At 61.8% G+C, this 57671-nt stretch carries 48 protein-coding genes and 5 tRNA genes (1 of these 53 only partly in view); 28 read left to right on the top strand and 25 right to left on the bottom strand.

Annotation, left to right across the window (positions count from 1 at the left end; genetic code table 11):
* Positions 1-610: the 3' portion of an MFS transporter gene (locus tag LDN90_RS16150; RefSeq protein WP_223946348.1), read on the top strand. It extends 725 nt beyond the left edge of the window; only the last 610 of its 1335 coding nucleotides appear in the window; the start codon falls outside the window, past its left edge; the stop codon is at positions 608-610.
* Positions 611-695: 85 nt separating this feature from the next.
* On the opposite strand, the gene LDN90_RS16145 is transcribed toward LDN90_RS16150, so the two are convergent.
* Positions 696-1379, bottom strand: coding sequence for a phosphoribosyltransferase family protein (locus tag LDN90_RS16145; protein ID WP_223946347.1), 684 nt, complete (start codon positions 1377-1379; stop codon positions 696-698).
* A 69-nt stretch (positions 1380-1448) separates the two neighbouring features.
* On the opposite strand from LDN90_RS16145, the gene LDN90_RS16140 reads away from it, so the two are divergent.
* On the top strand, positions 1449-1862 hold the full coding sequence (locus LDN90_RS16140; protein ID WP_223946346.1) for a MarR family transcriptional regulator: 414 nt from the start codon (positions 1449-1451) through the stop codon (positions 1860-1862).
* Between the two features lie 18 nt (positions 1863-1880).
* Here LDN90_RS16140 and LDN90_RS16135 read toward each other — a convergent pair whose 3' ends face one another.
* From LDN90_RS16135 to LDN90_RS16115, 5 genes are all read right to left on the bottom strand, one after another.
* Positions 1881-2711, bottom strand: a complete 831-nt coding sequence (locus tag LDN90_RS16135; protein WP_223946345.1) for an alpha/beta fold hydrolase — start codon at positions 2709-2711, stop codon at positions 1881-1883.
* A 1-nt stretch (position 2712) separates the two neighbouring features.
* Positions 2713-3042, bottom strand: a complete 330-nt coding sequence (locus LDN90_RS16130; RefSeq protein ID WP_223946344.1) for a biotin/lipoyl-containing protein — start codon at positions 3040-3042, stop codon at positions 2713-2715.
* Entirely contained in the window at positions 3035-4072 is a 1038-nt protein-coding gene (locus tag LDN90_RS16125; RefSeq protein ID WP_223949309.1) for an alpha-ketoacid dehydrogenase subunit beta, read from the bottom strand. The genes LDN90_RS16130 and LDN90_RS16125 overlap by 8 nt, the downstream gene beginning before the upstream one ends.
* 40 nt (positions 4073-4112) lie before the next feature.
* Positions 4113-5165 carry a thiamine pyrophosphate-dependent enzyme gene (locus tag LDN90_RS16120; protein WP_223946343.1) on the bottom strand — a complete coding sequence of 351 codons (1053 nt, stop codon included), beginning with the start codon at positions 5163-5165 and terminating at the stop codon, positions 4113-4115.
* A gap of 138 nt (positions 5166-5303) precedes the next feature.
* Positions 5304-6689 carry an amino acid permease gene (locus tag LDN90_RS16115; RefSeq protein WP_216923914.1) on the bottom strand — a complete coding sequence of 462 codons (1386 nt, stop codon included), beginning with the start codon at positions 6687-6689 and terminating at the stop codon, positions 5304-5306.
* A gap of 176 nt (positions 6690-6865) precedes the next feature.
* Between LDN90_RS16115 and LDN90_RS16110 the strand changes: the two genes are divergently transcribed.
* The 6 genes from LDN90_RS16110 (at position 6866) to LDN90_RS16085 (ending at position 13377) form a co-directional block, all read left to right on the top strand.
* The gene (locus LDN90_RS16110) at positions 6866-7339 is read left to right on the top strand and encodes an Lrp/AsnC ligand binding domain-containing protein (protein ID WP_216923913.1); all 474 of its coding nucleotides are present in this window, start codon (positions 6866-6868) and stop codon (positions 7337-7339) included.
* Between the two features lie 111 nt (positions 7340-7450).
* Entirely contained in the window at positions 7451-8170 is a 720-nt protein-coding gene (locus LDN90_RS16105) for an NUDIX domain-containing protein (protein ID WP_216923912.1), read from the top strand.
* Complete coding sequence (gene nadA, locus LDN90_RS16100; protein WP_216923911.1) at positions 8167-9474, top strand: quinolinate synthase NadA; 1308 nt, start codon at positions 8167-8169, stop codon at positions 9472-9474. The genes LDN90_RS16105 and nadA overlap by 4 nt, the downstream gene beginning before the upstream one ends.
* Positions 9475-9519: 45 nt before the next feature.
* Complete coding sequence (locus tag LDN90_RS16095) at positions 9520-11304, top strand: FAD-binding protein (protein ID WP_223946342.1); 1785 nt, start codon at positions 9520-9522, stop codon at positions 11302-11304.
* A complete protein-coding gene (nadC, locus tag LDN90_RS16090) occupies positions 11297-12205 on the top strand; it encodes a carboxylating nicotinate-nucleotide diphosphorylase (RefSeq protein WP_216923909.1) in 909 nt (302 codons plus the stop codon). Before LDN90_RS16095 ends, nadC begins: the two co-directional genes overlap by 8 nt.
* A 5-nt stretch (positions 12206-12210) precedes the next feature.
* A complete protein-coding gene (locus tag LDN90_RS16085) occupies positions 12211-13377 on the top strand; it encodes a cysteine desulfurase family protein (protein ID WP_223946341.1) in 1167 nt (388 codons plus the stop codon).
* Here the strand turns inward: LDN90_RS16085 and LDN90_RS16080 are convergent, their stop codons facing one another.
* The 4 genes from LDN90_RS16080 to LDN90_RS16065 all read right to left on the bottom strand — a co-directional run bounded on the left by LDN90_RS16080 (position 13378) and on the right by LDN90_RS16065 (position 16203).
* Positions 13378-13863: a GtrA family protein gene (locus LDN90_RS16080; RefSeq protein ID WP_216923907.1), complete on the bottom strand. Its 486-nt coding sequence runs from the start codon at positions 13861-13863 to the stop codon at positions 13378-13380.
* Between the two features lie 18 nt (positions 13864-13881).
* On the bottom strand, positions 13882-14730 hold the full coding sequence (locus tag LDN90_RS16075) for a fumarylacetoacetate hydrolase family protein (RefSeq protein WP_223946340.1): 849 nt from the start codon (positions 14728-14730) through the stop codon (positions 13882-13884).
* An 89-nt stretch (positions 14731-14819) separates the two neighbouring features.
* Entirely contained in the window at positions 14820-15422 is a 603-nt protein-coding gene (locus LDN90_RS16070) for a DM13 domain-containing protein (protein WP_223946339.1), read from the bottom strand.
* A gap of 106 nt (positions 15423-15528) precedes the next feature.
* Positions 15529-16203, bottom strand: a complete 675-nt coding sequence (locus tag LDN90_RS16065; protein WP_216923904.1) for a DUF1684 domain-containing protein — start codon at positions 16201-16203, stop codon at positions 15529-15531.
* Between the two features lie 62 nt (positions 16204-16265).
* On the opposite strand from LDN90_RS16065, the gene LDN90_RS16060 reads away from it, so the two are divergent.
* Together LDN90_RS16060 and LDN90_RS16055 are read left to right on the top strand one after the other, a co-directional pair.
* A complete protein-coding gene (locus LDN90_RS16060) occupies positions 16266-17150 on the top strand; it encodes a hypothetical protein (RefSeq protein WP_223946338.1) in 885 nt (294 codons plus the stop codon).
* Positions 17151-17220: 70 nt separating this feature from the next.
* The gene (locus LDN90_RS16055; protein WP_216923902.1) at positions 17221-18027 is read left to right on the top strand and encodes a transglutaminase family protein; all 807 of its coding nucleotides are present in this window, start codon (positions 17221-17223) and stop codon (positions 18025-18027) included.
* A 20-nt stretch (positions 18028-18047) separates the two neighbouring features.
* Here the strand turns inward: LDN90_RS16055 and LDN90_RS16050 are convergent, their stop codons facing one another.
* The 5 genes from LDN90_RS16050 to LDN90_RS16030 all read right to left on the bottom strand — a co-directional run bounded on the left by LDN90_RS16050 (position 18048) and on the right by LDN90_RS16030 (position 26319).
* Entirely contained in the window at positions 18048-18524 is a 477-nt protein-coding gene (locus LDN90_RS16050; RefSeq protein ID WP_216923901.1) for a MarR family winged helix-turn-helix transcriptional regulator, read from the bottom strand.
* Positions 18524-19648: an LLM class flavin-dependent oxidoreductase gene (locus LDN90_RS16045; RefSeq protein ID WP_216923900.1), complete on the bottom strand. Its 1125-nt coding sequence runs from the start codon at positions 19646-19648 to the stop codon at positions 18524-18526. Before LDN90_RS16045 ends, LDN90_RS16050 begins: the two co-directional genes overlap by 1 nt.
* Positions 19649-19785: 137 nt before the next feature.
* Entirely contained in the window at positions 19786-23001 is a 3216-nt protein-coding gene (locus tag LDN90_RS16040) for an efflux RND transporter permease subunit (protein WP_223946337.1), read from the bottom strand.
* A 65-nt stretch (positions 23002-23066) separates the two neighbouring features.
* A complete protein-coding gene (locus LDN90_RS16035; protein ID WP_223946336.1) occupies positions 23067-24572 on the bottom strand; it encodes a malate:quinone oxidoreductase in 1506 nt (501 codons plus the stop codon).
* A 79-nt stretch (positions 24573-24651) separates the two neighbouring features.
* On the bottom strand, positions 24652-26319 hold the full coding sequence (locus LDN90_RS16030) for an ABC transporter substrate-binding protein (protein ID WP_223946335.1): 1668 nt from the start codon (positions 26317-26319) through the stop codon (positions 24652-24654).
* A gap of 230 nt (positions 26320-26549) precedes the next feature.
* Between LDN90_RS16030 and LDN90_RS16025 the strand changes: the two genes are divergently transcribed.
* Complete coding sequence (locus LDN90_RS16025) at positions 26550-27680, top strand: IS1249 family transposase (RefSeq protein ID WP_223945982.1); 1131 nt, start codon at positions 26550-26552, stop codon at positions 27678-27680.
* Positions 27681-27793: 113 nt separating this feature from the next.
* Here LDN90_RS16025 and LDN90_RS16020 read toward each other — a convergent pair.
* Together LDN90_RS16020 and bcp are read right to left on the bottom strand one after the other, a co-directional pair.
* Positions 27794-27875, bottom strand: a tRNA-Leu gene (locus tag LDN90_RS16020).
* A gap of 63 nt (positions 27876-27938) precedes the next feature.
* A complete protein-coding gene (gene bcp / locus LDN90_RS16015; RefSeq protein WP_216923897.1) occupies positions 27939-28412 on the bottom strand; it encodes a thioredoxin-dependent thiol peroxidase in 474 nt (157 codons plus the stop codon).
* Positions 28413-28497: 85 nt separating this feature from the next.
* On the opposite strand from bcp, the gene LDN90_RS16010 reads away from it, so the two are divergent.
* Positions 28498-28956, top strand: a complete 459-nt coding sequence (locus tag LDN90_RS16010; protein WP_223946334.1) for a MarR family transcriptional regulator — start codon at positions 28498-28500, stop codon at positions 28954-28956.
* A 151-nt stretch (positions 28957-29107) separates the two neighbouring features.
* On the opposite strand, the gene LDN90_RS16005 is transcribed toward LDN90_RS16010, so the two are convergent.
* From LDN90_RS16005 to LDN90_RS15990, 4 genes are all read right to left on the bottom strand, one after another.
* A tRNA-Lys gene (locus LDN90_RS16005) sits at positions 29108-29180 on the bottom strand.
* 194 nt (positions 29181-29374) lie between these two features.
* Positions 29375-29450, bottom strand: a tRNA-Lys gene (locus LDN90_RS16000).
* Between the two features lie 117 nt (positions 29451-29567).
* A complete protein-coding gene (locus LDN90_RS15995) occupies positions 29568-30758 on the bottom strand; it encodes a PQQ-dependent sugar dehydrogenase (RefSeq protein ID WP_223946333.1) in 1191 nt (396 codons plus the stop codon).
* Positions 30759-30871: 113 nt separating this feature from the next.
* On the bottom strand, positions 30872-31909 hold the full coding sequence (locus LDN90_RS15990) for a hypothetical protein (protein WP_223946332.1): 1038 nt from the start codon (positions 31907-31909) through the stop codon (positions 30872-30874).
* A 229-nt stretch (positions 31910-32138) separates the two neighbouring features.
* On the opposite strand from LDN90_RS15990, the gene ilvD reads away from it, so the two are divergent.
* From ilvD to metG, 8 genes are all read left to right on the top strand, one after another.
* The gene (gene ilvD / locus LDN90_RS15985; RefSeq protein WP_216923895.1) at positions 32139-33860 is read left to right on the top strand and encodes a dihydroxy-acid dehydratase; all 1722 of its coding nucleotides are present in this window, start codon (positions 32139-32141) and stop codon (positions 33858-33860) included.
* Between the two features lie 292 nt (positions 33861-34152).
* Positions 34153-36057 carry an acetolactate synthase large subunit gene (locus tag LDN90_RS15980; protein ID WP_223946331.1) on the top strand — a complete coding sequence of 635 codons (1905 nt, stop codon included), beginning with the start codon at positions 34153-34155 and terminating at the stop codon, positions 36055-36057.
* A 2-nt stretch (positions 36058-36059) separates the two neighbouring features.
* Entirely contained in the window at positions 36060-36572 is a 513-nt protein-coding gene (gene ilvN / locus LDN90_RS15975) for an acetolactate synthase small subunit (protein WP_216923893.1), read from the top strand.
* A gap of 101 nt (positions 36573-36673) precedes the next feature.
* A complete protein-coding gene (ilvC, locus tag LDN90_RS15970; protein ID WP_216923892.1) occupies positions 36674-37699 on the top strand; it encodes a ketol-acid reductoisomerase in 1026 nt (341 codons plus the stop codon).
* 266 nt (positions 37700-37965) lie between these two features.
* Complete coding sequence (serA, locus tag LDN90_RS15965; protein ID WP_216923891.1) at positions 37966-39561, top strand: phosphoglycerate dehydrogenase; 1596 nt, start codon at positions 37966-37968, stop codon at positions 39559-39561.
* Positions 39562-39771: 210 nt separating this feature from the next.
* Positions 39772-42582, top strand: a complete 2811-nt coding sequence (locus tag LDN90_RS15960; protein ID WP_216923890.1) for an FtsX-like permease family protein — start codon at positions 39772-39774, stop codon at positions 42580-42582.
* Positions 42579-43334, top strand: a complete 756-nt coding sequence (locus LDN90_RS15955; protein ID WP_216923889.1) for an ATP-binding cassette domain-containing protein — start codon at positions 42579-42581, stop codon at positions 43332-43334. The genes LDN90_RS15960 and LDN90_RS15955 overlap by 4 nt, the downstream gene beginning before the upstream one ends.
* Positions 43335-43437: 103 nt before the next feature.
* Positions 43438-44997, top strand: a complete 1560-nt coding sequence (gene metG / locus LDN90_RS15950) for a methionine--tRNA ligase (protein WP_223946330.1) — start codon at positions 43438-43440, stop codon at positions 44995-44997.
* Between the two features lie 114 nt (positions 44998-45111).
* Here the strand turns inward: metG and LDN90_RS15945 are convergent, their stop codons facing one another.
* The 4 genes from LDN90_RS15945 to LDN90_RS15930 form a co-directional block, all read right to left on the bottom strand.
* Complete coding sequence (locus LDN90_RS15945) at positions 45112-47577, bottom strand: ABC transporter permease (protein ID WP_223946329.1); 2466 nt, start codon at positions 47575-47577, stop codon at positions 45112-45114.
* A gap of 3 nt (positions 47578-47580) precedes the next feature.
* Complete coding sequence (locus LDN90_RS15940) at positions 47581-48375, bottom strand: ABC transporter ATP-binding protein (RefSeq protein WP_223946328.1); 795 nt, start codon at positions 48373-48375, stop codon at positions 47581-47583.
* 110 nt (positions 48376-48485) lie between these two features.
* Entirely contained in the window at positions 48486-49199 is a 714-nt protein-coding gene (locus tag LDN90_RS15935) for a response regulator transcription factor (RefSeq protein ID WP_216923885.1), read from the bottom strand.
* 3 nt (positions 49200-49202) lie between these two features.
* Positions 49203-50387, bottom strand: a complete 1185-nt coding sequence (locus LDN90_RS15930) for a histidine kinase (protein WP_223946327.1) — start codon at positions 50385-50387, stop codon at positions 49203-49205.
* A gap of 124 nt (positions 50388-50511) precedes the next feature.
* On the opposite strand from LDN90_RS15930, the gene LDN90_RS15925 reads away from it, so the two are divergent.
* From LDN90_RS15925 to LDN90_RS15890, 8 genes are all read left to right on the top strand, one after another.
* Positions 50512-51564 carry a 3-isopropylmalate dehydrogenase gene (locus tag LDN90_RS15925; RefSeq protein ID WP_223946326.1) on the top strand — a complete coding sequence of 351 codons (1053 nt, stop codon included), beginning with the start codon at positions 50512-50514 and terminating at the stop codon, positions 51562-51564.
* Positions 51565-51681: 117 nt separating this feature from the next.
* A complete protein-coding gene (locus LDN90_RS15920) occupies positions 51682-52794 on the top strand; it encodes a branched-chain amino acid aminotransferase (protein ID WP_223946325.1) in 1113 nt (370 codons plus the stop codon).
* Between the two features lie 362 nt (positions 52795-53156).
* The gene (locus LDN90_RS15915) at positions 53157-53960 is read left to right on the top strand and encodes an MBL fold metallo-hydrolase (protein ID WP_223949307.1); all 804 of its coding nucleotides are present in this window, start codon (positions 53157-53159) and stop codon (positions 53958-53960) included.
* A 39-nt stretch (positions 53961-53999) separates the two neighbouring features.
* Positions 54000-54776 carry a fumarylacetoacetate hydrolase family protein gene (locus LDN90_RS15910; RefSeq protein ID WP_216923881.1) on the top strand — a complete coding sequence of 259 codons (777 nt, stop codon included), beginning with the start codon at positions 54000-54002 and terminating at the stop codon, positions 54774-54776.
* Between the two features lie 121 nt (positions 54777-54897).
* Entirely contained in the window at positions 54898-56418 is a 1521-nt protein-coding gene (gltX, locus tag LDN90_RS15905) for a glutamate--tRNA ligase (protein ID WP_223946324.1), read from the top strand.
* A gap of 12 nt (positions 56419-56430) precedes the next feature.
* Positions 56431-57159, top strand: a complete 729-nt coding sequence (locus tag LDN90_RS15900; RefSeq protein WP_216923879.1) for an HAD family hydrolase — start codon at positions 56431-56433, stop codon at positions 57157-57159.
* Positions 57160-57296: 137 nt separating this feature from the next.
* Positions 57297-57368 (top strand) — tRNA-Gln (locus LDN90_RS15895).
* A gap of 127 nt (positions 57369-57495) precedes the next feature.
* Positions 57496-57568 (top strand) — tRNA-Glu (locus LDN90_RS15890).
* Positions 57569-57671: the final 103 nt, after the last annotated feature.

Raw genomic sequence — 57671 nt, 5'->3', positions numbered from 1 at the left:
CGAGCTGTTCCGGAATAACAAGAAGGAGGTCATCCTCGCGGCACTGATCTTCATCGCCAACAACGCCGCAGGCTACCTGTTGATCGCCTTCTTTATCTCCTACGCCACCAAGGCACTTAAGATGCCAGCGCCGCAGGTCCTTCTCGCCACCACGGTTGCCTCCTTTGGGTGGCTCATCTTCACCATGGTGGGAGGCTGGCTTTCGGACAAGATTGGCCGCGTAAAGACGTTCCTGCTCGGTTACGGCCTGGTGTTCGCGTGGATGATCCCCATGTTTGCCTTAATCGATTCCAGGGACATCCTGCTGTACGGAACAGCTTTGTTCGTCCTCACCATTGGGCTTGGCTTGTCCTATGGGCCCATGTCAGCCATGTATGCCGAGATGTTCCCTGCACACGTCCGCTACTCGGGAATCTCCATCGGCTACGCCTTGGGCGCCATTCTCGGCGGTGCCTTCGCTCCTTTGATCGCCCAGGCTTTGTTGGATGCCACCAAGTGGTCCGGATCAGTGGGCCTGTACATCATGGGCCTGTGCATCATCTCAGCGGTGGGCGTGATTCTTGCCAAGGAAACCAAGGGCCGTCCCCTCGGCTTCAGTGTTCATCACTAGGCCAACATCAGATCCAGTCCAGCAACGAATTAAGTCTCTAGGCGGGCGCGGTTGTGAAACCGGGTCCGCCTCGGGCGTTAAGCAGCTATCTCCCCCTTGGGGCCCCTGCGCCTTCCAGTTGCTCTACGACGTCGTCGTCCGTCAACTGTTCGAAACGCTCATAAAACGCGCCAACAGCATGGAATTTGCCGGGCGTGTGCAGTGCCATCATGAAGTCGCAGACCCGTGCCAAGGATGTTGCGGCTTCCAGCGAAGCCACGGGAACGGCGGCGATCACCGTGTGAGCACCTGATGCCCGCACGGCCTCTACGGCAGCACGCATGGTGGCGCCGGTGGCCAGGCCATCGTCCACCAGAATGACGGTCTTACCTCGAAGGTCGTTCTCGATTCCTGGGTATTGCCTGGCGCGCCGAAGTAGTTCGGCGCGTTCATGTGCCTCTACTGCATCCAATGCGGCTTGGCTGATGCCATGGGCCAGGACATGTTCCTTGAGCGGCTTGTTGACGATGCGGACGACGTCGCCCTGGCACCACGCAAGTGCGCCGTAGGCAGTCTCCTCGCGGCCAGGTATCCCCAGTTTGCGGACCAAAATGGTGCCGAAGGGCAGGTACAACGCGGAGGCGGCCGCAACGGCCAGGGGGACACCTCCGCGGGCCAGGCCAAGGACGATCGTGTCTGGCCGTTCCCTGAACTGGGGGAGTCCTTCGGCCAGGCGCCGGCCGGCTTCCGCCCGGTCCTTGAAACGCATGCCCATTTGCCCCACTTCCACGTAATTTGGCTGCTTCCAGCCTACCGTTCAATGCTTGCCGGGTGAGGCATCCGCTGGAAGCATGGGCTTGTGAACAAGCCCATTGGATATTGGATCAAGAGGCTCGACGCCGCGCTGGAACTCCAACTCGATGCCACCCTGGCCCGGGTCAAGCTGAGCCGGCGGCAGTGGCAGACCCTGGCCACTTTGGCAGAGGGAACGGCCCGTCCGGATGAGCTAGATGAGATCCTGCGCCCATTCTGGGGCAATGACACGCGGTTGCGGGAGCGGGAGCTTGCCTCGTTGGTGGGCAGGGGCATGATCACCATGATTGATGACCGCCTGGCACTCAGCGAACTCGGCCGGGAAAAATACCACGAGGCCCTCCGCTATGTGGAAGCCGCCCGCCAGGACCTATCCATGGGCATAGGGATCGATGAATATGCCATGGCGTTGAGCGTCCTGGAACGAATGAGCCTTAACGCGGAACGGTTGATCCGCTAGCGCCGGCCTGAGCCGTCGCTACACGCCAAGGAATTCGATGGCAGCTTCCTTAAAAGCCCTGCTAGTGATCACGTTCGTGTGGGTGCGTCCCGGGACTACAAGAGTCTCCACCAAGGCCCCCCGCTTGCCGGCGAGGTGCGCGAGTTCGGGCATGGTGGCTGCCCGATCGTCCTTTTCGCCGGCAACCAAAAGGATGGGCACGTGCGGTGCAGCTTCATCGGGGTCGAACGGCTCACCCTTGATTGCCTCGATGAGCGAAAGCAACGCGAACAGGTCATTGCTGGGCAACAGTTGTGCCATCTTCAGCAGCCCGGCGGTGGACTCGTCCCCAATGGGTGTGCCATCAGCCAAGTACCGCTGTGCGGCAACGAGGTCGAAAGCTGCTAACGGATCCGCTGAGCTGGGTCCGCCCAGGACGATCCGGTGAACCAGGTCCGGCTGGGTTGCGCCGAACTCCCAGGCCAGCCGGGATCCCAAGGAGTAGCCCACGATGTCCAGTCCTGTGGAAGGATCGCCGTCGCGCAATGGCCGCGCGCCGGCGTCGGTGGCGATCTGGAGGAGGTCCGCACGGATCCGGCTGGGCGTGTACGAGTCCAGGTCTTCGGGGGAGTGGCTCCTGCCGTGGCCTGGCAGGTCCACGGTAATGACCCGGCGTCCGGCGTCCTGGAGGGCTGTGATCCAGCCGCTGTCCGCCCAATTTAGTTTGCTGGATGAGGAAAAACCGTGGATCAGCAGGACCGGGCGGAGGCCGGCGTCGGTGGCTGGCTCATGGACTTCCACGAACAAACCAGGGTCTGTTCCCTCCACGGTGTGCCTTTGCTGTTCCACGGTGTGCCTGCCGGTCATCATGTCAGTCCTCATCGAGTACGGCGCTCAGGCGGACCCGGCGCTTGGGTGCTTCGTCTTTCGGAACAGTGCCCACGATTCCGGCGGTGTCGTCCGGTACCTCGAACACGATCAACGGTTCGCCGACGTTGATGGTCTCGCCGGCCGCCCCGTGAATACGCACCACTTTACCCGCCTGGGGGCTGGGCAATTCGAGCGCTGACTTGCTGGTTTCCAGCTCCACAATGGGCTGGTTGCGTTCCACCTGCTGGCCCGGGGATACGAGCCAATCCAGGACGGTCGCTTCGATGAGGCCTTCGCCCAGATCCGGGAGCGGGAAGGAAATTTCAGCCACGGCGGTACTCCAGTACGCGTTGGATCCCAAAGAGGATGCGGTCGATATTGGGAATGTATTCGTCCTCCAGGTCACCGGAGGGATAGGGCACGTCGAATCCGGTCACGCGCTCCACGGGCGCCTTCAGCGTTTGGAAGCAATGCTGCGTGATCAGTTGGGCGACTTCGGCGCCAAGGCCTGAGGTCAAGGGGGCTTCGTGGACGACGACGGCGCGCCGCGTCTTCCCGACGGACCTCGCCAGGGCTTCGGCGTCGATTGGTTTCAGCCAGCGCAGGTCCACGACTTCAACGTCGATGCCGTCTTCTGCTGCCAGTTCGGCAACCTGGAGGCACCGTGCCACCATGGCGCCCCAAGCGACGAGTGTCAGGTGACGGCCTTCCCGCGCAACGCGTGCGCCGGTGAGGCTGCCGCCGTCGTCCATGCCGGCGTCGAGCATTGCCTGACCGGGAGTCGCAGTGCTGACGACTACCGGACCTTTCTGCCAGTAGCGGGACTTGGGCTCCATGAAGATGACGGGATCCGGCCGCGTGGCTGCGTACTTGAGGAGGTGATAAGCGTCGTGTGGGGTGGAGGGCGAAACCACTTTGAGGCCGGGAACGTGCGCAAACAGAGCTTCAAGGCTTTCACCGTGGTGTTCCGGAGCGCGGATTCCGCCGAAGCTTGGAACCCTGAGTGTGATGGGCATCGGGAGCGTGCCGCGGCTACGGTAGTTCATCCGGGCGATTTGGCACACGATCTGGTTGATGGCCGGGTAGGCGAAGCCGTCGAACTGTACTTCGGGAATGGGGTGGAAGCCCGCCATGGCCAGTCCTACCGACATGCCCAGGATGGCGGACTCAGCTAGTGGGGTGTCGAAGACCCGTTCTTCGCCATGCTTGGCCTGAAGGCCGTCGGTAATCCGGAAAACGCCGCCCAAGCGGCCGCAGTCCTCGCCAAAGATGACCGTTTTGGGATGGTCGGCCAGGATCTCGTCAAGCGCGCGGTTCAGTGCCTGCTGCATGGAAAGGTGCAGGACGGGTTCAGTCTCCATCGTGACCGGCCCGGGAGCGAACGATAGTGCTGTGGCTGCCTCAGACATGTTCGGACTCCTTGCGCCACGCAGTGGCCTGGGATTGAAGGGTGGGCGTTGGTTCCTGGAAAACGAGGCTGAACATCTCTGCACCGGGACGGGGCCCAAGTGCTTCGATACCCGTGCGAACGGCTTCCTCTTCGTCCTGGGCCTGCTGCTGTGCGCGGGCGAAGAATGCGGTATCCGCAACGCCCTCGGAGAGCAGGCGCTGCTTGAAGCGCTCAAGGGGATCCTCACCCGCGCTCAGGCGTTCCTCTTCCAGGGTGCGGTATCGTCCGGGGTCGTCCGCCGTGGAGTGGGGTCCGCGGCGGTAGGTCATGGCTTCGATCACCACCGGGCCGTTACCGGCACGGCAATGCGCGAAAGCCGAGCGCGTTGCCTCATGGACAGCGACGACGTCGTTCCCGTCCACCTGCAGGGAAGGAATTCCGTATCCGGCGGCGCGTGCAGCGACTGAGCCGCCGGCAACCTGGCGCTCCGTAGGGACGGAGATTGCCCAGCCGTTGTTCTGGATGAAGAAGACCACTGGCGCCTTCATCACAGCAGCAAAGTTCATGGCCTCGTGGACATCGCCCTGGGAGGATGCTCCATCGCCGAAGTACGTCATGGCAACGCCGCGTTCGCCGTCGGGCTTTCCGGAGAGGGTCTGGCCGTGGGCCCAGCCAACAGCATGCAATACCGATCCCGCTACTACGGCCTGGATGGGAGCGAAGCGGGATTCCAGCGGGTTGTACATTCCGCCGTGCCACGTGGCTTTGTGTGTGGACATGTAGCCCACCATGTCCAGCCCCATTGCCCGGGCTACGCCCATCTCGCGATAGGTGGGGAACACGAAGTCGCGGGTCCGGTCAACGGCATATCCGCTGCCTACCTGCGCGGCTTCCTGGCCCAGCTGGGGCGCGTAGCCGGGAATGATGCCCTGGCGTTGCCAGGCGACGGCTGCGGAGTCCAGGCGGCGGACGGAAGCCATCAGGGAATAGAGCTCACGCAGCTGTTCGTGCGTAAGCGGCGCCGCATCCTCATCGACGGCGGCGAGCACGGGTTTCGTTGTCATGGCTGTGACACTAGTCACCAACAATCGGGGTGCGCAATCAGCTCAGTTTCAACGAAACACTTTGTACAATTTGGATACGCAAAGAGGCCCTGTGCAAAACAAATTGCACAGGGCCTCTTGGTTTCAATGAGCAGGCGGCTACTTGGTCTGTAGTGGCTGCTTGCCGGCCTTCGCCTTGGCGTTGAGGAAGCATCCAGCGGCGATAACCAGGATCAGGATGAACGTACCGATCAGCTGGCCGGCGCTCTCAGGGTTGGCAAAGCCCACCAGGAGGATGATGGCCAACAGGACGATCCCGACGACCGTAAGGACCGGGAAACCCTTCATCCGCAGCGGCAGCTCGGTGCCTTCGCGGTCGGCCCTGCGGCGCAGGATGAACTGCGAGACCAAAGCAGTGCCCCACACCACCAGGCAGGTGGACCCCACAAGGTTCAGGAGCGCCGGCAGTACGTGCTCGGGGAAGAGCAGTTCCAGGACGGTTGCGATGAAGCCGAACGCAACCGAAATTCCGACGGCGGCCACAGGCACCTTGGAGCCGTTCAGCTTGGACAGGAAGCCCGGGGCCTCGCCGCGCTCCGACAGGGAGAAGATCATTCTTGAGGCGCCGTACAGGTTGGCGTTCAAGGCCGAAAGCAGGGCAACGACGGCCACCAGCGTAATGGCGGCACCGGCCCCAGGAATTCCTGCGAGGTCCAGTACGCCCGCGAACGGGGACTTCAGTCCTTCGGAGCCAACGGGAAGAGCCGCCGCAATGACGAATACCGAGCCGATGTAGAAGACCAGGATTCGCCAGACAACAGTGCGGATGGCCTTGCCGACGCTGTGCGCGGGGTTCTCGGTTTCAGCGGCGGCGACGCTGACGATTTCCGTTCCACCGAAGGCGAAGATCACCACGAACAGAGCAGCTGCGATGCCGCCGATTCCGTTGGGGGCGAAGTCCCCGAAGGTGGACAGGCCGGGTGAGGCAACGTTGGGCAGCCAGCCGAACAGTAGGGCGGCGCCGATGAGGAGGAAGATGACGATTGCCGCAACCTTAAGGATGGCGAACCAGAATTCGAACTCGCCAAAATTCCGGACGCCCACGAGGTTGATGCCGGTGAACGCCACCATGAACACCAGGGCGAGCACCCACACTGGAACCACCGGCCACACGGTGAAGAGCAGGCCTGCCGCGCCAAGGGCTTCGGCCGCGATGACCACCACCAGCTGTAGCCACCAGAGCCAGCCAATGGTGCCGCCAGCGGTCTTGCCCATGGCTTTTTCGGCGTAGACGGAGAATGCTCCGCTGTTGGGGTTTGCGGCAGCCATCTCGCCCAGGGCCCACATGACCAGGATGATCAGGGTTCCCGCCACGAGGTAGGAGATCAGGACCGCCGGGCCGGCAGCCTGGATGCCTGCGCCGGAGCCGAGGAAGAGGCCTGCTCCGATGGCGCTTCCGAGCCCCATCATGGTGAGTTGGCGTGGCTTAAGTGAATGGCCAAGGCCGGAAGTTGGCGCAGGAGCCGCGATGGACTTCGTTGTCATACGTGTCTACCTTCTATGGATTTCATACTCGGTGTAGCGAGCCGGCCTCTTGGGCTGAGCAAGCTGGGCGTCGACGACGCAGCAAGAGCCGTGGAATAATTCTCGCAGTTTGTAAGATACATCACTTTTTGCTGTGGCGATGTGATGGGTAAGAATCCCCGGGGACAGGAACTTTGATGCTGGTCGATGCACTTGATGCAAAAATTGTACGTTTCTTCACGGATTCGCCGAGGTCCTCCGTGTTGGAAGCATCCCGCGTGCTGAGGGTTGCCAGGGCTACGGTGCAGTCCCGGATTGACCGAATGATCGAAAACGGAGTGATCGGGTCCTGGGTTCCCCAGCCTGATCCGGCCAACTTCGGCTTCCCCGTGGTGGCGTTCTGTTCGGTCACCATTACCCAGGAGATCGGTCACGACGCCATCATCCAGAGCCTTAGCGCCATCCCGGAGATCATTGAAGTGCACACCGTGACGGGAAATTCCGATTTGATGGTTCGCATTGCAGCGCGCTCAAATCCTGATATGCAGCGGGTGCTGGACGCGATGATCGCCACCAAATCCGTGGTCCGTTGTTCGTCCGTCATAGTGCTCAACAGCCACATCCAGGGCCGGACTCTGCCACTGATGGAAGCCGCCGCCAAGTCAGTGTGACGCAGGGCATTTTGCCAAGGGGCTGCAGAGTCGTACCATTAGTTCTAGTCAAGATGACTTTAACTAAGATTCCAGGGTGGAGAGAAGATCTCCAGACGGCGATGAAGCGAGGTGAACGCCGTGAATCCGATATCGGCGAACGTTGCTGAACGCCGCCTGGCGCCGCCGTCGTTGGCAATCTCAACGGTGATTTTCGCCCTCCGCCCCAGCGAAACATCCGGCCGTCCCACCCTATGGCTGCCACTGGTCCGCAGAATCCGTGAACCATATAAAGACATGTGGGCGCTGCCAGGCGGACCCTTGGCGCACGATGAATCTCTCCAGGATGCAGCATCGCGCAACCTTCGCGACACCACGGGCCTGGTGCCGCAATACCTTGAACAGCTCTACGCCTTCGGCGGCCTGCATCGCTCGCCCAGCCAGCGAGTGGTATCCATCGTTTACTGGGCACTCGTCCAGCCAACCGAAGCGGCCCTCGCAGACGAATCGGAAAATGTGCGGTGGTTCCGGGCTGACAGGCTCGGCGAACTCGCCTTCGACCACAACGCGATTGTGGATTACGCGCTCTGGCGCCTCCGCAACAAGATGGCCTACGGGTCCATCGCCTACCACCTGCTGGGAGAGTTCTTCACTCTCGCGCAGGTCCGTGAAGTCTACGAAGCCGTGCTGGACCGCCAGCTGGATCCGGCAAACTTCCGCCGTCATATCAAAGCCACACCGGACATTGAAGAAACCGGTGAATACCTGCAGGGCGGAAAACACCGTCCGCCACGCCTCTACCGCTTCACCGGCACGCCCGGTCTCGGGCCAGATAACAGGAGTACACCATGAGCAGCGTCAATACTGCCGTCCAGCTGATCACCCGAGAGGAAGCCGAGAAGGGCCTTTCCCGGGCAGGATCCACCTGCAGCCCGGCCCTGGCCAAAGGGCCCTGGGAGTATGACCTTGCCGAGGCTCTTGCCGGTGCCCCCGCTTACGGACCGGGAGCCTCCAGCAGCGACGTCGCTCCCAAGGAGACGCCGCGGCAGGGACAGCTCCCGGAGGAGTACAAGCGGGCGACGGACGCTGAACTTGATGCCCGTATCCGGGCTGCCAAAAAGACGCTCGGGGACCGTGCCGTGATCCTGGGCCACTTCTACCAGCGTGACGAAGTCATCCAGTATGCCGACTTCGTGGGTGACTCTTTCCAGCTAGCCAATGCTGCGCTGACCAAGCCCGACGCCGAAGCCATCATCTTCTGCGGCGTCCACTTCATGGCAGAGACTGCGGATATCCTTTCCACGCCCGAACAGGCAGTCATCCTGCCCAACCTGGCGGCCGGCTGCTCCATGGCGGACATGGCTGATGAGGACTCCGTAGAGGAATGCTGGGAACAGCTCGAAGAAATCTTCGGCACGGACACCGACGCCCAGGGCCGCGTTCCGGTCATCCCCGTCACCTACATGAACTCCTCTGCTGCACTAAAGGCCTTCTGTGGCCGCAACGGCGGAATTGTCTGCACTTCCTCCAACGCGAAGGTGGTCCTGGAATGGGCCTTCGAGCGTGGGCAGCGCGTCCTGTTCTTCCCCGACCAGCACCTGGGCCGCAACACCGCAAAGGCCCTGGGCGTCCCCTTGGAGCAGATGCCGATGTGGAACCCCCGCAAGGAACTGGGCGGCAATGACGAACAAACATTGTTGGACTCCCGCGTCATCCTCTGGCACGGCTTCTGCTCGGTGCACAAGCGCTTCAACGTGGGCCAGATCGAAAAAGCCCGCCTCGACTTCCCCGGCGTCAACGTGATCGTGCACCCCGAATGCCCCATGGAAGTTGTGGATGCTGCCGATTCCGCAGGGTCCACCGACTTCATCAAGAAGGCGATCGCTGCAGCTACCGAGCCCACCACCTTCGCCATCGGTACAGAGATCAACATGGTGAACCGGCTCGCCGCGGAAAACCCACAGCACACGATCTTCTGCCTGGATCCCGTTATCTGCCCCTGCTCCACCATGTACCGCATCCACCCTGGTTACCTCGCCTGGGTGCTTGAGGAACTCGTCGAAGGACGCATCGTCAACCGCATCACCGTGGATGACACCGTGCAGGACAACGCCAAAATTGCGCTGGAGCGCATGCTGGCGGCCAAGCCTGCCTAACCGCTACCAACACCGGTCTTCCGGACGATCCGAATCGAGCCTCACATGACCTCAGGAAGCCTCGCTGGAGGGCACCAGCCCAAGCGGCTGATCGTCGTCGGAAGCGGCATTGCGGGGCTCTACTCAGCCCTGCTTGCCGCCGAAGCCGGAGCCGAAGTGGTGCTGCTTACTAAAGGCGCGCTCGCGGACAGCAATACGTACTTGGCCCAGGGTGGCATCTCGGCTGTCCTGGATGAGCCGGCTCCGGGTGATACCGTTGCTGCCCACATCGCCGATACCCTCAATGCCGGTGCGGGCCACTGCGACGAGGAAGCCGTGCGGGTGCTGTGCACCGAGGCCCGGATGGACATTGCCGGGCTTGGACGCTTCGGCGTCCGTTTCGACCTCGACGACGACGGCGATCCCTCCCTGGGACTCGAAGCCGCCCACTCTGCCCCGCGTATCCTCCACGCCGGGGGTGACGCCACAGGTGCCCGCGTTGCAGCTGCCCTGATCAAGACGGTGTTGGACTTCCAGGCGGCTGGAAGAATCCAGGTGATCGGGCACGCGCAGGTAACCTCACTGATCCAGGATGGCGAGCTGTACCAGGACGTGCCGGGACGCGGTCGCGTGATGGGGGTGAACTTCCTCCATGAAGGCAGGGAAATGGCCCGCTACTCCGATGCCGTGCTTTTGGCCACCGGGGGCGCCGGTCAATTGTTCGCACAAACAACCAACCCATCCGTCGCCACAGCAGACGGGCTCGCCCTGGCCTGGAGGGTCGGAGCCGAGGTATCCGATCTCGAATTCTTCCAGTTCCATCCCACGTGCATGGTCCGTGCTGGCGATGCCCTTGAGGCAGAAGAAAACACTGACCCTCTGCTCATCTCCGAAGCTGTCCGCGGCGAAGGTGCCGTCCTCGTGGACGCCACCGGTCGCCGGTTCATGGCCGATTACCACCAGGACGGCGAGCTTGCCCCAAGGGACGTCGTCTCCCGGAGCATAGCCCTGCACCTTGCGGCGCTCGGTGACCCCAACGGTCACGTGTTCCTCGATGCAACCGTGATCGAGGAACAGCGGGGGGAAGGCTTCCTTGAGAAGCGCTTCCCCACCATCAGCGAACGCACACGCCAAGCCGGCTTTGACTGGAGCCGTGAGCCCGTCCCCGTCGCTCCAGCGGCGCATTACTGGATGGGTGGAGTGGTGACGGACCTTTACGGCCGCACATCTGTTCCTGGGCTGTTGGCCGCTGGTGAGGTTGCCTGCACCGGAGTCCAAGGCGCCAATCGGCTGGCCAGCAATTCGCTGCTTGAAGGGCTCGTTTTCGGGCGGCGGGCTGTGGAGGGGTTCCTGGGGTCGGCGGACGCGCTCCCTCTGCGTGCTAACTCGGCCGCGGGCGGCCTCGCTTTTACGCACGCTGCCGGGACCCCGCCAGCCGCTGAGGCGACAACGGCGCTGTCGGGGTCTCCGGCGCCGCTCAGAATGGAAGGCGCCTCCGCCGGTTTCGATTTCGTGCCGTCGGCGGGGTTCTCCCGGAACGCGCTGCGCCGGTTGATGACTGCCAAGGCAGGTGTGCTCCGCAACGGGGTCCTGCTGGCGGAGGCCGAAGCCGGGCTGGATTCCTGGGCCGAGGCCGTTCTGCCCCTGAGCGCGCCGGTCTCCTTGGACCCCAGGGTGCATGAGGACGCTAATTTGTTGCTCGCGGCGCAGTTGCTGGTGCGCGCTGCGCGGGAGCGGCGGGAGTCGCTTGGGGCCCACTACCGCAGCGATGGCGTGGCGGAACCAGCCGCCGTCGACGATTTTGACAAGCGTTACACCATGAGCCGGAAAGCGAGCCTCATCAATGACTGACCTGACCTCCACCACCAACCTGACCCTTCCCACGGCACCCGTCCGGGACATCCTGGAAAGGGCCTTCGCGGAGGACGCGCCCAGCGGTGACATCACCTCACAGCTGCTCATCCCCGCCGGGGCACGTGCCACTGCGGTACTGAACGCCCGAGTCCCGGGCGTGTTCAGCGGTGGAACGGTGTTCCGCGACGCCATGAAGCTCGTCGACCCGGATACGGACGTCCAGTTGCTGCTGGCAGACGGTGAAGCGTTCGACGCCGGTACCCACCTCGCCCGCGTCACCGGCAGTGCACGCTCGGTCCTGTTGGCGGAACGGGTCGGACTCAACCTGGTGCAGCGGATGAGCGCCATCGCCACCAAGACCGCAGAATTCGTCAGGCTGGTTGAAGGAACGCGCGCCCGGATCACGGACACACGCAAAACGACACCTGGCTTGCGTGTCCTGGAACGCTATGCCGTGCGCTGCGGTGGGGGAGCGAACCACCGCTACAGCCTGTCGGATGCCGTCCTGGCAAAGGACAACCACTTGGCTGTCATGACCGGCGGCGACCCCGCAAGACTGACTGAACTGCTCGTGGCCGCCAAGGCCCAGCTGGGACACACCACTCACTTTGAAGTTGAGGTTGACCGGGCAGATCAGATTGAACCCGTTCTGGCCGCGGGAGTGGACACCATCATGTTGGACAACTTTTCCATCGATGAACTCAGGGCAGGCGTCAAGCAGGTAGATGGACGGGCAAATGTGGAGGCCAGCGGAAACGTCAACCTCAACACAGTGGCAGAGATCGCGGCAACGGGCGTAGACGTCATCTCCATCGGCGGGCTGACGCACAGTGTTTCGGCACTGGACCTCGGGCTGGATATCGAACTGCGAGCTGATGCAGAGCTGGAAGCAGTCTGAGTTCCATGATCTTCCTGGACGCTGCAGCCACCACACCTGTCCGGCGCGAGGTGCTCGAAGCCATGTGGCCGTACCTCAGCGGCGAGTTTGGCAACCCATCCAGCCACCACAGCCTGGGTGAAGCGGCGGCCACGGCGCTCGCAGAGGCGAGATCCGCCGTCGCGAAGGTGCTCAATTGCCGCGCTGGCGAGGTGACCTTTACCTCGGGCGGCACGGAGGCTGACAACCTGGCCGTCAAGGGAATCGCACTGGCCCGGCATGCGGCTGATCCCTCGCTGAATCGGGTAGTGATAAGCGCAATCGAGCATCCTGCGGTGGAAGAATCCGCCCGCTACCTCGAACGCGTGCATGGCTTCACGGTGGACGTGGTGCCGGTGGACCGCGACGGGCTGGTCACGGTGGACGCGCTACGCGCCGTCCTTCGGCCGGACACGGCCATGGTGAGCATCATGTATGCAAACAACGAGATTGGTACGGTCCAGCCCGTCGCGGACCTTGCTGCCGTAGCCCACGGGTTTGGCATCCCCTTCCACACTGACGCCGTCCAGGCGGCTGGCTGGCTGAGCTTGGACGTCAAGGCCCTGGGCGTAGATGCCCTGAGCATTTCCGGCCACAAGCTGGGCGCGCCCAAGGGGTCCGGTGTCCTGTTCACAAAGGGCCGGACGCGCGTGGAGCCGTTGGTTCATGGTGGAGGCCAGGAACGGGGAAAGAGGTCCGGAACAGAGAACGTGGCCGGGGCCGTGGCGTTGTCCACCGCCCTGACTTTGAGCCTTGGCGAGCAGCCGGAGCTGGCCTCGCGGGTTTCTGGCCTGCGGGAGCGGTTCGTCTCGCACATCCTCCAAACCGTCCCCGGTGCCATACTGACAGGGCATCGAAGCCAGAGGCTGCCATCGATCGCATCGTTCTGCTTCCCTGGAACCAGCGGCGAATCAGTCCTGCTTGAGCTGGAACGCCTGGGCGTGGTCTGCTCCAGCGGCTCGGCATGTGCTGCCGGATCTGACGCGCCGTCACCGGTGCTGCTGGCTTTGGGCATTGTCCCGGAGATAGCGCAAACAGCCGTGCGGTTCAGCTTCGCCTCAACTGTTACCGAAGCCGAACTCGAGCAAGCTGCCGGAGCCGTGGAAGCCGCCGTCGGGCGTGTCCGGAACCTGGCGTCTCCCCAGCACAACTAGTCACACGTGGCGGGCGCGGCGGAAAATCCAGTGCCTCAAGAGGGTGAACCGGACGCCCGTGGCGACGAAGCCGGAGAGCGTCGTGGTCCAGAGTTCTTCACTGACAGTAGCCTCGGGGTGGATGAGATGCAGGATGCCCAGGCTCCCGCCAGTGATGACCAAGGCAATGCCTATGACGATCAGCCCATGCATGTGGTCCTGGCCGCGTTTCCTGCTACCTCTGATCTTGAAGGTCAACCTGCGGTTCAGCGCTGTATTCATGAAGGACGTGACGATCAACGCCACGGCGTTGGCAAGCTGCGGGTCAATCCAGGGACGCAGCAGCGCATAGAGGGCAAGCGAACTCGCTGTGCAGAGAATTCCGACGCCGGTGAAGCGAAGCAGTTGCCGCACCACAGGGTACTTGAGAAGGCCGCGATGTCTCTTCCTGGCAGGCTTCTGTAAGGGAGGCGGCCGCAGTTCGGCGGCGTCTGCGGCTGTCTCCATGAGGTTAAGCCTGACACACTATGCGGGCACGTCCTCCCAGGAAGCCTTAGTGACGGGGTTGGAGAGCTCCCCGATTCCTTCCACACGGCACACAACGGTGTCACCTGGCTGAATGCGCGCGCATTCGGCGGGGAAGCCAGTCAGGACCAGGTCGCCGGGGTGGAGGGTCATGAACGAGGTCAGGTAGACCATGATCTCGTCCACTTTCCAGCCGAGGTCCGCCGTGCTGGCGGGTGTGAGGCCAGTGCCGTTGTGGACGATCCGGATGGAAAGATCTGCGGCGTCCAGGTCGGTGACGATCCACGGACCTGCAGGTGTGAAAGTGTCCTGGCTCTTCGCGCTGATCCAGAGTTCGTCGGTCTTTTGGAGGTCGCGTGCAGAGACATCGTTCCCGATGGTGTAGCCGAGGATTGCCGAACCCGCCGTTTCCAGCGTCAGGCCCCTCGCTGTACGTCCGACGACGACCGTCAGTTCGGCTTCCGGGTCAACATGACCAACGTTCGAACTCAGCTGGATCGCTTCGCCGGAGCCGATCACGCTGGATGCGGCCTTGTGAAATGCCTGTGGTGGAAGGTCCCTGCCAGCTTGCCCGGTGTTGTGGGCCATACCAAGGACGTTGGCCGGCACTGAAGGTGCGAGGAAAGTGAAAGAACCCTCGCTCACCCCAGCGCCTTTTTCCCAACCGTGCCGCGAGGGGCTACTCGCGTTTGCCCTTGATGCCCCGAAAGGCGAATCGATAACAATCCACTGCTGCCCGGCCGCGGAGTCGAAGTCCAGGGCGTCGTTGGCAACGAAGAATTGCTCGTTGGGATCCTGTGTATCCAAGGGCCGGACGCGGGCGATACGACGGGGAAGGGGAAAAGTCATGATGACATCCTACGTCCTGCAACAGGTTGTGGGGCCCGCTTTACGCCCCAAGACCCCACGTAAGTGCGCAGACGTGGCCCCGCACGGCATCAGGCAAGCTGTGCCGATCCGAAAGCGACGCTGAAACGGTCACACCAGAGCACTACCGTTGACAGGCCGGAGAGGTCCACTCCAGAGGGGATGACATAGTTCTGGTTGCCGTGCGTGGCCTTGATCGGGCCGAGGTCCACATACCGACCCGAGCGGTACTTGTACCAATCGCCACCTGCTTCAAGGCTGCTGAGCCAGACCTTGACGTCCGGGCCATCGCTGCTGGCCAGGTTTTCCAACCTCAGCACACGGGAGCCATCGGGCAGTTTCAAGAGCTGTGCAGTACCAGAAGTCTGATGCTCCTGGGATTGGAAATTGCCGAAGCCCAGCACCACAGGATCGGTCTTGGCTGCCGGGGTTGAGGCAGACGTGGTGGGGGCCGGCGAGCCGCTGGCCTGTGCATCGGAAGTCGGTGCAGTGGAAGGGAACGCCGATGTTGAGGCGGGAGGAGCGAACGGCAGGGCCTCGTTCACGCTACTGCTCGTAAACAGCCGCCAGGGCTGGAACAGCGCGGCCCCTGCGATGACCAGGACCACGACAGCCACGCCCACTGTGGTGGCAAGGATCTTGTGGGCACGGATCATCCGCCCGATTCTGTTCATGCTCCAAGGCTAGGCTTTTACGGTCTGTCGCGGGGGTCCCGGAACTTACGGTTCCGTGACGCTGTGCCGCAGTTGGACACGGCAGGGCGCCTGGCTTCAGGTGGCGTTAGCCTTCTCCCAAATACAGCTCACCCACTGGTACCTCGGCTGCGAGCCGGTTGGGCGGTCCGGCAAGGGGGCACGCCCAGGCTTCGTTGTACGCGCAGGAGGGGTTGTAGGCGAAGTTTAAGTCCACGATGAACTCCTCCTGTTCATCGATGCGGCGAACACCGTGGTACGCGCCCTTCACTGTGTCCAAAAGGTATCTTCCGGCGCCGTAGCTTCCACCCTCTTTGCCGGCGGTAGCGTCGCGCAAAGGCACAAAGATGCCGCCGCCGTAGCTTCGCAGCCGCCAAACGGCCAGGGATCCGAGTCCCGGCAACTCAAAGGTTCCAATCCTCACGAACGGAACTACGCCGTCGGTCCCTGTTTCAACATTCATTTCCTGTCCAGTGCCCTCCGGTGACAAGGGAACGTACATCCGGAAGGCGGGATCGTAGTCGGCCGTGCGCAACCCGGAGAAGGATGCTTTCATCTCTGCTGTCAGGGCGGACGCGGGATGGGTAGCAAACATCCGGTCGCGCTCCTGGCGCCAATAGTTGTGTGCATCGAACGGATCCGTGGCCGCCAGCTGCCGTACTTGGTCATAGAGGGCGAAGGTCCGAAGCCGCCAATCCGCAACGTCAACGGCGGACATGGTGGGCATGTTGTCCTCGAATGCGTCATGCTGATCGGGAGCCATGTCTTCAGCCTAGTACGCCGTCAAATCCCGTGTCGGACCTTACCCGCCGATAAGCTGTGCGCATGAACGGCACTGTCCACCCGAACGGCACTGTCCACCCGAACAGCATGACGGCGAAGCTTCGGCTAGGCGCATTGGTACTGGGTGCGGTCCTGCTTGCGACTACAGCGGCCTGTTCCACTGAAAACAAGGGGCCACAGGTTTCCCAGACCTCCGACTCCCATCCCAACAGTTCAGAGTCGGGCCTCCCGTCCCCGGACGCCGGGTCGAAGAGTACGACGCCGTCAGGAGACGCCGTCTCCAGCTCACCGTCCGCCACACCCGGCTCAAGTGCTGCATCCAGCTCTGACCCGAGCCCGGTAGCCACGGCATTGACCTGGAAGACTTACACGGACCCCGCCAAAAAGGTCAGTTTCGAACTCCCTGGCGATTGGATTGCCCAGTCGGTCACGGCTGAAGCTGGTTCACTGCCAGGTGCCCTGAAGGTCGAAGTGAAAGATGGCGGGGGCCGATACATCGCGACCCTGCAGACAGGCCTGCCACCTGCAGGGCCAATCGCTTGCCCCACTGGCCAAAGCCATCCCTACATTGTTATCAGCAGCGTGCCACTGGATGTTCCACACTCCGATGGTCCGGACACCATCGATCCCCGCGTCGTTTTCCGCGTGATCCAAGGCTACAAATTCTTCGGATCCTATGGCATAACCAACATGGTGGCCGGCGCCGACGGCCAGGCCTGCGAATTGAGGAACCGCGTTCAGGGACCTTCCGGCAAGGGCGACTACTCTTTCGGGGATGTCGCAGCGGTCCATGCCTTCGCCGCCGATGAAAAAGTTGCCCCGGCAAAGACTTTTGACACGTTGGACCTGGCCGCGAAGTACGTCGCCCATGATTCTGAATTCGCCAACGTCCAACGGATGCTACTGTCTCTGAAGGTCAATCTGTAGTCCTGCGGTTGGCTGATCCATACAACGGCGGCATCGGGGGCTGTCCCGCCGCAACCCACCCCGGAGATCAATGGAACGCAACGTTGCTGCCAAGCTCGTTTTCAAGACTGTAGCCAACACGAAAGTGGCCATGGCCATCGCCGTGGCCAACAATCCGGGGTACGAGTCAGTGACGGAAACACTCTCCATCACTGTGGATGGGAACGAGATTCCCTTTGCTGAACTCAGCGACAATCACGGGGGCCGCTTCCAATACATGGAATTCGCGGAGCCCAGCGAAGTGACGGTTGACTACCAAGCAAGTGTCCATGGCTTCGCAGACCGGGACACACCCTCTCCAATGGAACTCATCCGGTACGTCCGGCCTAGCCGCTACGCTGAATCTGATCGGTTGCTGCCCACCTCTTACGCCGAGTTCGGCAGCCTTGGCGGGGCCGAACTGCTCCACGCTGTCCGCGATTGGGTCAATGGAGAGCTGCGCTACGTCAGTGGATCCTCGCGGGGAACCGACGGGGCGGTGGAGACGCTTCTCCACCGCCGCGGTGTATGCCGTGACTTCGCCCATTTGGCCATTGCCCTGCTCAGGTCCAAGGATGTCCCCGCCCGCCTCGCGGCCGTGTACGCACCAGGTCTGAGCCCCATGGACTTCCACGCTGTGGCAGAGGCGTACATCGAAGGTGAATGGCACATCATCGATCCCACTGGGCTGGCGCCCCGCGAGTCCATGCTTCGCATCACGGCAGGAAGGGATTCTTCAGATACAGCCTTCTTGTCCACGGTGGGTGGCAGCCTGTCGCTGAAGACCCTCAAAGTCAGCGCATCAGTCAACGGTGAGCTCCCAATGGAGGATCCACGGCAGCTCGTACGCCTGCGCTGAGATCGCGGAGAGCGGCAGGCCTAACCGTGCGTTGCCTGGTGTCCTGCCACCGAGGCCCGCAGCTTTTCCGTAAGCCGCAACAGCTCGCGCTGCTCCTCCACAGTAAGCGCCGGCCCGACGAGTTGGGCAATGTCACGCACGTGTTCCCGACCAATCGTTTTCTGCAACTCGCTGCCTGATTCGGTCAGGGACAGCAGCACTCCACGGCCGTCGTCGGGCGCTGTTGTCCGTTCCACCAAACCGCGCTTCTCCAGACGGTCCACCAAACGGCTCAGGCTGGACTGGCTCAACAGCACTTTGTCATTGATCTCGTTCAACCGCAGCTGTCCGGAAGGGCATCGCGAGAGCGTGAACAGGACGTCATACTCCTTGACGGGCAGGGACTTGAACGCCGGACCTGATTGAAGTTTCCGCATTACCGCCACCTGGGAGCGGAAGAGCGACTCCCAGGTCTCGGCGGCGAGGCGAACGGCGGAGGACGCCGAAGGTCTGGACATCAGGCCTCCTGACCCTGGGCTCCAGCTGGAGCGGACTCGTTGACGCTTGCCTCCATGGCCGCAGCAACGCGGGAAGCGTGGGTAGGCGCGTCCGGCACGTTGGCCGGCTTCAAGGCAGCATATTCCTTGCGAAGCACGGGAAGGACTTCCTCGCCGAAGAGGTCAAGCTGCTCCAGTACGGTCTTCAGGGGCAAGCCTGCGTGATCGATCAGGAACAACTGCCGCTGGTAGTCGCCAAAGAACTCACGGAAGGTGAGCGTCTTCTCGATGACTTCCTGCGGACTGCCCACGGTCAGGGGAGTCTGGGAGGTGAAGTCCTCCAAGGAAGGACCGTGACCGTACACCGGTGCGTTGTCGAAGTACGGGCGGAACTCCTTGACGGCGTCCTGGGAGTTCTTCCTCATGAAGAACTGGCCACCCAGGCCCACGATTGCCTGATCGGCCGTGCCGTGCCCATAGTGCTCGTAGCGCTCGCGGTAAAGGCCGATCAACTGCTGGTAGTGCTCCTTGGGCCAGAAGATGTTGTTGGCGAAGAAACCGTCACCGTAGTAGGCGGCTACCTCGGCGATCTGCGGCGTGCGGATGGAGCCGTGCCAGACGAACGGGGCAACGCCGTCCAAGGGGCGCGGCGTAGACGTGAAGTTCTGCAGGGGTGTGCGGAACTTGCCCGACCAATTGACCGTATCCTCATCCCACAGCTTGCGGAGCAGGCTGTAGTTTTCGATCGCTAGCTCGATCCCGTCCTGGATGTTCTTTCCGAACCAGGGGTACACAGGCGCTGTGTTTCCGCGCCCAAGCACCAAGTCAACCCTGCCATCGGAGAGATGCTGCAGCATCGCGAAGTCCTCGGCGATCTTGACCGGATCATTGGTGGTGATCAGGGTTGTGGCCGTGGACAACGTGATGCGCTCGGTCTGGGCTGCGATGTAGGCCAGGGTAGTGGTGGGGGAGGAGGAGAAGAAGGGCCGGTTGTGGTGCTCGCCAATGGCGTAGACATCCATGCCGATTTCTTCGACCTTTTTGGCGATGGCAACGGAAGCCTTGATGCGTTCGTTCTCCGTGGGCGTGCGGCCCGTGGTGGGGTCAGTGGTGATGTCACTGACGCTGAATACGCCGATCTGCATGATGTGCCTTTCTCCCTGCCCGTGGTCCCGGGCTCTGTAAGCAGTGTATCTCAAACTAGATGCATTTGCATGTATCACTGCCTGTAACAGGGCGGGGCCGCGAATTGTTCCCGGCCCCGTTGGCTGCTGATGCGGCTCTACTCCGCGGGGTTGTTAGCCGCCCGGCGTCCCGTAATCCGGGGCACCATGCCGGTGGTCCAATCGGCGAAGTCGTCCTTGCTGTTCCCGCCATTTCCCATACCGGGTGTGACTTCGGGACGGTGTTGCAATTCCTTCAGGAGTTGCTTTTTCTCTCGGCGTCCCTCTACCAACTTGTATAGGACGGGGACCAGGATGAGTGTCAGCGCCGTCGAAGACACCAGGCCGCCGATCACGACGATTGCCAGCGGTTGCGAAATGAAACCACCGCCACCAGTGAGGCCCAGGGCCATGGGAGTCAGCGCGAACACTGTTGCCAATGCCGTCATCAGGATGGGCCGCAGGCGCTGACGGGCGCCGTGGGTAATGGCATCGGCCACGCTCATGCCCGGCGTGCCGTTGTGGGGTTTGCGGTACTGGTTGATGAGGTCGATCAGCACGATTGCGTTAGTGACCACGATGCCAACCAGCATCAGCATGCCAATGAGCGATGGCAGCCCCAGAGGAACGCCCGTAGCCAAGAGCAAGCCCACAGCGCCTGTCGCGGCGAAGGGAACAGAAACCAGGAGGATCAACGGCTGCACCAACGATTTGAAGGCAGCCACCATAATCACGTAGACGATCGCGATCGCGGCCAGAAGCGCCAAGCCAAGCTGACGGAAGGACTCGGCTTGCTGCGTCGTGGCACCACCAATGGCAGCTGTTACGCCAGCAGGCAACTCAACGGACGCCAACCGCTTCTGCACTTCGGTGCTGACGCTGCCCAAATTGGACCCCGCTGGCGTCACTGTTACCTTCGCGGTCCGCTGGCCGTTGCTGCTCGTGATGGACACAGGCGTGTCGACTTGTTCGACGGTGGCGATACTCTCCAGCGTCACAGGACCACGCGCCGTCGGGAGTGGCAGTGCACGCACCGCGGTGATGGTGGTGAAGCGTGTTCCCTTACCAATCTGGACGGGGTAGTCGTTGGTCTCGATGCGTACCGTACCTGCGGGGACCGGGCTGACGGTCGACGCCAGGAAAGCCCCCACTTGCTCCTCCGTCAGTCCGGCGGCCACTGCCTTCGCGCGATCCACGCGCACTTGGACGACGGACTGGTTCGCCGAAAGGTTGGTGGACACCTCGGTGCTGCCGGGTACGTCCTGCATCGCCTTGACCATGGCGTCACTTGCAGACTGGAGATCAGCGGCATTGGCGGCTTTGATGGTGATGTCCACCGTGGATGATGTGCCAAATCCGCCCTGCTGGGAACCCACACTGATCTTGCCCGCCGCACCCTGGAGCTTGGAGCGGACATCATCCTGAAGCTTCTTCTGGTTCGCTTTCTCGTCCGTAACGATTGTGAAGGTCGAGTTGGAGGAGCCAGTGGACGTTAGCGCGGCGAAACCGGACTGGGCGTTACCGGACGTCACTTGGACGTCTTTGATGCCATCCATGCCACGAAGCATGTCCTCCACCTTGGTGGCTTCATCGCTGGTGGCCTCCAGGCTCGTTCCGGCCGGAAGAACCTGGCGCACTGTCATGCTGTTCTCGCCGGATCTCCCCAGCAGGTCCGTGGCAAGTAGCGGCGATACCGCGACCGTCGCCACCAGCACCAAGGCCGCCGCAGACAGGGTAAGGACGGGGTGCTTCTGCGTCTTCGCGAGGATAGGCAAATAACCTCGCTGGAGCCGGCTACGCTGCTCGGCCTCCCGGGCCTTCGCCGCAGCCTCGTTGCGCGTCATTGACGCTTCGGCATCTTTGCGCGGCGAGGGAAGGAACCAGTAAGCCAGGACGGGAACGATCGTGAGGGAAACCAGCAACGATGACAACAGGGCGATGGTTACCGTCAGGGCAAAGGGCCGGAACAACTCGCCTGCCAGGTCACCCACAAACGCGATGGGCAGGAAGACAGCCACTGTGGTCAGGGTGGATGCAGTGATAGCGCCGGCAACTTCCCGGATGGAGGTCAGGATGGCAGCCAGCTTGTGCTCGCCATAACTCAAGTGCCGCTTGATGTTCTCAATCACCACGATCGAATCATCAACGACGCGGCCGATTGCGATGGTGAGCGCACCGAGAGTGAGGATGTTCAGCGAGTAGCCCGTGGCGGAAATGCCAATGAACGTGATCAAGAGGGAAAGCGGGATCGATACCGCGGTAACCAACGTGGACCGAACGGACATAAGGAAGACGAGGATGACAGCGACAGCAAAGCCCAGGCCAAGGAGCCCTTCGGTAGTGAGGTCCTTGATGGACTTCTCTATGAAGGGAGCTTGGTCGAAGACGGGCGTGAACGCAGCGTTGTTCCCCAACTCTGCTTCCATCGGCGCAAGTGCATCCCGCACCGCGTGCGAAATCGCCACGGTGTCACCTTCGGGCTTCTTGGTGACTGACAGCGCCAGCGTTGGCTTGCCATTTGTGCGCGTGATGGACGTGGCGGGGTCGTCCTCGATGCTGACGTCAGCCACAGTTCCGATGGTGGCGGCATCCTTGGCACCCGATATCGGCAAGCCCTTAATGACATCGAGGGAATCAACCGGGCTGCCGAGTTGCAGGGACAGGGTTTTGCCCTGGTCCTCTATGGTTCCCACAGGAACCAGCGTGCCGTTGTTCTTCAGTGCGCTGCTGATCGACTGGATGGACGCACCCTTCGCCACAAGATCGGCAGTGCGGGGCTGGATCAGGATGTGCTGCTTGGAGCCGCCAGTCAGATCGGCGCCACGCACGCCGTCGATCTTTTGCAGTCGGGGAACGCTCAAGCGCTGGAGGTCGGCATTGAGTTCGCTGAGCGGTTTGTCCGAGGAGACAGCCAGGAACACGATGGGGAAGTCACTGATGTTGCCGGCAATGGATTGAGGTTCGACGTCGGCCGGAAGAACGCGTTTGGCGTTGGAAATCGCGCGGTCGATCTGATTCCGTGCACGGTCAAGGTTCGAGCCGTACGTGAACACCATGGTGATCTGCGAAACACCATTGCGGGATGTGGAGGTGGTGGACTCAAGTCCCTCGACGCTGTTCAGGGCCGTCTCAAGGGGCCTGCTCAGTTGTTTGTCCACCACTTCGGGAGAAGCACCGGGCATCGAGGTAATGACCGTGATCTGCGGGAACTCGATGGACGGAATGAGTTCCTGCTTGAGCGAGCCCATGGTGATCACGCCGAACACCGCCGCAAAGACGGTGATCAGCGCGATCAGGGCCCGGTTTCCCAGGGACAGCGTGGCCAGGCGGAACATTGCATAGTCTCCTGGGATCTACGGAATAATTCGGCTGACGGTAACCGGCCGCAGCTCCGGATGGCCTAGCTTTGGAGGGCGTTGGCCACTTCCAGTTGCAGCGACCGTGCAGTGCTCGCTTCAAGCTCGGCGGCAAGCTCAGGGTTCTCGTTAAGCTTCACGCCGTAGCCGGGCATCATGTCTTTGAGCTTGGACTGCCAACCCTTGAAGTTCTTGGGGAACGTCTTCTGCAGCAGTTCAATCATGATCGGAACAGCAGTGGAGGCTCCCGGAGATGCGCCCAGCAGCGCACCGATGGATCCATCGCGGGAGGCAATGACTTCGGTGCCGAACTGCAGGACGCCGCCCTTTTGTGGGTGCTTCTTGATGATCTGGACGCGTTGGCCTGCAGTGATCAGCTCCCAATCACCGCCGACGGCCTCGGGATAGTACTCACGCAGGGATTCCACCTTGGCCTCGTGGCGCTTGGCCACCTCTTTAATGAGGTACGCAGTGAGGTCCATATTGTCCTTGGCCACTGCCAGCATCGGAATAATATTCCCCGGGCGGATGGACAGCGGGAGGTCCAGGTAGCTGGAGGTCTTCAGGAAGTTCGTGGAGAAACCAGCGTACGGCCCAAAGAGGAGGGAACGCTTGCCATCAACGAACCGGGTATCCAAGTGGGGGACGGACATGGGTGGGGCGCCAACGGACGCCTGGCCATAGACCTTGGCGCTGTGCTGCGACGTGATGGACTGGTCTGTGCAGCGGAAGAACTGGCCGGAGACGGGGAATCCGCCATAGCCCTTGCTTTCCGGGATGCCTGAGGCTTGAAGCAGGTGGAGCGCGCCACCACCGGCGCCCACGAAGACGAACTTGGCGTGGATGCGGCCGTGTTCACCTGATTTTGGGTGTTTGAGGGAAAGATCCCAACCGCCACCTGATGCACGATGGATGTTGGTGACGTCGTGACCAAAGTTGACTTCGGCGCCGGTGTTCCGCAGGTAGCCGGTCAGTTCACGGGTCAGTGCGCCGAAATCGACGTCGGTGCCTTCCGCCGCACGGGTAGCGGCAACGCGCTGCTTGCGGTCCCGGCCCTTGACGATAAGGGGCGCCCACTTGGCGATCTTGTCCTGGTCCTCGGTGTATTCCATGCTGCGGAACAGCGTGTTGGGCTTGAGGGCCTCGTACCGGGTCTTCAGGAAGTTCGCGTGGTCCTCGCCGATGACAAAGCTCATGTGCGGAACAGTGTTGATGAAGCCCTTGGGGGAGCCAATGACATTGCTGTCCACTAGATGGGACCAGAACTGGCGCGAAAGTTGGAACTGCTCATTGATGTGGATGGCCTTGGAAGGATCCACGGAGCCGTCCTTGGCCGCGGGGGAGTAGTTAAGCTCACACAGCGCAGCATGTCCGGTGCCGGCGTTGTTCCATGGTCCGGAGCTTTCGAGTCCCGCTTCATCGAGTCGTTCAAAGAGGGAGATGGTCCAGGTGGGTTCGAGTTGCTTGATGAACGCACCAAGGGTGGCACTCATGATTCCGCCGCCAATAAGGACGACGTCGGCATGTTGATTCTTGGAAATGAAGGTCACGATCAATCTCCGTTAGCGGCGGCACTGGCTGTCACAGAATATCCCCGGGCAGACGCAATACTGAAATTACAGGGAATCGTCAAGGCTTTAAGCGGACGTTTGTGAAAACTTCGTTGAGGACAGGTGAAGCGGGATAGCTTTCCACCTTGTCGGACAGGGCAAGCGCAGAGATAGGGAAGGCTATGGGCACGGCCGGTACTGACGCCGCTATCTCGGCATTGATGGCCTGGTACTGGGTGTTGCGGTCATCGCCGTCGGGCAGGGCGCGGGCCCGCTCGATCTTGTGGAAAACTTCCGAATCCGTATAACCGAACTCACCCCTGGCCTCGCCGAAAAGCGGGCCCAGGAAGTTGTCAGCATCCGCATAGGAGCCATTCCATCCCAGGAGGTGCAAGGCGTGATCGCCAGGGGACTGCACTTTTTGGAGATAGCCGTCCTCCCAGTCCACGGGAACCGGCTTGATATTGATGCCGACGGCTACCAGCTGCCGGCTGATCTCGGCATAGATCTTCTCTGGCGTGGGCATGTAGGCCCGCGTGGCGTTCAGCGGATAGTAGAACTTCAGTTCCTCGCCTTTGTAGCCGGCCTTCTCCAGAAGCTCCTTCGCCTTCTCCGGGTTGTATCCCAAAGATGGGGCATTGTTGTTGAAACCACTGAGCTTCGGGGGAACAAATTGTGAAGCTTGCGCAGTGTTGTCTATGAAGAACCTGCGGATAAGCGATTCTTTGTCAATAGCCATCTCGATGGCCTGGCGGACTTCCAGCTTGTCCAAGGGTGCAACCGCTTGGTTCATGCCGAGGTACATCACCGAGAACGGGTCACGCTGGATGATCTGGACACCCTTTTTGACCAGTTGATCAAAGGTTCCGGACGTCACTAGATCGTAGGCGTCGATCTTGCCGTCCAGGAGCGCTTGCTGTCGCGTTTCTGCGTGGTCGTAAGGAATGAAGTTGATAACGCCGATTTGGCCCCTGTTGCCCCAGTAGCCCTTGTAGCTGGTCAGCGTGATCTTGTGTTCGTCCCAGGCAGTGAATACGTAAGGACCTGTCCCCACCGGATGGCCGGCGTATGCGGACACTGCCTGGCCATTTTGCACCTTGTCCAGGACGTTGGCCTTCTGCCCTTCCAAGGCGGTGGGGGAGGAGATCGCAAAGGCCGGCAGCGTCAGGGCCTGCAGGAAACCTGTGAAGGGCCGGGTGAGGTTGATCTGGACGTTGCTGGCGGAAACAACCTTGCAGTCCTTGAAGATCGAAAACACTGGCTCGTCTGAATATGCCTTGAAGACGCTTTGGAACGAGATTCCTGGCGCTCGTTTCCTCAGGTCGGCGGGGAACGTGAACCAGCGGTTGAAGTTGGCGCAAACGGCGGCCGCATCGAACGGCGTTCCATCATGGAAGGTTACTTTTTCACGGAGCTTGAAGTCGTAGCTCAGCCCGTTGTTGCTGTCTTTCCATTCCGTGGCGAGCAGGGGGGTAGTCTGCCCGGTGGTGCCGTCGACGCCTACAAGTCCCTCAAGGACCTGGCGGGTCACGCGATATGACTCCGAATCTGCTGTCATTGCAGGGTCGAGGCCCAACGGCATGGATGCTGTACCGAAATTAAAGGTAGCCGTCGGCTCCGCGACTGCCGTGCTGCTTGCCGACGATGAGGCCGCGGGTCCCGGCGTTCCGGTACATGATGCCAGTCCCAAAATCACGAAGACTGCCGTGAACAGTATTCCCAGCCGCCGTATCATGCTGCTTGCCACTCTTGTCCCCTCAAGCCGGTCGGAAGTGCTGTGGCCGGCTTCGGCCAGACCGCATTCCAGTCTAGTTGAACGCCCCCGGTGCCGGTTCAGGCGCGTTGCGGGCATGGTGGGTTATAGGACAAAACGTGTGTATTGGTTGGGCCTGCTTTCCAGCGCTGGCGGGCGAATTCCGGGATAGCTAAGCTTTTGGAGCTTAGGGTGGCTGGGGTGCTTGCATATCTGGGGAATGTTTGGTCTGCGGCCAGACGCTGGTACGGAACGGGAAAACGGCAGCGGGCAAACAGCGCTACCGGTGCCTGAACTGCGGGGCGAGCCGTTCCGGTCAACGTCCGGATGTCAGCCGTCGCGCTGAGCTGGAGGCGTTTCTTGGTTGGTTGTTAGGCACTTCAGGCCAGTCGTCGCTGACCATGTTCGGCACGGCCCGGTCCTTCCGACGGCGCACGGCCTGGTGCTGGAACATCGCCCCGCGCATTCCCGTGACCGGGGAGGTCCATGACCAGATCCAGGTCGATGGGATCTTTGTCGGGTCGTGGTGCTGCCTGATCGCTGTTGCCGGTGATTACGTGCTTGGCTGGCAGTGGTGCGACACCGAGAAAAAGGCCGCGTGGGCGGCGCTGCTGCAACGGTTCCCTGCCCCTCGCGTGGTGATCACTGACGGCGGTTCGGGGATCGCCGCAGCCCTGTCGGAGTGCTGGTCAGAAACCGCGGTCCAACGGTGTCTGGTCCATGTCCAACGCAATGTCCGGACCTACCTGACCAGCCGGCCCCGAACGGATGCGGGCAAAGCATTGCTGCGGCTGGGACGGGCGTTGACCAGGATCAAAGCCCCCGCCGAAGCAGCCGCCTGGCTCGCGGGTCTCAATGACTGGCATCAGGAACACGGGCATCTGGTCAAGGCCCGCACCTACCGCACCGCTACGGCCATGGCTCCGGGATGGGTCCGGGCCAACCAAACCTGGTGGTACACCCACGACAGACTCCGCAAGGCCTACCGGCTGCTGGAACGACTCGGCCAAGCCGGGACCCTCTTTACCTATCTGCAGGCTGAATACACCGGACTGGATATCGCCTCGACGACCAACCGGATCGAAGGAGGCACCAACGCGCAACTCCGATTGATCCTGCGGGCCCACCGGGGCATGAGCGAGGACCACCAAAAACGCGCCATCGAGTGGTACCTCTACCTCCACAGCGACCAACCCCGGCCCCCGGCGAAGCTCATCGAAAACCGGCACTACAAACCCGGCAGGACCAACGCCAGCACAACCACAGAACCGGAGCCCGGCCCCGAGATCTACAGCACCGGCCTCAGCCCCGATGAAGGCCTCTGGCACCGCGCAGGCTGGGCCGGACGATCATGACACACCCGGGATTTACACACGTTTTGTCCTATAACCCGGCATGGTCCCCGTCTGCTTGAGGAAAGAACACCCCCGGTCCGAATGAAATGCTCATCGAACCGGGGGTAACTGTGTGCGCAAGGGGGGACTTGAACCCCCACGCCCGAAGGCACAGGAACCTAAATCCTGCGTGTCTGCCAATTTCACCACTCGCGCTGGCCGGCCACTGGACTGCCCAATGGGCTGACCGTAGCCTTCTTCCGGCCTCCAGTGTACCCGCTACTTGTCGAGTTTGAGGTCGCGACGAAGCTTGGCGACGTGCCCCGTGGCTCGGACGTTGTACTGGGCCAAGCCGACCTTTCCGTCCGGATCCACCACGATGGTGGAACGGATGAGGCCCATGTAGGTGCGGCCATAATTCTTTTTCTCGCCCCAAGCGCCATAGGCATCGGCCACCGAATGCTCTGCGTCCGAGAGTATGCGGAACGTCAGCTGTTCTTCCCCCGCGAACCTGGCAAGTGCTTTCACGGAATCTGGAGAGACTCCCACAACTTCATAACCAGAAGTCTGGAGGGATGCGAGGTTGTCCCTGAAATCACAGGCCTCCTTGGTGCAGCCGGGCGTAGATGCTGCCGGATAAAAGTAGACAATGACCTTCCGTCCACGGAAGTCGGAAAGACTGACGTCGTTGCCATCTTGGTCTTGAAGTGTGAAGTCCGGGGCTACATCGCCGGGAATAAGACGTTCCGCCATAATTTGCTCCTTGCTAACGTTCGCGACTCCCCAGCTTAGTGGCCAGAAGCAACGGCAGCAGCTTCCGCGCGCATATACTGTCGGCATGCCAGATATGGAGAGATGGCCCACCACGCGATTGCTTTCAACGGCTGCGCGGCTCGTGGAAATCTCATGGAATGAAAAATTGAAGAACATCGGACTGACGCATGCCGGCGTGATCGCCATGGAAGTCCTTGCTGCGAAAGGGCCCATTACGCAGGCTGCTTTGGCTGAAGTTGCCAGGGTCAAAGCGCAGACCATGGGCACTACTCTTGCAAGGCTTGAGCTGCACGGGCATGTCAGTCGTCAGCGCAGCGACTCGGATCGCCGCAGTCACGTTGTGACGCTCACCGACGCCGGCTCTGCAGCTTTGGCCGAAGCGGTGCGGCTTGAGCAGGACGTGCTCGCCTTGGTTGAGGTCGATACCGCCCGGCTGCGCGACGAACTCAAGATCGTCGTCCGGGGCCTTGCTGGAATACCCGCGCTTGACGGCTCGGCGGGGGATGCCAACCCGCAGCCTTGAGGCCGACCCGCCCGAACGTGGCCAATTGAACGTGACTTATCCGCTGACCCACGCCGGTAAAGAATTTTCCGGGCATGGGAAAGCAGAAAAGTCCACAGGAAGCAGTAAAGGCTCCGGAGCGTAGCAACGATCCGGAGCCTTTACTATTCTGTGCACCCCCCGGGACTCGAACCCGGAACCCATTGATTAAGAGTCAATTGCTCTGCCAGTTGAGCTAGAGGTGCAGCTATTGTTTCGGTCAATACGAAGGAGTCATATTCTCCATTGACGTCCGCAACGACAGATAACTCTACACCACATTTTGACCGCCGCTAACCAGCATCATCCCGGCGTGATGCATTCCACGATGAGTAGTGTCCGGGCGCAATGAAGTAATGAAAAAAGGCCTTGGAGTGAATATCACTCCAAGGCCTTCCCTTGGTGCACCCCCCGGGACTCGAACCCGGAACCCATTGATTAAGAGTCAATTGCTCTGCCAGTTGAGCTAGAGGTGCAGCTGTTGAATTCGACCAAACCCGGGGGCTTTGTTCCCTCGGCGATCTCCGCAACGACATGTAACTCTACACGACTTCGGCGGATGAGGGAAATCGGCGGTACCAAGGGATCTGGATTCACGATGAGGGTCTCAAAATCAGCGCAAAATCAGGGTTTCTGTTGTTGCTGAGGACCCACAGCGTCCCGTCGGGAGCCTTGGCGACGTCCCTTAGTCGACCATACTCGCCTGTGAAGTAAGCCACAGGCGAACCCGCATTCTCGCCGTTAAGCGGGACGACCCAAAGCCGTTCGCCGCGAAGGGCGCCCGTGTAGGCCACGCCGTCGACAATTTCCAATCCGCTGGGCGACGCGTCAGAGGTTGAAGGCCAAACAACTTTGGCATCAATGAACCCGCTGCGGCCCGGGGCTCCCGTCACTGTGGGCCACCCATAGTTCCCGCCAGGGGTAATCAGGTTCAGTTCGTCGTCCACGTCCGGACCAAACTCGCTGGCCCACAACCTTCCTTCGCTGTCCCACGCCAAGCCCTGAACATTCCGGTGTCCATAGCTATAGGCAGGGTTATCACCGAACGGGTTGCCCGGAGCGGCGCGTCCCTCAGGAGTCAGCCGCAGGATCTTTCCGCCCAAGGCGTGTGTATCCTGCGGCTGTTCCCGGCGCTGCGAATCGCCGGTGCCCACATACAGGAATCCGTCAGGGCCAAAGCGGATACGGCCGCCGTTATGGGTCGAAGCTTTTGATATGCCGGAAAAGACCACTTCAGGGCTGCCAAGCCTCAAAGTGCCTCTTGGCTCTTCCAACAAGCGCATTCTGGCGATCCGGTTGTCGGTGGCCGAGGTGAAGTAGGCGTAAAGCCAGTGGTCACTGGCGAAGCCAGGAGACAGGGCAAGGCCCAGAAGCCCACCTTCACCACCAGGCACGACGCCGGTAACCTCCCCGATGGTGGTTGTCCGGCCGTCACGGATGCTTTTGACCTGGGCCGAATCGCGTTCTGACACGATGGCTGTGCCGTCCGGCAGGAAGACGACGGACCACGGAAGCTGCAAGCCGGCGTCGAGCTTTTGCTGTATCTCCAGTTTTTGTGGAACGGCAGGCGGTACCGACCCGGAGGTGGTGCCGGTCCCTGGCGACACGGGGATGCTGGAGCTAATGGAGCCGCCAGGGGTGGCCGCGGAACCTGGCGACGACGGACTACCCGTGCAAGACGCCAGCAGAAAAGCCGCGAGAAACAGGACTGCAGCCCGGGAGGGCACCAACCGGCAGAAACCTGTGGCGGGTGGGCCGCCAGCTTTTACTGCATATCTGCCCATATCGCTCTCCTGCGAACGATTCCCGGAAGTGAGTCAGTTTTTCTGCGGAGCAATGCCGCTTGCGGTCTTTCAGCTTCCGTCAGTGCCTGTTCCGTTCAGTGCCTGTTCCGTTCTCAGTGCCTGTTCCGCGGAGGAGGGCGGAACCCGGCCGCTTCCGCATGCGCGGCCGACTCAAACCACACATCCGCCGTAGCTTCGGCGTAGCCGGCGGTATCTTCATCGTGATAGGTCATGGTCGAAGCGTCGGCCTTCACTGGGTAGCCCCCGGGGCTACTGCCGTCTGCTGCGGCTCCTGCTGAGCCAACCCCATAAGGATGCTCGGCGGCGAGATGGCCCGTTGGTGCAGCTGAATCGTCGTCCTCCGTTTCAGCAGCTGCGGTTTCCGCTCCCGCCAGCGTGGCCGAGTGTTGATCGGTGTATTCGTGGTGGTGGACCGCACTGCCGCTTGCATCCGTCCACGAGGATTCCCACTCAGCCTTATCTGCGGCGTTGGCGTCTGCGGCGTTGGCCGCTGACTCGTCCACCGTGGGCGCGTCATCGGCGCGCGTTACATCATCCGCGGTCACTCCCTCAGTGGATTCGGAAACCGCTGGTTCGGAAACGGCTGGTTCGGAAACTCCGGGCTCCGCCACTGCGGCCTCGGAAACCACTGGCGCCGCTACTGCTGGCTCGGCCGCCCTGGGTGGAGATGCCGTCGTTCCGGTAGCCTCCCAGTCATCCACATCCCCGGCAGTGACCTGTGCCTCCGTGTCCACCGCATCCGTGTCCACCACTGGTTCATCGACCACTGGTTCGTCGACCTCGGGCATTTCCACGACAGGTTCGTCCACCGGCGGTCCAGCTTCGGTTTCGACTCGCGATTCCATACTTGATTCGACGGGGCCGCTGCCCTCAGCCGCTGCCTTGCCCATATTCGTGACTCCAGCCAGGCCCGCTACCCCAGCCACTGCCGCGGCGGTATCGGGCATCGACATCGTGTCGCTGGGTTCCATGGCAGCTGGCGCGGCAGTGCCCGGCCGTCCGGGAGCCCCGGTGCCCGGAGCAGCGCCCGATGATGCAGGTGAGGAATTCCTGGCGTTGTTGCGGCTCAGGAGCCACCAAACAATCGCGACGATCAGCACAATAACAATGACCCAAATCAACCAGTCCATGGTGAGGCCCTTCTGCTCACAGGGTGCAGTTAGTGGTATTTCCGACGTTACGTGGCCGCAAATGGGGTGTCCAGCGTTTAGGGGCCTTCCAACCCCGGTTGTGATGCAGTTGGCGACTTCGTGGAAATGGCGGGTTTTCCACCGGCGCCGAGGAAATATTCTTCTCTTGGTGCTTAATCCGGGTCGATTACGTCGTGGGCCGCTTCCTTGGACACATAGACTTTGGACCATGAGCGATGCCACCCAAATTGCGACAGATACCAAACCGGACATCAAGCCCCGCAGCAGGGTCGTAACTGACGGAATTCACGCCGCTCCCGCGCGTGGCATGTTCCGTGCAGTGGGCATGGGGGATGACGACTTCGCCAAACCGCAAATTGGTGTGGCCAGTTCGTGGAATGAAATTACCCCCTGCAACCTTTCCCTCAACCGTCTTGCGCAGGGCGCCAAGGAAGGCGTCCACGCCGGTGGCGGATTCCCTATGCAGTTCGGCACCATCTCCGTCTCGGACGGTATTTCCATGGGTCACGAGGGCATGCACTTCTCGCTCGTTTCCCGTGAGGTTATTGCGGACTCTGTCGAAACCGTGATGCAGGCCGAGCGCATCGATGGCTCGGTTCTCCTGGCTGGTTGTGACAAGTCCCTTCCCGGCATGCTCATGGCTGCTGCCCGGCTGGACCTCGCCTCCGTCTTCCTCTATGCGGGGTCAATCATGCCCGGATGGGTCAAGCTCGAGGACGGCTCGGAGAAGGAAGTCACGCTCATTGATGCCTTCGAGGCCGTTGGCGCCTGCGCCGCCGGCAAGATGAGCCGCGAAGACCTTGACCGTATCGAAAAGGCAATCTGCCCGGGCGAAGGCGCCTGCGGCGGTATGTACACGGCCAACACAATGGCCTGCATTGGCGAGGCCCTGGGCATGTCACTCCCGGGTTCGGCTGCGCCGCCCTCGGCAGACCGTCGTCGCGATGACTTTGCACGCAAGTCCGGCGAAGCCGTGGTGAACCTGCTTCGCCTAGGGATTACTGCGCGCGACATCATGACCAAGAAGGCGTTCGAAAATGCCATCGCGGTCACCATGGCGTTCGGCGGATCCACCAACGCGGTTCTGCACTTGCTCGCCATTGCCCGCGAAGCCGACGTTGAACTGACACTGGATGACTTCAACCGCATTGGCGACAAAATCCCGCACCTCGGCGACCTGAAGCCCTTCGGTCGCTACGTCATGACTGATGTGGACAAGATCGGCGGCGTGCCGGTCATCATGAAAGCGCTTCTCGACGCCGGGCTGCTGCACGGTGACTGCCTCACCGTTACAGGCAAGACGCTTGCCGAGAACCTCGCCTCCATCAACCCGCCGGACCTTGACGGCAAGATCCTTCGGGCATTGGACAACCCCATCCACAAGACCGGTGGAATCACCATCCTCCACGGCACGATGGCTCCGGAAGGGGCTGTGGTAAAGAGCGCAGGCTTCGACGCCGACGTCTTTGAGGGCACAGCCCGTGTCTTCGAGCGCGAGCAAGGGGCCCTGAACGCACTGGACAATGGTGAGATCCACAAGGGCGATGTCGTAGTCATTCGCTATGAAGGACCTAAGGGTGGCCCCGGTATGCGCGAAATGCTCGCCATCACCGGCGCCATCAAGGGAGCTGGCCTGGGCAAGGACGTGCTGCTGTTGACCGACGGCCGCTTCTCGGGCGGTACCACCGGTCTGTGCATCGGCCACGTTGCGCCTGAAGCGGTCGACGGCGGACCCATCGCCTTCGTCCAGGACGGCGACCGCATTCGTGTGGACATCGCGGCACGTTCATTCGATCTCCTGGTGGACGAAGCTGAGCTTGAAGCCCGCAAGGTTGGCTGGGAGCCCCTGCCGGCGAAGTTCACGAAGGGTGTCCTGGCCAAGTACGCAAAGTTGGTCCACAGCGCCTCGACGGGCGCTTACTGCGGTTGATGCCTCGTCCGGACTCCGTCTGCCTCGGGCCGGGGGAGTCCGGCAGGCGGACGCGGCTGTCCATATGGTGAGATACGCTTGTGGTCAATTGACACGTATCTCACTTAGAGGGAACACTGAACGCATGATCTCATTCGTTACCGTCGGCGTCGTCGTACTTACCAAGCGCGTGGCTTAGCCCGACTGGTAACGAACTGTCACGCGCAACCCCTCGAAAAGCCGAAAGGCTGAGGGGTTTTTTTATTCCCCGAAGCAAGACCCATCAACTGAAGATCCACAAAGGAAGAGTCCGATGAGCAAAGGATCGCCGATCAGCCCCTCGCTGATGGCTGCAAAGTCCGCTGGAGCCCCAAAGGCTCCGGAAAAGGTCGACCGAACGGCTGAAGCCGTCGTCGTCGACACTGCTGCACCTCTCTCTCCTGTACTTGGGCCGAACAACGTTGTACCCCCAACGGTGATGACCGGCTCGCAAGCAATTGTCCGTTCGCTCGAAGAACTCGGCGTGGACGATATTTTCGGTTTGCCCGGTGGCGCGATCCTGCCCACCTACGACCCCTTGATGGCCTCCAGCATGAATCACATCCTGGTCCGTCACGAACAGGGAGCCGGCCACGCCGCGCAAGGCTACGCCATGGTTACCGGACGGGTTGGCGTTTGCATCGCCACCTCGGGACCCGGTGCCACCAACCTCGTTACCGCCATCATGGATGCCCACATGGACTCCGTGCCGATGGTGGCCATTACCGGCCAGGTCGCCAGCGGTGTCATTGGTACGGACGCTTTCCAAGAAGCGGACATCGTGGGTATCACGATGCCCATCACCAAGCATTCCTTCCTGGTGACCGACCCCAACGACATCCCGCATGTGATGGCCGAAGCCTTCCATCTTGCTTCCACCGGCCGTCCCGGCCCCGTCCTGGTGGACATTGCCAAAGACGCCCAGGTTGGCCAGATGACTTTCTCCTGGCCTCCGAAGGTTGACCTGCCGGGTTACCGGCCTGTGGTGCGTGGCCACAGCAAGCAGGTGCGTGAAGCTGCCAAGTTGATCGCCGCTTCCAGCAAGCCAGTTCTCTATGTGGGCGGCGGTGTGGTCAAGGGCCACGCCTCTGCCGAACTCATGGAATTGGCACTGGCAACAGGAGCGCCGGTAGTTACTACGCTGATGGCCCGCGGCGCCTTCCCGGACTCGCATCCCCTCCATGTTGGAATGCCCGGCATGCACGGTTCCGTATCTGCGGTTACGGCCCTGCAGCAGGCTGACCTCCTCATCACCCTCGGTGCCCGGTTCGATGACCGAGTCACTGGTGTGTTGAAGACGTTCGCTCCTTTCGCCAAGGTCATCCACGCAGACATTGATCCCGCGGAAATCTCCAAGAACCGGACTGCCGATGTCCCGATTGTCGGTTCGGTGAAGGAAATCATTCCGGAACTGACCGAGGCCGTGAAGACGCAGTTCGAGCAGAGCGGTGCGCCGGACCTGGGCGCATGGTGGGCGTTCCTGGGGAACCTGCGCGACACGTACCCCTTGGGTTGGACTGAGCCCGAGGACGGACTGACGGCACCGCAGCGCGTGATCCAGCGCATCGGCGAGCTCACAGGTCCGGAAGGTATCTACGTGGCCGGCGTTGGCCAGCACCAGATGTGGGCTGCACAGTTCATCAAGTACGAGCGCCCCCACGCCTGGCTGAACTCCGGTGGAGCTGGAACCATGGGATACTCGGTTCCGGCAGCAATGGGTGCCAAGGTTGGCGAACCGGATCGCGTGGTCTGGGCCATTGACGGTGACGGCTGCTTCCAGATGACCAATCAGGAATTGGCCACCTGCGCCATCAACAACATCCCGATCAAGGTCGCCATCATCAACAACTCCTCGCTGGGCATGGTCCGCCAATGGCAGACACTGTTCTACGAAGGCCGTTACTCGAACACGGATCTGAACACCGGCCACGACACCGTCCGCATTCCGGACTTCGTCAAGCTGGCGGATGCCTACGGTTGTGCCGCACTGCGTTGTGAGCGGGACGAAGACATCGATGCCACCATCCAGAAGGCACTCGAAATCAACGATCGCCCTGTGGTGATCGACTTCGTTGTCAGCCCCAACTCGATGGTGTGGCCGATGGTGCCCGCAGGCGTCAGCAATGACCAGATCCAGGTTGCCCGCAACATGACCCCGGAATGGGAAGAGGAGGACTAGGCATGAGCCGCCACACACTGTCCGTTCTGGTCGAAGACAAGCCCGGCGTGCTGACCCGCGTAGCCAGCCTCTTCGCCCGGCGCGCATTCAACATCAATTCACTGGCTGTGGGACCCACCGAGGTTCCCGGCATGTCCCGCATGACAGTTGTCGTCGATGCCGACGGCGACCTCATCGAGCAGGTCACCAAGCAGCTCAACAAACTGATTAACGTCATCAAGATCGTTGAGCTGACTTCCGAATCTTCCGTACAGCGAGACCACATCCTGGTCAAGGTACGTGCGGATGCCGCGACACGCCTGCAGGTAACCCAAGCTGCAGACCTGTTCCGTGCCGCCGTCGTCGACGTGTCTACAGACTCGTTGGTGATCGAGGCAACCGGTACCCCCGAGAAGCTCGCAGCACTGCTCTCAGTGCTTGAGCCGTTCGGCATCCGTGAAATCGTGCAGTCCGGCACCCTGGCCGTTGGACGGGGATCCCGCTCCATGAGTGACAGGGCGCTACGCTCCGCGTAAGAAACAGGCAAAGGCCCGCGATAGCATGCCATGCCGAGCGTTGCGTCCAGTACCGCAGCACCACATCAATATCCAGAAACCACTCAAGAGGAGTTACGCAAGTGACTGAAATGTTCTACGACGACGACGCAGACCTGTCGATCATCCAGGGTCGCAAGGTCGCCATTGTCGGCTACGGTTCCCAGGGCCACGCCCACGCACTGAACCTGCGCGATTCCGGCGTCGAGGTTGTCATCGCCCTTAAGGAAGGGTCGAAGTCCGCCGCCAAGGCAGAGGACGCCGGCTTCACAGTCAAGAACGTTGCCGACGCCGCCGAATGGGCTGACGTCATCATGATCCTTGCGCCGGACCAGCACCAGCGCGCGATCTTCAACGACTCCATCAAGGACAAGCTGACCGAAGGCAAGGCCCTGGCCTTCGCCCACGGCTTCAACATCCGTTTCGGCTACATCCAGGCCCCTGCCGGCGTCGACGTCATCCTGATCGCTCCGAAGGCTCCGGGTCACACCGTGCGCCGCGAGTTCGAAGCCGGCCGAGGCATCCCGGACATCATCGCTGTTGAGCAGGACGCTTCCGGTTCCGCGTGGGACCTTGCCAAGTCCTACGCCAAGGCAATCGGTGGCACGCGTGCCGGTGTCATCAAGACCACCTTCACCGAAGAGACCGAAACGGACCTCTTCGGCGAGCAGTCCGTCCTCTGCGGTGGCGTTTCCCAGCTGGTCCAGTACGGCTTCGAAACCCTCACCGAAGCCGGCTACCAGCCGCAGATCGCCTACTTCGAGGTCCTTCACGAGCTCAAGCTCATCGTTGACCTCATGTGGGAAGGTGGCATCGCCAAGCAGCGCTGGAGCGTCTCCGACACCGCGGAGTACGGCGACTACGTTTCCGGCCCCCGCGTCATCACTCCCGAGGTGAAGGAAAACATGAAGGCTGTCCTCGCGGACATCCAGAGCGGGGCATTCGCCAAGCGCTTCATCGACGACCAGGACAACGGCGCCGTCGAGTTCAAGGAACTGCGTGCCAAGGCAGAGCAGCACCCGATCGAAGAGGTTGGCCGCGAGCTGCGCTCCCTGTTCTCCTGGCAGCAGCAGGACGAGGACTACGTCGAGGGCTCGGCAGCCCGCTGATCTTTCCCAGTGCCTAAAGCCTGAAACCGACGCCCGTCCGGCAAACAATGCCGGGCGGGCGTCGCCGTTCCGCAGCCGTTCCTCCCAACACGGCGTCCTGTGAATTTCTTCACAACAATCTCAACCGGGCCGTAACATCGTTCACCGGCACCGGAATCCTTGTCCAGGTTCGATATTCTGGGCTGGTCCCGGCGTCGTGTCCGGGCCCCCGCATCCGCTCCTTGTCCAGTACTGTCCCAAAGTTGTCCAAAGTAAGGTGCCACCCCGTGTCAGCCACCAAACCCGTCGTCCTCCTCGCTGAGGAACTTTCACCCGCCACCGTCGAGGCATTGGGTCCGGACTTTGAAATCCGCCAAACCGACGGCGCCGACCGTTCCCAGCTGCTGTCCGCCATCGCCGACGTCGACGCAATCCTGGTTCGTTCGGCTACCCAGGTTGATGCCGAAGCCATTGCCGCTGCGAAGAACCTTAAGGTCATCGCCCGGGCCGGCGTGGGACTGGACAACGTGGACATCAAGTCCGCGACGCAGGCCGGTGTCATGGTCGTCAACGCACCGACGTCCAACATCGTGTCAGCAGCCGAGTTGACGGTGGGCCACATCCTGAGCCTTGCACGCCACATTCCCCAGGCGAGCTCCGCGCTGAAGAACGGTGAGTGGAAGCGTTCCAAGTACACCGGCATTGAACTCTTCGAGAAGAAGATCGGCATCATCGGCCTGGGCCGTATCGGCGCCCTTGTCGCAGCCCGCCTTCAGGGGTTCGAAACCGAGATCCTGGCGTACGACCCCTACATCACGGCCGCTCGTGCCGCACAGCTCGGGGTCAAGCTGGTCACCCTGGATGAACTCCTGGAAAACTCCGACTTCATCACCATCCACATGCCAAAGACGCCGGAGACCGTGGGCATGCTTGGCGCCGACGCCTTCCGCAAGATGAAGGAAACGGCCTACGTCATCAACGTGGCCCGCGGCGGCCTGGTAGATGAGGAAGCCCTCTACATCGCCCTGAAGGAAGGCCAGATCGCAGGAGCAGGCGTGGATGTCTTCGTCAAGGAACCCAGCACGGATCTGCCGTTCTTCGAACTGGACAACGTGGTGGTCACCCCGCACCTCGGCGCATCCACGGACGAGGCCCAGGAAAAGGCCGGTGTCTCGGTGGCCAAGTCCGTACGCCTTGCCCTCGCCGGAGAGCTCGTGCCGGATGCTGTGAACGTCGCAGGCGGTGTGATCGCTCCGGACATCCGTCCCGGCATCCCGCTGATCGAAAAGCTCGGCCGGATCTTCACGGCGCTGACCCACGCCTCGCTGACCCAGATCGACGTCGAGGTTGCCGGCGAAATTGCCGCACTGGACGTCAAGGTGCTCGAGCTCGCTGCCTTGAAGGGCGTCTTCGCCGATGTCGTCACGGAGCAGGTCTCTTACGTCAACGCCCCTGTCATCGCAGAACAGCGCGGAATTAATACCCGCCTGATCACCACCCCGGACGCCGAGGACTACCGCAACGTCCTCACGATCCGTGGTGCGCTCAGTGACGGTTCCCAGATCTCCGTTGCCGGTACCCTGACGGGACCCAAGCAAGTGGAGAAGCTCGTTGGCGTCAACGGCTATGACGTGGAAATCCCCATCAGTGAACACTTGGTGGTTGTGGCCTACGCTGACCGTCCCGGTGTCATTGGCACCATCGGCCATATTCTGGGCATGAACAACATCAATATCGGCGGCATGCAGGTTGCACGCCAGACCGAGGGTGGCCAGGTGCTTGCGCTCTTGACCATTGACAGTTCTGTTCCGCAGCAGGTACTGGAAGCCATCAAGGCGGGCATTGGCGCCGACATGGTCCGCGAGGTGGACCTGGAGGACTAGGACTTGCTCCTCATCAGCCAAGTTCGCGTGCCGGGGACACACCACTGACACGCAACGGTGGTCGGTCTGCTTACAATGGCTTGGTCCGGGATTCGGACCCGGCAGCAGGCCGGCCACTACTTTTTGCACATAGAGCCCGGGATTCCTTTGTGTTTTCAAGGATTCACGGAGCATGTGTGCGCGCCCGCAATCAAGGTCTCAGGGAGCCCAATGAACGCCGTCCAAAGGTTCATCAGAAGCCGTGTGCTGCTGCTGACCGCGGCCATTTTGATCGTCGCGATGTGCTTGTCCGTCCTAGTCCAGAGCCAGTCACAGGCCGCTCTGAACAGGACCGTGGATGAGAACTCGCGGGGACTCTACGACATCCTGGTCCAGGCAAAGCCGGACCCCTCACAGGACGGGGACGGCGGTGCGCTGATCCAGCCGGAAATCGCCAATGGGCAGGGCGGCATCAGCTTTGAGCAGTTGGATAAAATCCGCACGATGGGCCAGACGGCCGTCGCTGCTCCCATCAGCCTCGTTTCGCGGGTTTCGCAGAACCTCGAGGCTCCGCGCCTGAATGCCATGGACTACTTGGGCTACAACTCCGGCCTTGCCGGTGGCATAACGGCAGGGGACCCCTCGGCCATGGACGCCAGCAAGTGGCCTGCAGCTGAATCCGTTTTGTCCGACACGCCCAAGAAGTATCGGCTGACAGCCTCCGCCACAAGCTCCGATGGCGTCAACCAGCAAACCCTTTTCAAGACGAGCGCCGAAGGGACCTTGGGCAAGGGCCGCCTGATCCAGGAACAGGCTGCCGGTGGCTCGAATGTCCGGATCGCGGGTCCGGACGGTGAGACCGGGATTAAGTTCCCCGCTCCAGCACTCGGCTCCGAACACAACCTCTTCAATCTTTCGGTGGCGCTTCCACTGGCGCCGGAGGTGACTGAGTCCGTCGTTGCCGTCGATCCTGCCTCAGAGAGGGCGCTGTTGGGCTCCGCAGGTGATTTCCTTGCACCCTTGGAGAAGGCTCCGCCAGCGGACGCCCGCAATGCAGGCGCCATTGGCCGGCATTTCGAAAGTCTCTTCACCAGCGGCCTCAGCATGGACCAGCTTGAGGAAGGTCCTGACTTCCTCGGTGTGAAGCTAAAGTACTGGGCTCCCTTGATGACGCAGTACCAGCAGGCAAAGCGCGACGGCTTGCTGACCGATGATTCCCAGGCGATTCCGCTGATTGTTCGCTCGGGAACGTCCCTGGATTTGAAGTACTCGGTCAAGATCGAGGAAATCGACAACAACGGCAAAGTAGTCAAGGATGTCGGAACTGTAACGCGCTCCCTGGACAAGGACTACCTGCCGTTCGTTTCCAAGGCACCGTTTGCCCTTGAATGGCCGGGTTCAACTGACCACAGCCAACTCCTTGGCAGTACTGCCTCCTTCAGCCAGGGGCTTTACAACCCGGCAACCTGGAGTACTGCCTTTGCTGCAGCCCCGAAGTACAAGGAGGGCGACGAAGCCGCCAACGGTGCTTCGGACAAGACAGCGACGCCGGGGGACTGGGTCACAGTCAACCGCCTTCCGGAAAAGTCGTCCTTCGGCGCAGCCGTGGACCAGACCCAGCGCAAGCCTGTGGATGAGCGCTCCTACCGGGAAGATCTTGAAACCGGAAAAAAGCCCGCGACTCCCATGCCGATGGTGTACGGCACCTTTAACCCGGCAGACGTTCAGGCTGCAGCCGGTGACGTCAACAAGCTCCCCTTGGGCGGCTATGACCCGGCTCCCTTGACACTGAGCAAGGATGCCGAGGGCAAGGACGCCAATGGCACTGTCCTGAAGCCATCACTGAGCGCAACAGGTCTGGTCAGCCAGTCGGCCGGCGCCATCACTGACTATTACGGCCTGGCCGCAGCCCGTGGCTATGACACCAACGCCAACGTCATCGACGCCATCCGCGTCCGCGCCAACGCCACTGGAACGTGGAAGCAGGCCCAACCGGACGTCGAAAAGCTTGCCGCCCAGATCCGTGAACTGGGCCTGGAAGCGACCGTCGTGGCCGGTTCCGCCCGCGAAGACGCCAATATCTTCGTTCCCGGGTACAGCAAGGACGACGCCGGCAAGGAATCTCCGCTGGGCACGGTCCAGCAGTCGTGGGTTCGGCAGGACGCGGCTGACGCCGTTTCGGGTTCGCTGACAGGCACAAACATCACCCTCCTCTTCCTGACGCTCCTTGGCGCCACGCTCCTGACTGGTGCCTCAACCGTCAGCTACATCCGGCAGCGCCGGAGCGAAGCAGGCATCCTGAGGGCAATGGGCTGGACTCAGAAGCGCGTCAGGTCCTGGGTGCTCGAAGAGTTCGCCGTGGGCGCGGCTGCCTTGGCCGCTGCAGGGATCATTTTGAGCCTGCTCAGTTGGAACCTTGCCACTGTGATCGTCTCAGTGACCATGCTCATCATCTACAGTGGCGCTGCCTTGCTGGCTGCCCAGCAGCTGCGTCATCGCGTGGTGGTAGACCAGGAACCCCAGCATGATGAGCGCCTCGTCACTGTTGATTCGCCCTTGACGTTTGCCAACAGGCAGCTCACTACCAACCGGTTCAACTCTGTCTCGCTGGCCGTGGCCGTAGGCGTCTTCGGTGCCGCCGTGGGGGCCTTGATCGCACTGTTGATCGACATCCCCCGGGCAGCAGGAGCAAGTGCCTTGAGTGGGCTGGCCGCCGCGAGCATTGCTTTGCCAAGCGTGATCCTCGCTGTGTTTGGCGTGGTTGTGGGTCTGCTGCTCACACTCGTGACCGGACGGTTCGAGCTCCACGCCAAGCGCGAGTATCTGGGCACTTTGCGTGCCATGGGCTGGAACCCGGACATGCTGGGCCAGGTCCGCTTCTTTGAAAACGCACTTGTCGGCACCGTGGCGCTTCCCTTGGGAGTCCTTGGTGCCCTTGGACTGGGGCTCCTCCTTGCTCCGTACGCAGCACTCTGGGCCGGACTGGCCGGGCTGCTGGCCGTAATTTGCTGGATTCCGATTGCAACGAAAGTAGTCAAATGACTGACAACCTCAACCCCGAGCTGACGGCGACCCCGGAATCCACGGACGAGTCGCTGCAGACACGTGCCAACACCATCGTCCGGGCCTCGGACCACGCGACACCCTTGGAGCTCAGCCGCGTCACCATCCACTACGGCGGAGACAAGGGCGGCGCCGAGGAAGTCGACGTCGTGGATGACTTCAACCTCACCCTGCACGCCGGCGAGATGCACTGCATCGCCGGCCGAAGCGGCTCGGGCAAGACCAGTATCCTGACCGTCAGCGCCGGGTTGACCCTGCCGACGTCGGGAACTGTGTTCTGGGAGGGACACTCCTTGGCCTCTATGGGCGACGACGAGATCGCTGACCGGCGTCGTGCCTTGATCGGCTACGTCGATCAGGGCGGCGCCTTGATCGACGGCATGAGCGCCCTCGAGAACGTGCTGCTGCCCGCCGTGCCGGATGGAGAAGTGGAACAGCGCACGGAGATGGCCAAGGACCTTCTGGACCTGGTGGGCCTCGGACGCCGCATGCGGCACCGTCCCGCACAGCTTTCCGGCGGTGAGCGCCAGCGTGTGGCTATTGCCAGGGCCCTGATCCTGGGCACGCGCGTACTGGTGGTGGATGAGCCCACTGCCAGCCTGGACCGTGCTGCAGCCAACCGCATCATCGGCATTTTGAAGGACACAACCAGCGATGGCATTGCTGTACTCGTCGCTTCGCACGACCACGAACTGGTGCGCCTCAGCGATACGCTGACCGAACTGAACTAGTCCGCAAGACTGCTCCTTCGCCGGGATGTCCGGCACAGACCGGACCGGCCGTCATTTGCGGCCGGTCCAGTCATTCCATTCGAAAAAAAGGTAACTTCTTAGAGTGACGTCTGCAGAGAAATCCCCGTTCTACATCACCACCGCTATCAGCTACCCCAACGGCGTGCCGCACATCGGACACGCCTACGAGGTCATCGCGACTGATGCCATGGCGCGGTTCAAGCGCTTGGACGGTCATGAAGTGTTCTTCATGACCGGCACGGACGAGCATGGGCTCAAGATGCAGCAGTCGGCCGAGAAGGAAGGCATTACGGCCAAGCAGCTCGCGGATCGCAACTCTGCGGCGTTCAAGCAGATGAGCCAGGACCTGGGAATCTCCCATGACCGTTTCATCCGCACCACGGACCCGGACCACTACACGGCGTCGCAAGCCATCTGGAAGAAGATGGAGGCGAACGGCGACATCTACTTGTCAAAGTACGAGGGCTGGTACTCGGTCCGCGACGAAGCGTATTACGTCGAAGACGATACCGTCGTCAAGGAAGATGGCCTGCGTTATTCCAAGGAGACGGACACGCTCGTCAGTTGGACTGCCGAGGAAAGCTACTTCTTCCGCTTGTCCGCCTACCAGGAGAAGCTCCTGGCCCTTTACGAGGCCCAGCCTGAGTTTGGTGCGCCGCAGTCCCGGTTCAACGAGGTCATCAGCTTTGTGAAACGCGGCCTTGAGGATTTGTCCATCAGCCGCACCACGTTCGACTGGGGTGTCCCTGTTCCGGGCGATGAGAAGCACGTCATGTACGTGTGGGTGGATGCCTTGACGAATTACCTCACTGGTGCCGGGTACCCGGATGTCGAGTCTGAGTCCTTTAAGAAGTTCTGGCCGGCCGATGTCCATGTCATTGGCAAGGACATTTCCCGCTTCCACGCAATCTATTGGCCGGCCTTCCTCATGAGCGCAGGCCTGGCATTGCCCAAGCGGGTCATGATCCACGGGTTCCTGACCAACAACGGCGTGAAGATGTCCAAATCCCTGGGCAATGTTGTCGCCCCGCAGGACTTCGTGGCGCAGTACGGGCTGGACCAGTGCCGCTTCTTCTTCCTCCGGGAAGTCCCGTTTGGCGCCGATGGCAGTTACAACCATGAGGCAATCGTGGGCCGCATGAATTCGGACCTGGCCAACAACTTCGGCAACCTTGCCCAGCGTTCGTTGTCCATGGTCGCTAAGAACTGTGAGGGCAAGGTTCCTGTCCCCGGCGAGTTCACGGCTGAGGACAACGCCTTGCTCGCGAAGGCCGGAGAGTTGCTGGCTACTGCCCGGGGCGCCTTTGACAAGCAGGAGTTCAGCCGCGCCCTGGAGGCTATCTGGACAGTGCTGGGAGACACCAACGCCTACTTCGCCGATCAGGCGCCGTGGGTGCTGCGGAAGACCGACGTCGAGCGGATGAATACCGTGCTTTACGTCACGCTGGAAGTTGTCCGCATCGTGGCGATCCTCGCCCAGCCGGTCATGCCTTCCTCGTCTGCCAAGCTCCTTGAAGTGCTCGGACAGCCCGAAGGCGAGGCCCGGCAGTTCGCCGCCATCGCCACGCCGATCGTTCCGGGCACTGAACTTCCGGCCCCGACGCCGATCTTCCCGCGCTACGAGGAACCCGTGGAAGCGTAAGTACTCGCTCTCGCACATAACGGCCCCAAAGCTGAAATGCTCTCTCACATCCTCCCGTTCAAGGGAAGGAAGTGAGAGAGCATTTCTCATATGGCCCGTTGATGTGGGAGAGGATTAGGCCGTGGCCAGACCCTCAACAGGGGACAGCCGCGCTGCACGCTGGGCAGGTATCACGGAGGCCAGCAAACCGGCCACCATAGCCACGCCGAACACCGTTGCGAGCTGCAGCCACGGAACCGCCGGAACAACATCAGCCACACCGCCAAGAGCGGCCTGGGCGCCCAGCCAACCGTAGACGATGCCCATGCCCGCACCGAGGACTGCGGCCACACCAGCTATGAGCACGGCCTCGATCGCGAGCATTCCCCGGAGTTGGCCTTTCGTCAGGCCCAGTGCCCTCAGCAAGGAGTTCTCCCGGGTTCGTTCAAGGACGGAGAGGGACAACGTGTTCGCCACACCGATCAGGGCAATCACCACTGCCACCCCCAGCAATCCTGTGACCACCAGCAACAGGACGTCGATGATGCTGTTAAAGGTCACGCGCTCGATTGCCGCGCCGCTGACAGTGCGTTCCTGCACACCCAAGGCCGCGGCCACTTCCTTTTGAATGGCCTGGACACGGTCAGCAGATATCGAGTCGTCCAGTTTCACCCACGCCATAGAGGGCGTTTCCGCCAATGCACTGGACGGGACGCTGGAGATCTCCACGAAAGGTGGGATGTGACGCGTGCGGAGGACCTTGGCATCCAGCGATACGGGACCGGTCGCCGTCGAGATCGTTGCGGCTCCGCCTGTGGAGTCCTCGGGCAGGTAGACGGTACCGGGGTTCGGCCGCAAAGCACCATCGCGCAGCACGGACGAGGCATCGGCCGCGGAGATTCCATAGATGGTACTTTCGCCATCAGGCGTGGCCTCGGCAAGGGTACCGACAGCCGGGAGCAGGACTGCGGTGCTGACGCCGTCGATTGCCTTGATACGGGAAACAGCGGCATCGCCGGAGCCGATGGAACCAGCGGCGGTCATCGCTGCCAGGTCTACGGGATAATTCTCAGCAAGGGTGTCGTTGAAGGCCTGCCGGGACGTGGCTGCGCCGGTCATCATCAGCGACACCAGAGTGACGCCGATCAACAGGGCAGCGGCGGTAGCCGACGTACGGGCGGGATTGCGCGTGGCGTTGACCGCAGCCAGCTTTCCGGGAATACCTACGGGTGCGGCCACGCGTCCAGCCAGGGCCACTACCGTCGGAATGAACAGGGTTGAGCACAACAGGATCCCCACGAAGGAGAGGGCTCCGCCGAACAACGCAATCAGCAGCGAGACGGTAGTGCTGCCGAAAATCAGCAATGACGCGCCGCCGAGGAGCGCCACCAGGCCCAGAGCCAGGCGGACCTTGCCGCGCCGGTTGCCAACGGCAGCGTCATCGGCAGGCCTCAGGGCAGCCAGGGGAGCGACCGCGGTAGCGGCTTTGGCGGGTACGAGGGCTGCAATGACTGTCAGCAGCGTTCCGGCCACAAGGCCGGCGATGATTGCCGACGGCGGTACGGCCAGGGTGGCAAAAGCCTGCTCAGGCTGTGTCTTCGCCCAGGCGATGAGCCCATACATGAGGCCGGTTGCGGCAATCACGCCCAGCACGGCGGAAATGAATCCGACCACCAGGGCCTCCAGCATGACGGATCCGCGGATTTGGGACCGTCCTGCGCCGAGGCACCGAAGAAGCGCCAGTTCCCTTGTTCGCTGGGCCACCAGCACGGAGAACGTATTGGCCACCACCAGAATGGAGACGAGGATAGCGACGCCGGCAAAGGCGAGCAGTACCACTGTGAGTTGGTCCTGACCGGCGCTCAGCATGGCGACCGTGGATGTGACCTTCTCCTGCGCGGTTTCCAGCGTGGGAGCTTCGGCGCCTGCCGCTTCCATGCGGTGCGCGATGTACTCCTTCGCTGCGGAGACGTCTTCGCCGGGTTGGAGAGTGAATTGCAGGCCCGAGTATCCTGCTCCGGCGTCCTGCACCGCGTTCAGGACAGATTCTGATGCGACAATCTGGGCCGCCGAGGATGAGAAAGGATCATTCGTTGCCTGAATCAGGCCGGTAACTTTTACCTTGGCGTTCTTGACAGGTCCTGCACCGTGCAGCTCGAGCGTACTTCCAACGGTGAGTCCCAGATGCTCTGCCGTCTTGACGTCGATCACGGCTTCGAAGGGCTGCGACGGCATGGAACCGGAGGACAAGACCGCACCCTCCAGGGATGATGGCGCCGTATTTCGCAGCCGGCCCTGCTGCTCACCGCCACCGGCCACGAACGTCACATACGTAGAGCGTTCGGCGTAATGGTCCTTGACTGCGGGCGCGGACGTCGCGGCATCCACTGCTGCCTGGCTGAAGGCCTCACCGTTTTTGGATGTAGCAATAAGGTCCGCGTTGCGGTAGGCCTCGCCGATACTGGCGCCAAGTGAAGCATTGGTGCTCGCGCCCACCATAAGCGTGGCTGAGAGGAACATAACGGACAGCATCACGGCGAGCCCGATTGCGACGAATCGTCGGAAGTGAGTCGTCAATTGGGAGAGAGCTACACGCAGCATGCCTTAAGCCCCCAGCTTGCCGAGCGCCGTCAAAACTGATTCCGCTGTGGGCTTCTGGATCTCGCCTACCAGACCGCCGTCGCTCATCAGCACCACGCGGTCGGCATAGCTTGCGGCGACGGGGTCATGGGTCACCATGATGATGGTCTGGCCCATCTCCTGGCTGCTGCGACGCAGGAGCGCAAGCACTTCGCCGCCGGCTTTGGAGTCCAGGTTGCCGGTCGGCTCGTCGCCAAACACGACGTCGGGACGCGTCAGTAGCGCCCGGGCTACGGCGACACGCTGCTGCTGTCCGCCGGACAACTCGTGTGGTCGGTGCTTCAACCGGTCTTTCAACCCCAGGGTGCTGACTACGGTATCCAGCCACCCGGCGTCGGCGGTTGTTCCCGCCAAAGCGAGCGGCAGCGTGATGTTCTGTTCCGCTGTCAGGGTGGGCACAAGATTGAAGGCCTGGAACACGAAGCCAATGCGCTCGCGTCGAAGGGCGGTGAGTTGGCGGTCGTTGAGTCCGGTGAGCTCTGTGCCGCCCAGGACGATCCGTCCGGAGTCCGCCGTATCAAGGCCGGCGAGGCAATGCATGAGCGTGGATTTGCCCGATCCGGAAGGTCCCATGATTGCGGTGAATTTGCCTGCCTCGAAGCCCACCGATACCTCGTTCAGAGCCATGACACGTGTATCGCCGCGTCCATAGCCCTTTGTCAGCGCGAAAGCTTCAACTGCTGTGCGTGGGCCGGATGCATCGGCTTTAGCGGGGAGGCCGTTGCCTGTTGGGTGGGGGAGGGGCGTGAAAGTTGTCATGGTTTCACGCTATGTGCCGGGGATGCGCCGCTGGATCCGGCCAGGGACCCATTCCTGGCAAGGCCAGCTCATACCGTGGTCTGAGGCCGGCGATCACGTGATGGGCGGAGCTAGCTTCCTGGGGCGACCACGCCGGTCTCATAGGCGATGACCACCACCTGCACGCGGTCCCGGGCTCCTAGCTTGGCCAGAATGTGGCCCACGTGGGTCTTCACCGTGGCCTCGGACAGAAACAGCCCGGCGGCTATTTCCGGGTTCGACTGGCCCTGGGCGATCAGCTGGAAAACCTCGCGTTCACGGGCGGTCAGGCGTTCGACGGCGGCAGCGTGCCGGCTCTGCTCGGGCGTTTGTGTCCTGAGCAGGGGAGCAACGTGATCCAGGAGCCTGCGTGTAGTGGATGGTGCGATGACGGCGTCACCGCGGTAGACGGTGCGGACAGCCTCCAACAGCTCCTCCGGCGGGGCGTCCTTGAGGAGAAACCCACTGGCCCCGGCCTGTATCGCAGCCAAAGCGTATTCGTCGAGGTCGAAGGTGGTCAGGACTACGATTTTGACCTCTGCCCGCTGGGAGCCCGAGGGCTGGGTGGCTGCCTGTTCCAAAATACGTCTCGTAGCTTCGATTCCGTCCATACCCGGCATGCGTACATCCATCAGGACCACATCCGCCGTGGTGGCACTAAGTGCCTGCACTGCCTCGATGCCGTTGCCTGCCTCTGCCACCACCTGGAGGTCAGGTTGGGAATTGATCAGCATGCCGAACCCCGAGCGAACCAATTGCTGGTCGTCGACGAGCGCCACCCGTATGGGTGAGGGGAGTTCAGGCATGGTTTAGGCCTCCGAATAAGGGATGAAAGCGGACACACGGAAACCGCCGCCCTGTAAGGGGCCTGCGGTCAGGGAACCATCGTAGAGCGAGATGCGCTCGGCCATGCCGCGGAGGCCGTTTCCCCCTCCTCCTGTGGGCGGATCAGCCGCGGCGCCCCGACCGTCGTCGACGACGTTCAGCTCTAAACCGCGACCCTGCCACGTGAGCGTCACACTCGCTCGGGCGTGGGGTCCCGCGTGCTTCATGACGTTGGTGAGCGCTTCCTGGATGATCCGGTAGGCAGTGAGTTCGGCCCCGGTCGGAAGGGCCCGCCGAGGCATGCCAAGCTGTTCGAAGGAGACATTCAGCCTGGCAGCACGGAATCCCAGCAGCAGCTCATCGAGATCGGAAAGCCTCGGTTGCGGCCTTGTCGGCGCGTCCTCGTCCGAACGCAGGACCCCTAGCAGCCTGCGCATTTCGCCGAGGGAATCCCGACCCGTGGCTGCGATGGTGGCCAACGCTTCGGTGGCCAGTTCCGGCTTAGCGGTGGCGGCGTAACGGGCGCCGTCGGCCTGGGTAATGATCACGGAGAGCGAGTGCGCCACGATGTCGTGCATTTCCCTCGCGATATGGGAGCGCTCATCAGCGGCGGCCAGTTGGCGCTCCTGCAGTTGTTCGATTTCAAGGCGGCGGGTCCGGTCCTCAAGGGCCTGGAGCTGGAGCCGCCGTACGCGGGTGAGATCGCCGAGTGTCCAACTGACCAGCACCAGCATCCAGATCAGGACCGTGTACAGGGCCCCGATGGTGAGGCCCATGATGCCTGACTCGGCGGAGCTTGAGTATTCACGCGTGGTGAGCATGACACCGCCCAGCAAACCAAGGAGCAGGACCGTCCGGCTCGCCCAGGCCGGCCCATAAGCGGCCGTTGCATAGATGACCAGGGGCACGGCTATTTGGCCGGCCACCGGTTCGGCGCCGATCGCCCACTGGACCAGGCACACCAAAACCACGACGGCGGCCGCGACCACAGGGCGCGTGCGTCGCCAAGCCAGCGGCAACAGGAGGCCGCAGGAGATGAGGAAGAGCAAAGGGCGGTCGGCCACCAGATAGACAGGTCCGAACAACAGGACGAGCAAGCCTGTGGCCGCCAGATCTACCTTGAAGCGGTTGATCCGGAACCATTCGTATAAAGCGTGCCTTCTGTCCACGGTACGACTCTATGTGTTCGGTTTGGTCGCAGGCGTCATGCCCTGGTCTGATTTCGCCCTTGTCGCCTGTTCGAAGAGTGAGACGATTTTGACCAACATGTGGATTGCTTGGCTAGATAGAAGTATGAGTGCATCGTCCATCAACCTCGCTGTCATCCCCGGCGACGGCATCGGCCCCGAGGTCATCGCCGAAGCTGTCAAGGTCCTCGAAAAGGCTGTCGCCGCCGAAGGCGTGGCCCTTGAGCAGACCCATTACAAGCTCGGTGCGCAGCACTGGCTTGAAACGGGCGAGACCCTGCCGGACGAGGTTTTGGAAGACCTCCGGACGCGTGACGCCATTCTCTTTGGGGCAGTGGGAGCAGCCCCGGGCGATACCAGGATTCCTTCCGGCATCATCGAACGCGAGATGCTGCTCAAGCTTCGCTTCAGCCTGGACCACTACGTGAACCTGCGGCCGTCCCGGTTGTATGGAACCGTCGGGAGCCCCTTGGCAAACCCCGGGGTCATCGATTTCATCGTTGTCCGGGAAGGCACCGAAGGTCCCTACGTAGGCAACGGCGGCACCCTGCGCGGCGGAACCCCGCACGAGGTTGCCACCGAGGTCTCCCTTAATACTGCGCATGGCGTGGAGCGCGTGGTGCGGGATGCATTCCGCCGCGCCAGCGAACGTCCGCGCAAGCACGTCACCCTCGTCCACAAGCACAACGTCCTGGTCTTCGCCGGACACTTGTGGAAGCGCACCGTTGAAGCAGTGGCCAGCGAATTCCCCGAGGTCACCCACGATTACCTGCACATCGATGCTGCAACCATCTTCATGGTTACCGATCCCTCCCGCTTCGATGTGATCGTCACCGACAACCTTTTCGGGGACATCCTGACCGACCTCGCCGCTGCCGTTACGGGTGGCATTGGCTTGGCGGCATCGGGCAACATCAACATGGACCGCACAGCACCGTCCATGTTCGAACCCGTCCATGGCTCAGCACCGGATATCGCCGGACAGCAGAAAGCCGATCCCACCGCGGCCATCCTCTCCGCAGTGCTCCTCCTGGACCACCTTGGCTACACCACGGCGGCCCGCAAGATCGAGGCGGCAGTGGTCGCCGACGTCGAAAGCCGCACCGGCGAGACGCGCACTACTGCGGCGATCGGCGATGCTATTGCGGCGGCACTTTAGGCTCATTTCTCAGGCGTAAGCTTGTCTTGAATTATTTACCTGCTTCCCTGGTCCACCGCTGAACCGCTTCCTCCGGGACCCGTTTCGCGCTACCAGGTAGCTGACTGTGGAGGAAACATGACTCAGACTGCCCATGGCGTCGAATTCAGCCAGCAGCTTTCGGAAACCCCGAAGTCTGCTGAGGAGCGTGCAGCCATCCTGGCGAACCCAGGCTTTGGCGATTACTTCACCGACCACACCGCCGTCGTCGACTACAAAGTTGACGCCGATGGCAATGGCGGTTGGCAGAACGCCCGGATCGAACCCTACGGACCTATCTCCCTGGATCCCTCGGCCGCAGTCCTGCACTATGGCCAGGAGATCTTCGAGGGCCTTAAGGCGTACCGCCACGCTGACGGTTCGGTGTGGACCTTCCGCCCCGAAGCGAACGCCGCGCGCCTGAACAAATCGGCCCGCCGGCTCGCCCTTCCGGAATTGCCGGAGGAATACTTCCTCGGTGCCATCCGTGAACTCGTGCAGGCCGACCAGGAATGGGTTCCGTCGGGCGACGGCGAAGCCCTTTACCTCCGTCCGTTCATGATCGCCACCGAGGCTTTCCTTGGCGTTCGTGCTGCCCGCGAGGTGTCCTTCCGCGTTATTGCTTCCCCCGCCGGTAACTACTTCGGTGGCGAGCTCAAGCCGGTCTCCATCTGGATCTCCCGTGAGTACGCCCGCGCCGGCCGCGGCGGAACCGGAGCGGCCAAGTGCGGTGGCAACTACGCAGCTTCATTGATCGCTCAGCAGGAAGCCGAAGCGAACGGTTGCAAGCAGGTCCTCTTCCTGGACCACTTCAACGACGACGCCGTGGAAGAACTCGGCGGCATGAACGTCTTCTTCGTCATGAAGGACGGCTCGCTGGTTACTCCCGCGCTAAGTGGCACCATCCTCGAGGGCGTCACCCGCATGTCCGTCATCCAGGTGGCAAAGGACATGGGCCGGGAAGTTTCCGAGCGCAAGATCACACTGGACGAATGGCGCGACGGCGTTGCTTCAGGCGAGATCGCTGAAGTCTTCGCTTGCGGTACGGCGGCCGTGATCACCCCGATCGGTGTCCTCAAGGACGCCACGGAATTCATCGGATCCGAGGACGCCAAGGCAGGCGAAACCACCATGGCCATCCGCCAGAAGCTCCTGGGAATCCAGACCGGTACCGTCGAAGACATCCACGGCTGGCTGACACGCCTGGTCTAGTACCAGGGTTTCCTGACACAACTGAAACGCACGACGGCGGTGCTGCCCCTTGGTCACCAAGCGGCAGGGCCGCCGTTGCCATCCCCGGTCCTCTCTCACATCCCAACGGTTTTTCAGGTTTCCTCTCTCACTTCCCAACGGGTTTTCTGGATTCCTTTATCACATCCTGACCGTTTGGCGGGAATGTTCTCTCACATACGGAGTGGTCGGTTGAGGTCAACGGTGCGGTCCGCCGTCGACGTTCAAAATGAGCGAGCATCGGTGAAAAGCGGTCCGGATATGAGCGAGCATCGGTGAATAGCGGTCCGGATGTGAGCGAGGATCCGAAGTGGTGCCAAGATGGGACAGTGACTTCAGAATCAATGGCGACTTCCGGTAACCACCCCGTCGGCGACGAGACCTCTGGACTGCAGAGAAGCAGCAGCCTCACCCGCTTCCGGCTGGCACCTAACCCGGGCCCGATGAGCCTGGACGGCACCAACTCCTACGTCATCAGCGCCCCGGGCTCCGGCCACGTCGCCGTCGTGGATCCCGGCCCGGAAGACGAAGGGCACCTGGCAGCGCTTGCGGCCGCAGGCGTGGTGGACGTCGTGCTCATTACGCACCGGCACGCTGATCACACAGCAGCGTCCGCCAGGTTCCATGAACTGACGGGCGCTCCCGTCAGGGCTGCTGCCGCGGAGTACTGCCACGGCGGCTCGCCTCTGGTGGACGGCGAAGTCCTGCGTGCCGGCGGCGTAGAGATCCGTGTCGTGGCAACCCCTGGCCACACGTCGGATTCCTTGTGCTTCCATCTCCCCGCTGACGGTCCCACAGGCTCCGTTCTTACGGGTGACACCATCCTGGGCCGCGGCACCACGGTGCTGGACTACCCCGATGGCCGCCTGGGCGATTACCTCGCCAGTCTGGACAAACTCGAATCCCTGGGCCCGGCTACGCTCCTTCCCGCCCATGGCCCGGTGCTTCCTGCCCTGGACGGGAAATGCCGCGAGTACCGCGAACACCGCCAGCAGCGGCTAGACCAGATCAGGGCTGCGTTGGCACAGCTCGGCCAGGATGCGCCGATTGCCGCAGTTACTGATGCGGTGTATCCCGACGTCGATCCTTCAGTCAGGTGGGCAGCTGAGACATCGGTTGCCGCGCAGTTGGATTACCTTCGTAGCTAGCGCGCAAACGCCCAAGCCCTGGAAGGTAGGCTTGAGCCCATGCGTATCGCCCGGTTTGTAGTTGATTCTGATCCCCTTTATGGCGTTGTTGAAGGCGAGCCCGGCAGTGAGGAAATCACTGTCATCAACGGCGACCCCTTCTTCAACGGCGTCGAACGTACCCACGTGAAGCACAAGCTTGAGGATGTGCGGCTCCTTGCCCCGATCATTCCGCGCAGTAAGGTGATCGGCGTTGGGCGTAACTTTGCCGAGCATGCTGCTGAGCTGGGCAACGAGGTTCCGCAACATCCATTGCTCTTCCTCAAGCCGAACACCTCTGTCATTGGGCCAAACGATCCGATAGTCCTCCCGGAGTTCTCCGATGAAGTCTCCTTCGAAGCGGAGCTGTGCGTCATCATCGGCCGTATCTGCAAGGACGTCCCCGAGGAACGTGCCGACGACGTCATCTTTGGTTACACCTGTGGAAACGACCTCACTGCCCGGGACGTCCAGAAAACCGATCTCCAGTGGGCCCGCGCCAAGGGCTTTGACACCTCTGCTCCGCTGGGCCCGTGGATCGAAACCGATCTCGACCACGAGGACCTGTCCATCCAGGGACGGCTCAACGGCGAACTCCGTCAGGACGGCAGCACCAGCCAGATGATCCGCGGCGTTCGCGAGCTCGTCTCGATCGTTTCGCACGCGTTCACCCTGCTGCCGGGCGACGTCATCATGACGGGAACCCCGGCGGGCGTCGGTCTGGTCAGCGAGGGCGACCGCTTCGAAGTGGAGATCGAAGGCATCGGCCGCTTGTCCAACCCGGTGGTTCGCCGCTAACGGCCGGACCAGACCTTAGCGCCCGACGACGGCACGAGACTTTCGTACGAAAGGCGCGGGCCGTCGTCGGGCCATTCCTGCGGGGAACCGGGCCGATATCAAGCGGTAAAGTTGAAGCACTATGACTACTGCTTCTGCGTCCAGCGCTGCCTCCAGCGCCATCCCTGCCGTCAACGCCGAGACTCCAGTCCGCGTCCGCTTCTGCCCGTCGCCTACGGGAACGCCGCACGTTGGCTTGATCCGCACTGCCCTGTTCAACTGGGCCTATGCGCGCCATACCGGTGGCAAGCTGATATTCCGCATTGAGGACACTGACTCTGCCCGCGACAGCGAGGAGAGCTACCACCAGCTGCTGGATGCCCTTAAGTGGCTGGGCATCGACTGGGATGAGGGCGTCGAAGTAGGCGGACCGCATGAGCCATACCGCCAGTCACAGCGTGGAGATATCTACCAGGACGTCATCGCCAAGCTCAAGGCTGGGGGACATGTCTACGAGTCCTACTCCACGCCGGACGAGATCGAAGCCCGCCACCGGGCAGCTGGCCGCGATCCCAAACTTGGGTATGACGGCTTCGACCGCCACCTGACCGAGGAACAGCTTGCCCAGTTCAAGGCCGAAGGCCGGGAAGCAGTGCTGCGTCTTCGCATGCCGGATGAGGACCTGACCTTCAAGGATCTCGTTCGCGGCGAGATCACGTTCAAGGCCGGTTCGGTGCCCGACTTCGCGGTTGTGCGTGCCAATGGTGCTCCGCTGTACACGCTGGTGAACCCGGTGGACGATGCCCTCATGGGCATCACGCACGTGCTTCGCGGGGAGGACCTCCTGAGTTCCACGCCCCGGCAGATCGCGCTGTACCGGGCGCTCTACGCGATCGGCGTGGCGGAGTACATGCCGGAGTTCGGTCACCTGCCCTACGTCATGGGCCAGGGTAACAAGAAGCTTTCCAAGCGCGATCCGGAATCCAGCCTGTTCCTGCACCGCGAGCGTGGCTTCATCCCTGAAGGCCTGCTCAACTACCTGTCCCTGCTGGGCTGGTCACTGAACGCGGACGAGGACATTTTCACCGTGGAGCAGCTCGTGGCCAACTTCGACATCCATGATGTCCTAGGTAACCCTGCGCGCTTCGACCTCAAGAAAGCCGAGGCCATCAACGGGACCCACGTACGTATGCTCGAGCCGGAGGACTTCAAGCAGAGGCTCGTCCCGTATCTCCGTGCTGCGGGCTTCGTGGGGGAGATCCTCACGCATCGGCAGGAGGAGATCCTCGGGGAGGCGGCTCCTCTGGTCCAAGAGCGCATCACACTTCTGGGCGAAGCTCCTGAGATGTTGGCCTTCCTCTTCAAGGCCGACGACGCGATCGATGTTGCTGACGACGCCCGTAAGGGGCTCCCGGAGAACCTGCAGGAAGTGCTTGACGCGGCACTTGCTGCGTTGGAGCCCATAGAGGATTGGACCGCTGAGAACATTCAGACGGCACTCAAGCAGGCATTGGTCGAGGACCTTGGCATCAAGCCCCGTGCTGCCTTTGGGCCGGTGCGCACCGCTATTTCAGGCCGACGTATTTCTCCGCCGCTGTTCGAGTCAATGGTGATCCTGGGTAAGGACTCCTCATTGGCCCGCGTTCGCGCGTTCCGGGGCTAGGCGGCAACGGTCATGGCTATTGCAAGCTCCTTCGGAACTATCCGCGGTGTTCTGTTCGACATCGACGACACCTTGGTGGACCTTGAGTACGCCATGACAACGGCGCTGCGTGATGTTAGCGAACATCTCCTGCCCGGCCTTGACCAGGCCGGGTGGGTGAAGTTCGGCCGTATCTTCACCCACGAGACAACGCATTTCTATGACCGCTACCTTGCTGGCGAACTGACCTTCAATGAGCAGCGCCTTTTGAGGGGCCGGGCAGCCTTGGGCCACTTTGGCGTTGAGCTCGGAGACGGTGAGGAATCGCAGTCCTGGGTTGCTGAGTACCATCAGCGGCAAACGGCCTACGTGCGCGCTTTCGACGACGTAGCAGGCGTGCTGGATGCGCTCGACGCTGCGGACATTCCCTACGGTGCTGTCAGCAACAACGTTCATGACTACCAACGGGCCAAGTTGGATGGGGCGGGCCTGTCCAGGATCAAGATCCTCGTAGGAACGGATACGGTCGGCGTGGCGAAGCCGCATCCTGCAATCTACCTTGAGGGCGTGCGGCTGCTGGGGACAGAACCCGGTGAGACTCTCTACGTTGGGGACAACCGGCTTCTTGACGCGGACGGCGCAACGGCCGCCGGCCTTATTGGCGTGTGGCTCAACAGGACCGGGGAAGAGGTTGAAGAGTTCGTCGGGCGTCAGGTGGATTCGTTGTCGAGACTGCTGATTAAGGCACCTTCCGCAGCCTGACATCCATGTGATGCAGGTAACGGCCTCGCGATTTGTGCAGGTGGCAAGACTCCGGTAGAGTCATTACTCGTGCTGAGGGGCACGGAGGGAAAAGCCAAGGGAAACCACGGCGAAGAACTCCGGTCCAAAAGTCACTTTGGGATATGGTGTAATTGGCAACACTACGGTTTCTGGTACCGTCATTCTAGGTTCGAGTCCTGGTATCCCAGCTCTGAAATTCCGCTCTATTGCAGCGGAAAATCAGAATTCCACATCGCTTAGCCGATTTGGAAGAGAGCTGAAAGTGTGAAATACTCATTCAGCTTGTTCGCCGGAAACGGCGAAGAAAAAGTGCAAGGCCCCATCGTATAGCGGCCTAGTACGCCGCCCTCTCACGGCGGTAACGCGGGTTCGAATCCCGCTGGGGTCACAAACAATTCCCCCGGAACTTTGGTTCCGGGGGAATTCTTGGTTTAAGCGCATTTTCGTTAGCGAGCCGACATTCCGGGTTAGCCTCCCCCCGACATTCCCTC

It is taken from the genome of Arthrobacter sp. NtRootA1 (assembly GCF_019976975.1).
GTDB classification, from domain to species: domain Bacteria; phylum Actinomycetota; class Actinomycetes; order Actinomycetales; family Micrococcaceae; genus Arthrobacter; species Arthrobacter aromaticivorans.
The sequence above is the reverse complement of the archived record's forward strand: the minus strand, read 5'-3'. Positions and strand labels throughout refer to the sequence as shown.

Coding starts and splice junctions, on each gene's coding strand:
- LDN90_RS15945 (WP_223946329.1), bottom strand. CDS start 47,577: ATGCTGCGTGTAGCTCTCTCCCAATTGACGACTCACTTCCGACGATTC.
- LDN90_RS15940 (WP_223946328.1), bottom strand. CDS start 48,375: ATGACAACTTTCACGCCCCTCCCCCACCCAACAGGCAACGGCCTCCCC.
- LDN90_RS16070 (WP_223946339.1), bottom strand. CDS start 15,422: ATGAACAGAATCGGGCGGATGATCCGTGCCCACAAGATCCTTGCCACC.
- LDN90_RS16115 (WP_216923914.1), bottom strand. CDS start 6,689: ATGACAACGAAGTCCATCGCGGCTCCTGCGCCAACTTCCGGCCTTGGC.
- LDN90_RS15980 (WP_223946331.1), top strand. CDS start 34,153: ATGAGCAAAGGATCGCCGATCAGCCCCTCGCTGATGGCTGCAAAGTCC.
- bcp (WP_216923897.1), bottom strand. CDS start 28,412: ATGGCGGAACGTCTTATTCCCGGCGATGTAGCCCCGGACTTCACACTT.
- LDN90_RS16045 (WP_216923900.1), bottom strand. CDS start 19,648: ATGCAGATCGGCGTATTCAGCGTCAGTGACATCACCACTGACCCCACC.
- LDN90_RS15925 (WP_223946326.1), top strand. CDS start 50,512: ATGAGTGCATCGTCCATCAACCTCGCTGTCATCCCCGGCGACGGCATC.
- LDN90_RS16095 (WP_223946342.1), top strand. CDS start 9,520: ATGACCTCAGGAAGCCTCGCTGGAGGGCACCAGCCCAAGCGGCTGATC.
- LDN90_RS15900 (WP_216923879.1), top strand. CDS start 56,431: ATGGCTATTGCAAGCTCCTTCGGAACTATCCGCGGTGTTCTGTTCGAC.
- LDN90_RS16055 (WP_216923902.1), top strand. CDS start 17,221: ATGGAACGCAACGTTGCTGCCAAGCTCGTTTTCAAGACTGTAGCCAAC.
- LDN90_RS16065 (WP_216923904.1), bottom strand. CDS start 16,203: ATGGCTCCCGATCAGCATGACGCATTCGAGGACAACATGCCCACCATG.
- LDN90_RS16075 (WP_223946340.1), bottom strand. CDS start 14,730: ATGACTTTTCCCCTTCCCCGTCGTATCGCCCGCGTCCGGCCCTTGGAT.
- LDN90_RS15910 (WP_216923881.1), top strand. CDS start 54,000: ATGCGTATCGCCCGGTTTGTAGTTGATTCTGATCCCCTTTATGGCGTT.
- gltX (WP_223946324.1), top strand. CDS start 54,898: ATGACTACTGCTTCTGCGTCCAGCGCTGCCTCCAGCGCCATCCCTGCC.
- LDN90_RS15995 (WP_223946333.1), bottom strand. CDS start 30,758: ATGGGCAGATATGCAGTAAAAGCTGGCGGCCCACCCGCCACAGGTTTC.
- LDN90_RS16110 (WP_216923913.1), top strand. CDS start 6,866: ATGCTGGTCGATGCACTTGATGCAAAAATTGTACGTTTCTTCACGGAT.
- ilvD (WP_216923895.1), top strand. CDS start 32,139: ATGAGCGATGCCACCCAAATTGCGACAGATACCAAACCGGACATCAAG.
- LDN90_RS16060 (WP_223946338.1), top strand. CDS start 16,266: ATGAACGGCACTGTCCACCCGAACGGCACTGTCCACCCGAACAGCATG.
- LDN90_RS15935 (WP_216923885.1), bottom strand. CDS start 49,199: ATGCCTGAACTCCCCTCACCCATACGGGTGGCGCTCGTCGACGACCAG.
- LDN90_RS16085 (WP_223946341.1), top strand. CDS start 12,211: ATGATCTTCCTGGACGCTGCAGCCACCACACCTGTCCGGCGCGAGGTG.
- LDN90_RS16125 (WP_223949309.1), bottom strand. CDS start 4,072: ATGGAGACTGAACCCGTCCTGCACCTTTCCATGCAGCAGGCACTGAAC.
- LDN90_RS15920 (WP_223946325.1), top strand. CDS start 51,682: ATGACTCAGACTGCCCATGGCGTCGAATTCAGCCAGCAGCTTTCGGAA.
- nadA (WP_216923911.1), top strand. CDS start 8,167: ATGAGCAGCGTCAATACTGCCGTCCAGCTGATCACCCGAGAGGAAGCC.
- nadC (WP_216923909.1), top strand. CDS start 11,297: ATGACTGACCTGACCTCCACCACCAACCTGACCCTTCCCACGGCACCC.
- LDN90_RS15960 (WP_216923890.1), top strand. CDS start 39,772: ATGAACGCCGTCCAAAGGTTCATCAGAAGCCGTGTGCTGCTGCTGACC.
- LDN90_RS16135 (WP_223946345.1), bottom strand. CDS start 2,711: ATGATGACCGGCAGGCACACCGTGGAACAGCAAAGGCACACCGTGGAG.
- LDN90_RS16120 (WP_223946343.1), bottom strand. CDS start 5,165: ATGACAACGAAACCCGTGCTCGCCGCCGTCGATGAGGATGCGGCGCCG.
- LDN90_RS16080 (WP_216923907.1), bottom strand. CDS start 13,863: ATGGAGACAGCCGCAGACGCCGCCGAACTGCGGCCGCCTCCCTTACAG.
- LDN90_RS16040 (WP_223946337.1), bottom strand. CDS start 23,001: ATGTTCCGCCTGGCCACGCTGTCCCTGGGAAACCGGGCCCTGATCGCG.
- LDN90_RS15915 (WP_223949307.1), top strand. CDS start 53,157: ATGGCGACTTCCGGTAACCACCCCGTCGGCGACGAGACCTCTGGACTG.
- LDN90_RS15990 (WP_223946332.1), bottom strand. CDS start 31,909: ATGGACTGGTTGATTTGGGTCATTGTTATTGTGCTGATCGTCGCGATT.
- LDN90_RS16050 (WP_216923901.1), bottom strand. CDS start 18,524: ATGTCCAGACCTTCGGCGTCCTCCGCCGTTCGCCTCGCCGCCGAGACC.
- LDN90_RS16010 (WP_223946334.1), top strand. CDS start 28,498: ATGCCAGATATGGAGAGATGGCCCACCACGCGATTGCTTTCAACGGCT.
- LDN90_RS15955 (WP_216923889.1), top strand. CDS start 42,579: ATGACTGACAACCTCAACCCCGAGCTGACGGCGACCCCGGAATCCACG.
- ilvN (WP_216923893.1), top strand. CDS start 36,060: ATGAGCCGCCACACACTGTCCGTTCTGGTCGAAGACAAGCCCGGCGTG.